The organism is Homoserinimonas sp. OAct 916 (assembly GCF_003260275.1).
In the GTDB taxonomy this organism is placed as follows: Bacteria; Actinomycetota; Actinomycetes; order Actinomycetales; family Microbacteriaceae; genus OACT-916.
In genome coordinates this window covers 114,284-171,954 of sequence record NZ_QJHB01000010.1, presented here as the reverse complement: position 1 = coordinate 171,954, position 57,671 = coordinate 114,284, and the positions used below count along the sequence as shown (strand labels likewise).

Below are 57,671 nucleotides of genomic sequence, written 5' to 3'. Positions count from 1 at the left end.
CCCGCACTATCTGACGTTGACCGCCGAGCACATTCCCGATGGCGCCACCGCCTACAAATGCTGCCCACCGATCCGAGGCGCCGAGAACCAGGACCGCCTGTGGGCGGGCCTCGTCGACGGCACGATCGACTGCATCGTCTCCGATCACTCGCCGAGCACCGTCGCACTCAAGCAGCCGCACGGCGGAGACTTCGGTGAGGCCTGGGGCGGCATCTCGTCGCTGCAGCTGGGGCTGTCCCTGGTCTGGACCGAGGCGAGGCGGCGTGGCATTTCTCTCGAACAGGTCGTCGGGTGGATGGCGTGGAGGCCCGCAGACCTGGTCGGCCTTACAGACAAGGGGCGGATCGCCGTCGGCGCGGCCGCCGACTTCGCGGTGTTCGCACCCGAGCAGACCTTCACCGTCGACGCGTCGACGTTGAAGCACAAGAATGCGGTCTGTGCCTACGACGGGCAGGCGTTGCACGGCGTGGTGCGTGCGACCTACCTGCGCGGGGAGAGGATCGACGGAGAGGTGCCGGTCGGGCGGCTGATCCGTCGTGACGCCTGAAAGTTTGGGTAACCGAAGTAGGCGGGGGTGACCGAGGACATAGCGACCGAAGACACCGCGACCGAATACACCGCGACCGAATACACCGCGACCGAAGATTCCCTGGCCGAGAAATTATGATCCCAGAGAAGTTGTTACAGCTGATGAGGCACGAGGAGAAGACACAATGAGCAACGAACTGACCGTGGGCGAGACGGCACCCGATTTCACACTGCGCGACGGCACAGGAGCCGAGCGATCACTTTCTGACTTCCGTGGACAGAACGTGATCGTCTACTTCTATCCCGCCGCGTTCACCCCCGGATGCACGACCGAGGCGTGCGACTTCCGTGACAACCTGGCGAGCCTTGAGGGCTCTGGTTATCAGGTGGTCGGCATTTCGCCAGACCCGGTCGAAAAACTTGCCGAGTTCGCGAACGCCGAGACGCTCACGTTCCCCCTGTTGTCTGATGCCGGCGGAACGGTTGCTGACCAGTGGGGAGCCTGGGGCGAGAAGACCTTCGGCGACAAGACATTCATGGGCGTGCTGCGTTCGACGTTCGTGATCGACGCCGCCGGGGTGCTGGTCGACGCGCACTACAACGTCACGGCCGAGGGCCATGTGGCGGCGTTGCGCACCTCGCTCGGCCTCTGAGCCTCGGCCGCGGCTGAGAAATGGCGGCGGTGATAATGTGGCGATGAGATTGCAGCCGCCGCAAGTGACGAGTGATCGGCTGTATTTGAACTACGGACACTGAACTGGCAGTTCCACGATACGAAAAGTATTGTCCGGCCCTTCGGGGCCAGATACCGTGGATGCCAGCACAGGTGAGAAAGTTGTACAAGCAATGATGCTTGCAGAATTCAACGACGCGCCCCGTTCGGGCGCGATGGACGTTTTGCGCCCCTGCCTCGACATCACACGGTGGTGTGAGCAGCTCGCCGACGCACGACCCTACAGCGGCCTGGACGCGTTGCTCGTGGCGGCACGCGAGAGTGCGCATCCGTTCACCGTCGACGAAGTCGCCACGGCGATGTCGCACCATCCGCGCATCGGCGAACGGCCGACCGGCCACGACGCCGAAGCAGTGCACTCCCGCGCAGAACAGTCGGGCGTCGATGAGAACGATGCGAGTGTCGCGTCCGCGCTCGCGGCAGGCAACCAAGCCTACGAGCAGAAGTTCGATCGAGTATTTTTGATTCGAGCCGCCGGTCGTTCGGCCGAGCAGATTCTTGCGGCGCTGAACACGCGCCTCGAGAACAGTGCGGCAGACGAAGACGCCATCGTGGCCGAGCAGTTGCGAGAGATCGCACTCCTCAGACTGGAAGGACTGATCACCGCATGAGCTCACTCATTACGACCCATATCTTGGACACGGCGCGCGGGCGCGGAGCGTCTGGAGTTGCCGTGCAGCTGCACGGCCGCCGTGGCGACGGATGGGAGGAGATCGCGTACGGTGTGACCGACGAGAACGGTCGCATCTCCCAGCTTGGGCCGGATGTGCTGCCGGCCGGCCTCTATCGGCTCACCTTCGACACCGGCGCATATTTCGACGAGCAATCCACAGAGACGTTCTTCCCGGAGGTCGCCCTGACATTCAACGTCGCCGCAGGGGAGTTGCACTATCACGTGCCGTTGCTGCTGAGCCCGTTCGCGTACTCGACGTACAGAGGAAACTGATCATGACCGACACCGCGACCCCCCAGCTCGGCAGCACGACACCGGCCGGTGCCACAAGCCAGGGCAGCAACATCATCCTCGGCCCGAGTCAATACGGCAAGGCCGAGGTGCGCGTGGTCAGGTTGACGCGCGACACCGACCATCACGAGATCGAAGACCTCAACGTCACGTCTCTGTTGCGCGGAGACTTCGTCGCCGCCCACCTCGATGGTGACAACGGCCACGTCGTGGCCACCGACACGCAGAAGAACACGATCTTCTCGTTCGCGCGCGACGGCATCGGGTCGCCCGAGGCGTTCTTGCTGCGTCTCAGCCAACACTTTGTGGATGGTTTCGACTGGGTGACCGGCGGGCAGTGGCAGGCCGAGCAGTACCCGTGGGATCGCATCCGGGCGCACGGTGTGGAGCACGACCACTCGTTCGTTCGCAACGTCCAGGCCATCCGCACGGCCGCGGTGGTTGTCGACGGTGACCGCACGCACGTGCTCGGTGGTCTGAAGAACCTGACGGTGCTGAAAAGCACGCGGTCTGGTTTCGTCGGCTACCCGAAAGACAAGTACACGACGCTCGCTGAGACGACCGACCGTGTGCTGTCGACAGATGTTGCGGCGCGTTGGCGCTACAACACGGCGGATGCCGATGGTGGCGCCCTCGACATCAGCTCGATGGACTTCAACGGAAGCTACGAGCAGGTCAAGGCGCTGATGCTCGAGGCGTTCACCGAGAACTATTCGTCTGCCCTGCAGAACACACTGTATGTGATGGGAAAGCGGGTGCTGTCTGAGCGCCCCGACATCGAGGAGATCCGCTTCTCGATGCCGAACAAACACCACTTCGTCGTCGACCTCGAACGGTTCGGCCAGGACAACCCGGGCGTCGTGCTGTTCGCGGCCGATCGCCCCTACGGACTGATCGAGGCGACCGTGACTCGCGACAACGCCTCACCGGCGGGCACTGTCTGGGATGGACTTGCCGGCTTCTGCTGACGCTGACGCTGACGACCATTGACCCCCGTGTTTTGGTCTGCCTAAAACCGTGAGAGCTCGAATTCGGCCCTCTCGGGGCGTCGGGAAGGGCCGAATGCGCACACTCACGTGCTTGTCGACGAAGGTGATGGGCTTGCCGGAAGCTGTCAGCACGGCGTCGCGTGCGCCAGACTGGGAGCATGACTGACGTCACCGTGGTCGGCAGCGGGCCTAATGGGCTCGCCGCCGCTGTCGTCGCGGCCCGCGCGGGCCTCGACGTGCTGCTCATCGAGCGCGCCGACACTATTGGGGGCGGCACCCGCACCGCGGAGCTCACGCTTCCCGGGTTCCTGCATGACGTCTGCTCGGCGGTGCACCCCACCGCCCTCGCCTCACCGTTCTTTCGTGACTTCAAGCTGGCTGAGCGCATCGAGTGGATGATTCCGGATGCCTCGTACGCGCATCCGCTCGACGGCGGAGCCGCGGCGATCGCCTGGCGCGACCTCGACCGCACCGCCGACGCGCTCGGGCACGACGGGCCGGCCTGGCGGCACCTGGTCGAACCGCTTGTCGATCACATCGAGGGTGTCGTCGACTTCACCGGACACCAACTTCTGCGGATTCCGCGCGACCCGCTCGCCGCCCTCCGCTACGGCCTGCGCGCGCTGGAGCAGGGCACGCCTCTCGCCGATATTCGTTTTCGCGGCACTGCTGCTCCGGCCCTGTTCGCGGGTATTGCCGCGCATGCTGCGGGGCGGCATCCGTCGCTCGCGACCGCGGGAGCCGCCCTGCTGCTCGCCGCGCACGGCCACGCCGGCGGCTGGCCCGTGCCGGTCGGTGGATCGCAGGCGATCGCGAATGCCCTGCTCGGCGACTTCGTGGCCCACGGTGGCCGGGTGCAAACCGGGCGCCACGTCGAGAGCCTGGCTGAGGTGCAGCCGTCGAAAGTGGTGCTGCTCGACACCGCGCCCGAACTGCTGTTCACCGCTGAGCTGCCGGGCCGCTACGCGCGGGCTCTGCGCCGTTACCGGTACGGCAGTGGAGTCGCGAAGGTCGACTTCGCGCTCGACGGGCCCGTGCCGTGGGCCAACGCCGAAATCTCCCTCGCCCCGACCGTGCACCTCGGCGGCACCGCCGGTGAGATCCGGCACGCCGAGAACACAGTCGCGCGGGGCCGGGTGCCAGACAACCCGTACGTGCTGGTCACCCAGCCGAGCGTGGTCGACTCCACCCGCGCGCCCGAGGGCAAACAGGTGCTCTGGGCGTACACGCACGTGCCCGCCGATTCCACCCTCGACGCCACCGAACTGGTCACAGCGCAGGTCGAACGGTTCGCGCCCGGCTTTCGTGCTGTGGTGCTGGCCAGCCACGCGACGAGCGCGCGTGCCGAGGAGGAGCTCAACCCGAACTACATCGGCGGCGACATCTACTCGGGGGCGATGACCCTCACCCAGCTTGTCAAGCGGCCCGTCGTTTCGACCACGCCGTGGCGTACACCGATCCGCGGGGTTTACCTCTGCTCATCGGCGACCCCTCCCGGGCCGGCGGTGCACGGCATGAACGGCTGGTTCGCCGTGCGGCTCGCGCTGCGCGACCACTTCGGCATTCGACTGCGATTGGGCCGGTGATGCCGTGGAGTGGTTCGACGCGACCGAGTTCATCATCGCCCGACAAGTGCTGCAACGCGGTATTGCCGCGATCTTCCTGATCGCGTTCCTCTCCAGCCTCAACCAGTTTCGGCCGCTGCTCGGCGAACACGGTCTGCTGCCGGTGACGCGCATTCTCACGTATCCGCAGTACCTACGCGGGCCGACCCTGTTCCGCTGGCACTACAGCGACCGGATGCTCGTGGCCGTGTGCAGCGTAGGGATCGCGCTCGCCGCATCCGTCGTTCTCGGGCTCCCGCAACTCGGTCCGCCCTGGCTGCCGATGCTGGTGTTCCTCGCCCTGTGGCTGCTCTACATGTCGATCGTCAACGTGGGCCAGACCTTCTACGGGTTCGGCTGGGAGATGCTGCTGCTCGAAGCCGGCTTCCTGGTCGCGTTTCTCGGCTCGGATGCCGTGCCGCCACCCACAACCATCCTGCTGCTGGCCGCGTGGCTGGTGTTCCGGCTCGAGTTCGGGGCGGGGCTGATCAAACTGCGCGGCGACCGCTCGTGGCGCGATTTGACCGCGCTCTACTACCACCACGAGACCCAGCCGATGCCCGGGCCGCTCAGCCGGCAGGCGCACCTGCTGCCGAAGCCTTTCCACCGGCTGGAGGTGCTCGGCAACCACTTCGCCCAACTGGTGGTGCCGTTCTTCCTGTTCGCCCCGCAACCGGTCGCGAGCATCGCGGCGGCGATCGTCATCCTCACCCAGCTGTGGCTAGTGGTCACCGGCAATTTTGCCTGGCTGAACTGGATCACCATCGTGCTTGCCTTCGCCATGGTGAGCGACCAGGCGGTGCACGCGGTGCTGCCGTTCGTGCCGGTTGGTGCTGGGGAGATATCCGGCACTGCATCCGGTGCGGCATCCGCGACCCCGGTGTGGTGGTTGGTGATCGTGCTCGCGGTGACCGTGTTGCTGGTGGTGCTCAGCTGGTGGCCGCTGCGAAACCTGTTCTCCCGCCACCAGTTGATGAACGCGAGCTTCAACCGCTGGCAACTCGTGAACGCGTACGGCGCGTTCGGGAGTGTGACGAAGCGGCGCATCGAAGTGGTGGTGGAGGGGACTCTTGATGCCGTGCCGCACGACGGGGCAACGTGGCGCGAGTACGAGTTCAAGGGGAAGCCGGGCGATGTGCGCCGCATTCCCCGCCAGTTCGCGCCCTACCACCTGCGGCTGGACTGGCTGATGTGGTTTCTGCCGCTGGGCTCGGTACACGAACGCTGGTTCTACGCGTTGCTGGAAAAGCTGCTCGAAGCCGACCGCCCGACGCTGCGGCTGCTGCGCCTCGACCCGTTCGACGGCGCCCCACCGCGCTGGGTGCGGGTGCGCACCTGGCACTACCGCGTCGCCACGCGTGCCGAATACCGTGCAACCGGGCAGCGCTGGATGCGCGAGCTGCAGCGCGAGGTCATCCCGCCCCTGTCCAGGGGCGCGTAGCGCGCTGCGCCACCTGCCCCCGCACTGCGCTGCGCCATTTGAGCTGCGCCGCCTGCCGTTCTCTGCCTGCGCTACCAGCGCCAAGACACCCACCCTGCGCCACCCACCCACATCATCTGCCCGGCGCCACCGCCCGCGCGGTGAGGGGTCAAGCTCGGCGCCTCCCAGCGTCCCAGCGCGCGGGTCAGCCGCCGATCTTGACCCCTCAGAAAATGCGTGATATCAGCGCGCGACCGCCGATGGGCGGGATGGGCCGCCTAAGTGATTGCTCGCCGGACAAAGTCAGCGGGGCGCATGATCAGCCGGCCGTTCCAGGCCGGCCCCAAATCGAGAAGATCGCTGTCGGAACTGACGATGATCATCGCATCGACCAGTGGGTCTCTGGCGAGGCTCACGATGAGGTTGTCCTCGTAGAGGCAAGGTCCGCTGGTAAGGTCGGCTGGCAAGGCTGGCAAGGCAAAGTAGGCAAGTAAGCAAAGAAACCTAATGGAGAGGGAATGCGTGTCGACGCTGGCACAGACGCACGCGCTGCGGCAACTGGTCGATTCGGACGCCACCTGGCGGCTCCTGCGCTCCGACAACGCCCCTGTCATCGCTGCCGTGCTCAGCGAGCACCTGGGCGGTGAAAGTCGCCGACTGCCCGCCGACGAGCTTTACGAACTGATCGACCACGACCTCGATGCACTGCGGGCGCACGGGTTCGACCTGCCGCAGAGGGCCCAGGGGTATTGCGCTGAATGGCGCAAGCAGGGGTTTCTCACCCGGCGCCCCGCCGAGGAAGCGCGCGGGGAGACCTACGAACTCAGCCCCGCCGCCCTCAGCGCGATCCGTGTGCTCGAGCAACTCGCCGCACCCCGCCAGACCGTCACCGAGTCCCGGTTGGCCAGCATCGGCGCCCAACTGGGCCAGCTGGCGGTCGAGACCGATCCGGATGCCACCCGGCGCCTGGAACAGCTGCACGCCCAACGCGACCGCATCGACGCCCAGATCGAGCGAATCCACGCCGGTGACCTCGACACGCTTGACCCCGATCGGGCGCTGGAGCGGGTGCGGGACATCCTCGCCCAAGCTGAGGAGATCCCCTCCGAGTTTGCGCGGGTGCGAGCCGGGTTCGAGTCATTGAACCGCGACCTCAGGGCCCGCATCGTCGAATCCGACGACACCCAGCGCGCCGTGCTCGACGAGGTGTTCCGCGGCGTCGACCTGATCGGATCCTCCGACGAAGGCCGCAGTTTCGCTGGCTTCTCCGCCCTCGTCCTCGACCCCGCCGTGGGGGAGGCGTTCGACGACCACATCGGCAAGGTGCTCAGCCGCGACTTCACCCGGGAACTCAGCGCGGCGCAGCGCCGGTATCTGCGCCGGTTCGTCACCACGTTGAAGGATCACAGTGGGGAGATACACGACGTGATCACCTCGTTCGCCCGCGGGCTGCGGCGATACGTGCAATCGCAGGACTACCAACGCGACCGCGTGCTGCGCGGGCTCCTGCGCGACTCGTTGGGAGCCGGTGTCGCCGCCTCGGCATGCATCAAGCCGTACCAGCCCACCCGCCTGCGCCTCGATCTTTCGGCGGTGGCACTGTCGAGTGTTGGGGCCATCACGCTGCACGACCCGGCCGAGCTCGACGCGAGCGCGCCCATCACCGAGCACCTGGGTGGCGTCGCCGACCTGGAGGCCCTGCGTCGGTTGGCCCGGGAGACAGAGATCGACTTCGCCGAGCTGATCGACAACGTCAACGATGCGCTGACCACGGTGGACCGCTGCACGGTCGCCGAGGTGCTGCAGCGGTATCCGGCCAGCCAGGGCGTTGCCAGTGTGGTGGGCCTTCTCACCCTCGCCGCCAACCAGGGAAGCACCGTCGCCGGCACCGAAACGGTGCGTTGGGTCGGGGCGGATGATCTCTGGCGGGCCGCCGAGGTGCCGATTTTCTGTTTCACCGGGAGAGTACTGTGACCGATACCGAACGACCAGACCACGGCGATCCGACCGAGTGGGACGCCCCAAACACCGCCTTGTGGTCGGGGGACACCGGCGTGCTGGGTGAGCAGTCCCGCCGGGCCGTGCTGGAGCTGATCAAGGGGCCGTATCTGTCGGGCACGAAGTCGCCGGCAATCTGGTCGGCACTGCTGGCTGATGAGAAGACCATCCGGTCGCGCCTCAACGAGTTATTCCTCGATTTGGTGGTCGACCGCGTCGGCGAATTCGCTTTTGTGCGCAACGTCAGCACCACCGAGCTGAAGACGCCGAAAACGGTGCGCTCGGCCGCCCTCAGCTTTCTCGACACCGCCATGTTGCTCGTGCTGCGCCAGATGCTGCTGGCCGGCGAGGGGGATGGGCGGGTGATCGTCGGACAGGAGGAGGTTTTCGAGCAGCTCTACGTGTATCGGACATCCGATCGTGACGAGAGCGATTTCGGGAGGCGACTCAATTCCTCCTGGCAGAACATGAAGAATAAGCTGCGCGTCATCCACCCGGCGGGTGCCGACGACCGAGTCGAGATCTCTCCGGTGCTGCGGCTGATCGTCGATGCCGACCAGATTCAGGCCATCAGCGCCGAATATGCGCGCATAGCTGCGGGCGACATTGATGGGGCGGGTGGTGCGTTTGGTGGCCCAGATGGGCGGGACGCCCGGAATGGGCCAGATGGGCCAGATGGGCCAGATGGGCCAGATGGGTCAGACGCCGCCGGCATCGATGTCGCGGACAGTGGTGACACCGCTGACGATGGCGAGGTCACCGAGATTGGTGACGGCGGCCACAGCGACGACGACACGGAGGGGATGAGTAGATGACTCTGCTTGAGATGCCGGGATTCGACCAGGTCGCCGACCCAGAGGTCCCCGCGGCGAACCGGCTCATTCATGTCGGGCAGTGGCGGCTCGCCCGGGTCGAGCTGCTGAACTGGGGAACCTTCGACGGCCTGCACCGCATCGACGTGGCACGGCAGGGTCACCTGTTCACGGGGGCATCCGGTTCGGGGAAGTCCTCGCTGCTCGACGCGATCGCCTCGGTGCTCACCCCCGACCGCTGGTTGCGTTTCAACGCCGCAGCGCAGGAGTCGACCAACCGCAACGACGACCGCAGCCTGGTCAGCTACGTTCGTGGCGCCTGGAGCAAGGAGGCCGACGAGCTTCTCGACCGCGCCGTCTCGACTCATTTGCGCACGCGTGCGACGTGGACCGGCATCCTGCTGCGGTTCGAGAACGAACGGGATGCGCCGGTCACCTTGGCGCGCCTGTTCCACCTGCGCGGTTCCAGCACCGACCGCGCCGACCTGAAAGATGTCTGCTTTCTCGACCGCGGTGATGCCCAGCTCATGGACTTTCGGGAGCACATGACCGCGGGCATCGAAACCCGGCGCATCAAGGCGGCGTGGCCGGATGCGGTCGTGACCACCAGCGGATCCCACGGCTCGTTCTACACGAGGCTTCGCCGGGTGCTCGGCATCAAGAACGAAAACGCGCTGCAACTGTTGCACAAGACACAGTCGGCTAAGAACCTCGGCACTCTCGACCAGCTGTTCCGCTCGTTCATGCTCGATGTTCCGCCGACGTTTGCCCGCGCGACCACCGCAGTCGAACAGTTCGGCGAGCTCAACCAGGCCCACCAGCACGTCGTCGACCTGCGCAGGCAGGCCGACGAGCTGCGGGAGATCGACCTAGCGATCGTCGCCTACGAATCCGCCTCGACGGATGCGGCGGAGGCTGACCGGCTCGCCGGGCTGATCGACCCGTTCCAGAACCATTTGATGCGCCGATTGGCCGAAGACGACCGGGCCGGGTTGCGCGCGCGGCACGCGCGGGCCGAAGAAGAATCCCGCAAGGCGGAGGCCGCCAAGGATGCCGCCGCCGAAGACCTGGCCGCCGCCAGTAGGCGGGCGCTGCAACTGGGTGGTTCCGATGCGGCGCAACTGCGGGGGCGGCTGAACGACGCCAAGCGAGATGCGGGACAGACGGCCGCGCGGTGGAGCAGGTTCGCCGAGGAGTTGGCCAGTGTGAATGTCGCCGCCGTTCCGGAGACCCGCGCGGAGTTTGTCGAATTCCAGGAGTCGGCCCGTACGATGATCGCGGCGTCGGGGCCGCCGGCGGGGCACGACAACGACGACAATCGGCTGTATTTCGACGCCCGCAACGAGTTGGCGGCGATCGACCGAGAGCTCACCGAGCTGCGCACCCGCAAGAGCAACCTGCCGTCGGCCCTGCTGCTGGCCCGCAAGCAGCTGGCTGATGAGATCGGGGTGAGCGAGGCGGCACTGCCGTTCGCCGGCGAGTTGATGGAGGTGCTGCCGGAGTTCTCTGAGTGGACCGGCGCGATCGAACGGGTGCTGTTCCCGCTGGCCAGTGCGCTGTTGGTGCGCGACGAATACCTGCCAGAGGTTCGCCGCCGGGTGGAGAGTCGAAACCTGGGCGCGCGCCTGGTGTTCGAGGCGGTGCCCGCGGTGGCAGACACACCGCGGCCGGTCCGCACCGAGCGGTCGCTGCTGCACCGCGTCCGGTTCACGGATGGCCCCTTCGCCGCCTGGCTGAGTGCCCGCGCGGCGGCGGAATTCGACTACGCCTGCGTGGATCACCCCGACGAGTTCGACGGCGTCGACCGCGGCGTGACAATCGGCGGGCAGATCAAGAAATCGGCTCGCCGCTACGAGAAGAACGACCGACACCGCATCGACGACCGCAGCCGGTGGATCCTCGGCGCCGACAACGAGGCAAAGGTTGACCTGCTGTTGGAACGGCGCCGCGATGCTGAGAAGCGGCACGCCGCGGCGGATGCCCGACTCAAGCAAGCACAGAATGAGCGCGATGCGCAGACCCGCCGTCACGCCGTACTGGAACGCACACTGACCCTGGACTGGGCCGAATTGGATCGGGAGGCTGCCGACGAACTCGTGCGGGTGCGCACCGCCCAATTGACCGCGATGACCACCGGCAACGTGAAACTGCAGGAGGCGATTGAGGCTGAGAACGAGGCGAGGGTGCGCAGTAAAGCGGCCGATGCCGCCGCATTCGAGAAGTCCGGCGACCTGCGTGACTGTGTCGTCGGGTTGGCCGAGCTGGCTGAACTGATCGCTGAACTGGACGGCCGGGTAGTTGACGGGTCGTTGAGCGAAGCCGATACGGAGGCACTCGAGAAGCGGTATCGGACGGTCCAGCGTAAGATCAACCGCGTAAACGCCGGTGAGGTCAGCCGCAAGGTGGCCGAGACCCTCCATCGCGAGTTCGGTGCGGCCCAGGCGCGGGCCGGCAACGCTCAATCTGTGTTCGTCTCAGGCGCGGTGGCGTTCGCAACCAGGTGGCCGGCGGCATCCGCGGATCTGACCTCCAACATCGATGACCGGGCCGGTTATCGGGTGATGCTGGAGGGCATCGTGGCCCGCGGGCTGCCCGAGCACGAGGGCAATTTTTTGAAGTTGTTGCGCGAGAAGTCCAGGGATCTGATAGGGCACCTGGCGTCCGATATCCGTGATGCGCCCAAGCTGGTCGAGGACCGCATCGAACCGGTGAACGCGTCACTGGGCCGGTCACGGTTCGATGTGGAACGGTACCTGCGCATCGATGTGAAGACCAAGCGGGCACCCGAGGTGGTGCAGTTCATGGCCGACCTGAAGACCGTGGTCGACGGGGCGTGGAACGACGAAGATTTGGTCGCCGCCGAACAGCGATTCGCGGTGCTGAAACAGATCATGCAGCGCCTGGCCTCCAGCGACAACGCCGATCAGGCGTGGCGGCGGCGCTGCCTCGACACCCGCGAGCACGTCACGTTCATGGCGAAAGAGGTGGATCTAGCCGGGCGGGTGGTCAATGTGCACGACTCCAGCAGCGGGCTTTCCGGTGGGCAGCGGCAAAAACTGGTGATCTTCTGTCTGGCCGCGGCCTTGCGCTACCAGCTGGCCGCCGATGAAGACGACCTGCCGTCGTACGCGACGATCATCCTCGACGAGGCGTTCGACAAGGCCGACAGCCGCTACACCCGGATGGCGATGGACGTGTTCGTCGAGTTCGGGTTTCACATGATCTTGGCCACGCCCGAAAAACTGTTGCAGACGATCGAACCGTATGTCGGGGCGGTCACCTCGATCACGAACCCGAGCCGCAAGGCATCGGGCGCTGCCACGCTCATGTTCCGTGCCGGGGATAACGACGACGGTGACGAGGGCAGCGAGCGTGACGGCGACACTGGCGATGACCGGGAAGCGAAAGGGCCCAGGCGCGGTGCCGACGTTGGTGAAGGTGCCGCCGATGGCGACCCGGGCCGCGGAGACGGCTGATGGCCGCGGGCGTGATGGTCACGGTCAACCAGGCGCGTGATCGGGCTCGAAAGCGATTGGAGCGAGATCAGCGTGACTGGGCGGCGCAGATGGTGGCTGCGCACTCGGGCGTGCCATTGGGTGCCCTGCCCGAGCCCGTTCTGGAGATCGTGTTGCGTCCGCCGACTGAGCGAGCGGTGCTCGCTGACCTGTCCGGCGTGATCGCTTGGGTGCGGGAATGGCGGGAGGCTGCCGGTGACTCGACGTGCGACGTGACCTGGGGTGTCCGTCAGTGGCCGAGCGTGGGGGCGCAATCGGTTCCGGAACGCTGCGTTGTGCGCGGCGCCGATAACATTGCGGCGTTTGCCGGGGCGACGGCATCTCGGCATTGGGGCACCTTGCGTGAGCGGGCCGTACGGCTCGGACGGGAGTTCGCGAGTGCGGAGACCGGGCAAACGGGAGCGGGTTCCGAAAGTTGGACAGGACACGCCGGAGTCGAAACCGGGAACAGAGCGCCGGCGGCCGCGCCGTCGGAAGCGTTGGCTGCCGCGGTGCGCCGGCACGCGCGCGTTCTGCAATTGATGCCGGAATCGGATTTCGACACTCTGGTTGGCGTGGTCGCCTGGCTGCGGGATAATCCATACTCCGGATGGCGGGTGAGGCAACTGCCCATCCGCGGCATCGATACCAAGTGGCTGGAGCAGCACCGCGCCCTCGTCGAGGGGCTGCATGCGGCGATCAGCGGGCGTGAATCACTCGGCCTGCTGGATGCACCAAATCTGGTGCGGGTGCGTTTTCTCGACCCGCTGCTTCAGCCGGGTGGGCTTTGCGACGTGATAGCGCCCGTGAAAGAATTGGCGGCGATGACAGTCGCACCGAAGATCATCTTCATCTTCGAGAACCTGGAGACCATGTTCTCAATGCCGGCTGTTTCGGGCGCCGTCGTCGTGCACGGTGGCGGCTATGGGGTGGGCCAGCTTGCGCAGATCCCGTGGATCAAGCACGGCCGCATCCTGTATTGGGGCGACCTTGACTCCGACGGGTTCGCGATTCTGCATCAGCTGCGCTCGGGATGTGAGAACGTCACGAGCATCCTGATGGATGAGAGCACGTTGTTGGCCCACCGCGACCTCTGGGTGCCGGAGAAGAAAGCGGCAACCGGCACCTACCCGAGGTTGACCGACGGCGAGCAACAGACGCTGGAGCGCATCCGTACCGAGGGAAACGTGCGCCTCGAGCAGGAGAGGATCGCCTGGCAGCTGGCCTTGCCAGTGTTACTTGCCGCGGCAAACTGAGGACACGAGGTGAAGGGCGCCAAAGAGGTGAAGGGCGCCAAAGTACTCTTCCGTCTGCGGAAGTGCATCCCGAGCAGGATGGTCGGCAGGAATGACGCGAACCCTGCTCTATCCCGTGGAGTGCGCGGCGCCAGCGCCCGGCTGCGCGGCAGCAGGTTCCACCCGGCGATCACGCCCGGCCCTGTCAATCCGAGACCCGGCCGACGGGGCGACCAGCGCGACGAGGGTGAGCAGGTAACACAGCGCGACCCGCTGGACATCACTGGCCGCGGCGCCGAAGTCTGCCTGAATCGGTGGCAGAGCCAACGAGACGATACCGGCGTCGAGTTGACCCATGAACGCACCCGCACACACGGTGGCGACCACGCTCCAATGCGCATTCGGCGACGCGCGAACCCAGGCTGCAGCGGGGCGCTCGCGAATGGCTCTCTCCAACAGGCCCCGGCGCTTCTCAGAGCCGTCGTCACTCACACAACGTGGTTCTGACACATACCCACACTACGAACCGGACGGCCGCGCCCGGCACGCAGCTGCATCACATCCCGGTCGGTCGTGCGCAGCGCTGCCGCGCGAGTTGTCACTTCGGCAAACTCGGCGAGGGGTCACAATCGGCGCCAGCTACGCGCGGGGAGCTGCTGGGAGATGCCGATCTTGGCCCCTCAGCGGAGAGTGGGCGCGGGGCTCTCAGGGCAGCGCCTCACAGATGACCACTGGGATGTCGCGCGTCGTCTTGCGCTGGTAACCGGCGTAGCCGGGGTTCACCGCCACGATCTTCGGCCACAACTCGGCCTTCTCCTCGGGGCTCGCGGTGCGGGTGTGCACGGGCAACGTGCGCCCGCGCACTGTCAGCTCGGCCTCCGGGTTCGCCAGCAGGTTGCGGTACCAGTCGGGATCGCGATCGTCGCCTCCCTTCGACGCAACCAGAACCCAGCGCCCGTCGCTATGCACGGGGGCCGTCAGCATGGTTGATCGACGGCTGCCCGAGACCCGCCCGATCGTGTGCAACTCGACTGCGGGCATGGGGCCGATGGCCCAGCCGACTCGACCGCGGGAGAGCCAGAGCAGAGCGCGGTGGCCCAGGTTCATCCCTTTGAGGACGGCGTCGTAGAGCTTTTGGCGCATTGTCATGTCCTCATTGTCTCGCGCGCGTTCGCGTGGCGTATGTACGGGCTCGAGCGTGTGCCTGCAGTCTCCTGTCAGCGTTCGCGGGGCGCCATCGATGAGATGATCTCGTAGGTCACGTGTGCGGCGGCGATGCCGGTGATCTGGGCGTGGTCGTAGGCGGGGGCGACCTCGACGATGTCGGCGCCGACCAGGTTCACGTGCTGCAGTTCGCGCAGCATGGCCAGCAGTTCCCTGCTGGTCATCCCGCCGGCCTCCGGGGTGCCGGTGCCGGGCGCATGGGCCGGGTCGAGCACGTCGATGTCGACCGACACGTACACGGGGCGGTCCCCCAGGCGGTCGAGCATCCGCGTGATGGCCGACTGCAGGCCCTCCAACTGGATCTCGTGACTGGCGATGATCGCGAAGCCCAACCGTTTGTCATCCCGCAGGTCTTCGCGGTCGTACAACGGCCCGCGGATGCCGACGTGCAGGCTGTGCTGCATGTCGATGAGGCCCTCTTCGGAGGCACGGCGGAACGGGGTGCCGTGCGTGATCGGTGCCCCGAAGTAGGTGTCCCAGGTGTCGAGGTGGGCGTCGAAGTGCACCACGGCGACCGGGCCGTGTTGGGCGTGCGCGACCCGTAACAGCGGCAGGGCGATGGTGTGGTCGCCGCCGATGGTGACCAGTTTCGTGCCGCCCTCGGACAGTTGCCGGGCGCCGGCTTCGATCTGGTCGACGGCTTCGAGGATGTTGAACGGGTTCACGGCGATGTCGCCGGCATCGGCCACCTGTTGCGAGGCGAACGGGGAGACGTCCTGCACCGGGTTGTAGGGGCGCAGCAACCGCGAGGATTCGCGCACATGGGAGGGGCCGAATCGGGCTCCGGGCCGGTAGCTGACGCCGCTGTCGAACGGCACCCCGACGATCGCGATATCCGCGCGCGGCACCTGGTCCAACCGCGGCAGCCGGGCAAAGGTGGCGATCCCGGCGAACCGGGGCACCACACTCGCATCGACCGGGCCGATGGGAACATCGTCATTGGAGAATTCGTTGACCATGGGAAACCTGACTTTCGTGAGTGACGCTGCTGGTGCGATGACTTTATGGTTGCGTTCGAACTGAGCGCGGATCCACGACCGCCGTGGTCTCTGGTGCGCCTGTTTCAAAAACGGAGATGACGTTCTGCGCCTGGATTCGAATGTATTCCGCCAGCGTGTATTCGGAAAGAAAACCCACGTGAGGAGTGACGATCGTGTGGGGATGCTTGATCAGGGGATGGTCCGCCGGCGCGGGTTCGATGTCCAAGACGTCCAACCCTGCGGCCGTCAGGTGGCCGGAGTCCAGCGCAGCGAGCAGCGCGGGGCTATCGATGAGTTGCCCGCGGCTCACGTTGACGAGATAGCTTCCTGCCTTCATCCGTGCGATCGATTCGGCATTCATGATCTGGTGGGTCTGCTCGGTCAGGGGGAGATGCAGCGAGACGACATCAGCTGTTGCAAGTACTTCGTCGAGGGGTGCTATCCGAACCCCCAACGCCTCGACGCGCGTTCGGGCTTCGGCGTTCTCCGACACGAAGGGGTCGAACCCGATCACGTCTTTGAAAAGGGGTCGGGCTACTTCGGCGAGCTTGGCCCCAATACGTCCAAGGCCCAGCAGCCCGAGAGTTCGTGTGCTGAGGCGCGGGGGAGTCACATCGGGGCGCGCATTCCAGTCCACGGTGATGCTGTGCTCGAAGTACGGCAGATCCCTGGTGATGGCGAGGATCAGTCCGAGTGCGTGGGTCGCCACCTCTTCGCTGGCGACCCCGGGAAGATTCGTCACCCAGATACCTCGTGATTGGGCCGCCGCCAGGTCGATATTGTCAAAACCCATGGACACGAGGGAGATGATGCGCAGCTTGGGCAAAGCAGCGATCACATCGTGCGGGATTGGCGCATACCCCACCAGCAGGGCTTCCGCGTCGCGCGCTTCGACGGCAATGCGCTCGGGGTCGAGTGTCTCCAGGAAGCGCACTTCGAAGCCGTGGCTCTCCAGCAAGAGGATGCCCGGCGTCGGGTCCATGTCTTCGTTGTCGGTATAGATCGCCAGAGGCTTGGTCATCGGATTCGCTCTTTCATCATGGATGCAATTCATTGCTGCCGTGCCATCGGGGCACGGTGCATGGTGAGGAGTTAAAGCACCTTGGACAGGAAGGCCTGAGTGCGCGCATGTTGCGGATTCGACAGCACCTCGCGCGGTGTCCCCTGCTCAACAACAACTCCGGCGTCCATGAACACAAGGCTGTCGCCGACCTCGCGGGCGAACCCGATTTCGTGGGTCACCACGATCATGGTCATTCCGCTTTCGGCGAGGTTGCGCATGACATCGAGCACCTCCCCGACCAGCTCCGGATCAAGCGCACTGGTCGGCTCGTCGAACAGCATCAGCTTCGGCTTCATCGCCAGGGCGCGGGCAATTGCGACTCGTTGTTGTTGGCCACCGGAAAGCTGCGACGGGTACTTGTGCGACTGGTCCGCGAGGCCCACCCGCTCGAGCAGTTGCAGGGCGCGCTCTCGCACATCTTTCTTCGGCTCATTGCGAACCTGTATCGGCGCCATCATCACGTTCTGCAGCGCAGTCATATGCGCGAAGAGGTTGAATCGCTGAAACACCATTCCGATGTCTTGCCGCTGGTCGGCGATCTCGTTCTCATTCAGCTCGTAAAGTTTGCCGGCACGTTCCTTGTAACCGACGAGCTGACCGTCAACCGAGAGCCGGCCGGCATCGACTCGTTCCAGGTGGTTGATGCAGCGCAGGAATGTGGATTTTCCGGAACCACTCGGCCCGAGCAGGCAGAACACCTCGCGGGCCCGAACTTCAAGGTTGATTCCCTTGAGCACCTCGACCTGGCCGAAGGACTTGTGAACGTCTTCCGCCTTGACCATGGGGGTTGTCATGATTTCACTCCGTGATCCTCGGGCGTGGCATTGGGTTCTGTGACGGCCGCAATGGACTCGACCCGACCCGGTTTGAGATTCTTCAGAACACGGGCGCGGGTGGAGGGGCGGGCAGCGATACCACGCGCAAAACGCTTCTCGAGTCGCGACTGGATGATCGTCGCGATGGTGGTGAGCACCAAATACCAGATGCTCGCCACGATGAGCAGCTCGAAGATGTAGAAGTTGCGCACCGAGATCGTCTGTGCCCGGTTGAGCAGATCTGGTGCCGCGATGACCGTCACGAGCGAGGTCATCTTCAACATGGTGATCAGGTCATTACCCATCGGCGGAATGATCACCCGCATCGCCTGAGGGAGCACAATTTTGAACATTGTCTTCTGCCGGCGCATACCCAGTGCCATGGACGCTTCGCTTTGGCCGTGATCGACGGACAGGATGCCGCCACGCACGATCTCGGCCATGTACGCACCCTCATTGAGCCCGAGGCCCAGCAGCGCAGCCACGAATGCGGTGATCACGGTGTTCGTGTCGACGCTGAAATCTCCGATGCCCAACCGAGGGAAGAACAGCGCCAGGTTGAACCACAACAGCAGTTGCACCAGCTGCGGTGTGCCGCGGAATATCCAGATGTACCCCGCGGCAACCGAATTCAACACCCGGTTTGGTGACAGCCGCATGATTGCCAGGCCGATACCCAGCACGATCCCGATGATCATCGACAGAATCGTCAACGAGATGGTGATCCACAACCCGCTCAGAATGGTTGAGTTGAACAGGTTTTCTCCGACGATCGACCAGTCGATGTTCTGGTTGGTCGCGACTGCGTAGAGGAACGCCGCGAGCAACGCGATCACGATGACGCCCGCGATCATCTGGCCCCAGTGCCGAACCGGGATGGCCTGGATCGGAGCGGGGCGATCTGCGGATGTCACCGGTCCGGTCATCGGCTCGTTGCTGTTGCTCATGGGTGTTACCGCTCCCTCTCAGGGTTGAAGACCCGCGACCGGACTGTTACTGGGTGCCCGCGTTGACCGTCGGCTCCTTGACGGCGCCGGACTCCACTTTGTACTGTGCGAGAACGTCGGCGTAGGTGCCGTCGGCGATCAGTTTCTCAACGGCTGCCTTGACCGCGTCGCGAAGCTCGGAGTTGCTCTTGGTGAACATCGGGCCGGTCAGCACCGGCAACAGCGGTTCCTTGTTGGCAACCTCGAACTTGCCGCTGCCGCCCTTTGCCTCCACGTTGAACCGCGCGACGGCGTCTTGCGAGAACGAGGCATCGGCACGGCCGCTCTGCACCTGCAGCATGGCGTCGGCGTCAGTGGCAAGTGCCGTGACCACGATCGGCTTGCTCTTGCACTGGTCGGTGTTGAACTGTTCGAGCATGTCGACCTGCACGGATCCTTCGAGCGCCGACACGTTCAAGCCACACAGGCTGTCGATCCCGGTGATGTTCTTCGGGTTTCCTGCCGGCACCACGATGCCCTGTCCCGTCAGGAAGTAGTCGACGAAGTCGTACTTCTTCTGGCGGGCCACGGTGTCTGTCATCGCCGCAGCAACGACATCGATGCGCTTGGTGTCGAGCGCCGGGAGCAAACCGTCGAAGGCCATGTTGGTCACTTCAACCTTGAGGCCCAACTCTTCGCCGATCTTGTTGAAGAGTTCCATGTCCAGCCCGATCACCGTGATGTTGTCGGTGTCGAGGTATTCAAAGGGAGGGTAGAAGGCTTCGGTTCCGACCTTGAGCACACCGGCAGCTTTGATGTCGGCCGGCAGCATGTCGTGAAGCGCGCTGTCGGTCGAACCGGATGCGCCGGCTGCAGGAGCGTCGCTGGCAGCCGGTGTCGCCGAGTCTCCGGCCGAGCATCCGACCAGTACAGTCGCCGTCATGGCCGCTGCCACACTGAGAACAGCTGCTTGCCGCGCGACGCGTGTGATCTTGAAACGCATGATTCTCCTCTTTGAGTGATATCCGGTCAGGTGCAATTCCTGATCGTTCTGAATACACTATTGCATGGATGTCCAACAATAATACAAATTCTCGTTGCGGCCGAAATATTTTTCGAAAGGATCAGAAGCGTCGCCAAATCGTTGCTTTCCGCTCATAGGAGGCGTGGCGTGCAGTAGTGTTTGGGCGCGAATCTCCGGTAGACAGAATCAAGTTTTGTCCTACAATGGAACAATTATGACAATCGACGCTGCTGTCCTCGCCACAACTCCTTCCGACATTGAGCACCGAAACGGCGGCGCTGCCGTTGCTGAAACACTGCTCGCCCATGACGTTGACGTGATCTTCGGCATTCCCGGCACTCACAATCTTGAGATCTACCGCCACCTGGTGCGCCTCGGAATCAAGCCGGTGACGACTCGACACGAACAAGGCGCGGGTTACGCTGCCGACGGATACAGCCAAGTGGCCGGAAAGCCGGGAGTGGTCATCACGACGAGTGGCCCCGCGGTTCTGAACGCCATGGTCGCGGCGGGCACCGCGTATGCAGAGTCGCGTCCCGTGCTGATCATCTCGTCAGGGCTGCCCTCAGGCACCGACTATCTGGATGGCGGAGAACTGCACGACACGAAAGACACGCTCGCCGCGATGGCGAGCATGACCCAGTGGAGCGTACGCGCCCGCACGCCACAAGAAGTGACTGAATCCATCGCACGGGCGTTTGAACTCATGCTCAACGGGCGGCCGAGACCGGTCTTCATCGAGATTCCCTGCGATGTGCTCGCGGAGGCATGGGAGGGCGACGTCGTGCATGCCGGAGAGCTGTCGACGCCGAAACCGGAGCAGACCGCGGTGAAGCAGGCGGCAGAACTCCTGCGTCACGCGAGCCGACCAATGATCATCGCTGGCGGCGGCTCTCGTGGGGCCGACGGCCAGCTGCGTCAACTCGCCGAACGACTACAGGCCCCGGTCATGACAACCTGCAACGGCAAAGGCGTCTTGCCGGAAGTGCATCCGCTTTCACTCGGTGCCCATATTCGTCTGCCGGGTGCCCAGGCGCGATTGAACCAGAGTGATGCCCTGGTGGTTGTCGGCAGCGAGTTGAGCGACTCTGATCTCTGGGAGGGAAAGATCACCGCGACGAACGTGATTCGCATCGATATCGCCGCGAGCCAGTTGCACCTCAACGCCCCCGCGCTGGTCGCGATTCACGCGGATGCCGCTGAGGCACTCGATCAGATCAACTCACTACTGGGAGACGACAGCGACGCCGCGGACGCTCGTGACAAACCCGGCACCAAGGCTCAGGCCGACCTCGATGAATTCAGGAAGAGCCTGATCGAGGAGGCGCGTGTCGACGGCGAGGCATGGTTCGAGCTGAACACGCAGCTGCGCAAAGTGCTCCCCGAGAATTCGATCATCACGGGTGACTCGTCCCAGGTCACCTACATGGGAACCGTGCACTTCTTCCCGGTGCCCACCAAGAACTCATTCCTGTACATGCCGCGCGTCGCGACCCTGGGATACGCGGTTCCGGCGGCGCTCGGCGCGAAGGTGGCGAAGCCCGAGGCAGCCGTCGTCGCCCTGCTCGGCGATGGCGCGTTCATGTTCTCGGTGCAGGAGCTCGTCACCGCCGTGGAGCAGCAGCTTGCCCTGGTCGTGATCGTGGTCAACAACGGTGGCTACCGAGAGATTCGCGACCAGCAGGCAGCCCGCGGCATACCTCCGGTCGGAGTCGATTTGCATGTTCCCGATCTCGCCGCCCTCGCGACAGCGATTGGTGCCGTCGGAGAGACGGCGACTGACGCGACGGATGCTGCCGAACGAGCTCGCGTGGCATTGAGCCGCAGTGGCCCGACGGTTATCAGCCTCGACGTCTGATCCGACCTGCACCACTCCGCGCGACGGGGGCCGTGTCTGCAGGCGCTGTTCGAGCCCGCGCTCAGGACTCCAGGCGGCGTTGCAGGCGACGAATGGTTTCGTCGAGGTGCTCGCGCACGTATCGAACCGCCGTCTCGGTGTCTCGCGCGGCAATCGCAAGGTAGATGCGGCGATGCTCTTCAAGGAAGAATTCATCTTCGGCATAGTCGAGTCGTGACGCCGCCAGGCTGCCCAGGTAGAAGGAGAGTTCAACGGCGAGCCCTGAATAGAAGTTGTCGATTCGGGTACTGGCGAGATTGCGCACGGTGGCTGCGTGGAACGCCAGGTCTTTGGCGACGATGTCCCGGTCGTTTCCACTTTCTGCGGCGGCTTCGAGATCGATGAGAGCCTGTTTCAGTCCTGCAACGACGTCGTCGCTCGCCTCAACCGAAGCGGCGCCGACTTCGAGACCGCGGCGTGCGTCATAAAGGTTGACGAGGGCATCTTTGGTGGGCTCGGCGATGACGGCGCCGCGATGCATCTCATGGCGGATCAAGCGGCTGTGGCCCAGCAGAAGCACCGCCTCGCGAACGGTGTTGCGTGACACCCCGAGGCTGGTTGCGATGGCTGTCTCTCGGAGCGCGGTTCCGGGCTTGAGCTCTCCGTTGAGGATCAATGTGGTGATGTGGTCACGTACCTGCTCGGCAGAACTCACACGCTGAAGTGGCATTTTGGATAACCCTTGCATTTGCCCATTGTAGGGGATGAAGGATTGTCTTACAATCCAACAATATGACGGGTCCCTTGACCAACCCGCGGTTTCTACCGCGCCCGGGTGTTCGTTTTCGGGCGCCGGGGAGAGACGCGTTCGGTATGAGCGAAGGGGAGCAGGAGTAAGAGTCGAGCTCAGCGCTGAAGCTGCGCCGTGACGAAGTCGACCAGGTCGGCGAGCTCCGGCTGGCTGACGGTGTGCGCCATCGGGTACCGGTGCGCCTCGACCGCGGTGTGCTCGGTAAGCCAGTGCCCGGTTTGTTCGACGGCGTCGGCGCCGATCACCTGATCCTGGTCGCCGTGGGCCCAGAACACGGGCATCCGCGGCTCGCGGGCGGCCAGCGCAGCGTCACCCGGATGGTCGGCATCGGCGACGAAGCCGCTCAATTGCAACGCGTAGTCGAAGCGTTCGGGTGCCTCGCGGATCAGTTGCGGCGCCATGCAGCCGCCCTGGGAAAAGCCCATCAGGCCGATTCCGGTGGGGGTCACCTCGAGGCCGTCGATCCAGTCCAGCACCGCCTGCACCGAGGCGTCCAGCAGATTGGTGCCAGCAGTGCTGGACTGCGCGCCCGATTGGAACCAGGCATAACCACCGCCATAGCCCAACGGCGCCCGCAGGGAGGCGACCACGAGGTCATCAGGGAGAAACCGGTTCAGACCGAACAGGTCGCCCTCGTGGCTGCCCAGACCGTGCATCATGACGAGCAACGGTTTGCCGCCGCGTTCCTCCGGGTCACGGTCCCACATCACCACATCGGGGTCGATGGCATGGTTGGGGTTCGCGGTCGGATCCTGAAAGTTCATGCCGCCCAGCCTAGGCGAACGCCACCAGCAGTGCGATCGGCACCACCCAGAACACGGCGAGGATTGCGATGACCACAGCGCGGGACATCGGGCGCACCCGCGCGAGGCGCCTTCCCTCGGGCGCAACCTCATTCACCGACATCCGGCCGCTGATCTGCCTGCCGTCTGGGCCAAGAACAAAACTCGCCACCGGGTTCATTCTCGAATCGGCATACAGGTCGGTGCGACTGAGGGTCTTCTGCGCAACGACATCCAGAATGCGGAAGATCCGGCCGAGTACCTTCGGATCGGCGAGCTCGAACTCTTTCGCCGAATAGAAGAACATCCAGTCGTCAACGATCTCGACGTCGAGGGTCGATGACTCGTCGATGAGCAGCGCCATCAGGTCGGGCGTGAAGATATACAGGGCATCTCGTTCGTACCCCTCGGGGCAGTACAAGGTGAAGTGATCATCGAAGTCGCCTTCGAGCGAGAGCGTCTGGCCGTCAGTCAGCCGGACCGGCAGCGTGCGCCGCGTGTCGTTGGCCGTCGCATCGAGAAGCATGTGCGGAAGCATCCGGTTGAGCCGGGTCGCAACGTACCCCCAGGTATGCGTGACCGTGCCGCGACCGGCGCCGGTGGAGAAGCGAAAGTTGCCGATATCGGGGGAGTGGGTGTCGGCGCGAAAGAGATGCTCCTGCACGGTGCGGTCATCACCGACGATGAAGATAGCGCCGGGAAACCCCGGATTCGGTGCCCCCGTGCCGAACTCGAGACCATTCGCGGCCGCGAACCGCTCAAGGCGCAGCCACCGCTCCCACGGCGATTTCGCAAACAGCACGCGATAGACGAAAACACTGATCAGCGCCAGCGTTCCGGTCAACGCGAGTGTGAGAAATACCAGGAAGGTCACTGCGACCGGTTCGCCGCCGCTCAAGTTGACTCCGGCGAACTTCGCCGCTTCTCGGAGAAGGACGAAACAGGTGTAGACAGCGATGGCCACCCACACTGTCAGGATGACGACGAGCCAGAGCTGTGGTCGGTGGGTGAACCCGGCAGCCTCGGCCTCGCGACGCCGGCGGTCGACGTGCTCGGCGTCCACTGAAGACCTGAGCGGCTCATAGTTCAACGAGGTCGTCATCGAGCGTGTCCTCCAAGGGTTTGGTGTCCATTCTTGCAAGGATGCCCGCGCGAGCGTGCGAAGTCGTGCAGTGCCGGTACCCCTGCGCCGACGTCGAGCTCGAGCCGCGCGAGCAGGAGGAGGTCATCGGCGCCCAGCGCCTGCGATGCGTGCCTCCTGCCATGTTCGAGTGCGTGTGAGGCCGTTCGCACCACCCGTCCTGGGCGCTGGACGCTCCGGATTCGCGTTCTCCCGATCGGCCGGTGCCGGTGAAACTCCCGGTCAGCGGCCCAGTGTGCAGTTGCGGTACCCCCCGACTGGGGGATAGGGTGACGCATGCCGCGCACGGCGGCCTCTGCAACGAAGCAAGGAGCACACTCGCCGATGACCGCCACACGACGAAACCCCTATTCGATCATCTCCGCGCTGGTCATGTCGCTCGCCGTCATCCTGGGCCTGGGCATTGTCTCGGCTGAGCCCGCCCACGCCGCATCCCCGTTCGCTGGTAAGTACACCGGGACCGCAAACGGTTACGAGACTGTACTCGAGGTGTCGGCAGACGGAAAAGTGACCTACTTCAACGCCTGGTACTACTACAGCTGCGGGACATCGCCCGGATTTGGCGCCGCCTATTGGGACACCCCGGTTCCAGTGGACACCGCCGGTGGTTTCTCGAAGAAGATCGATGGAGAATCCATTTCAGGAACAATCGCCAGCAACGGCACGGCGAGCGTCTACTATAAAAACTTTTACGCAGGCTGCGCAGGAGACATTTCCGTCACGCTGAAGAGCGCGGGTCCGGCGCCGCTCCCCGTGACCAGCCGCATCGCCGGTGACGATCGCTACTCGACCGCGATCGCGGTCTCGAAGTCTGGCTACCCCACGACGGCCAAGGTCGTCTATTTGGCCACGGGTTCCGATTACCCCGACGCCCTGGCCGCCGCGCCCGCTGCCGCCAAGGAGGGCGGTCCGTTGCTGCTGACCACACGCGGGTCGCTGCCCACGGCGATCGCGAACGAGATCAAGCGGCTGAAGCCCACCAAGGTCGTCGTCGTCGGCGGAACCGGGGCTATCTCAGCGAAGACGTTCGACCAGGTCAAGAAAATTGTGACGAACACGGTGCGCAGGTCTGGCAATGACCGATACGCCACGGCGCGAGCCATCGCCCAGGCGGCATTCGCCACGGCAACAACGGCATATATCGCGACCGGTTCGGACTACCCGGATGCCCTCTCCGCGTCTGCCCCGGCCGGGGCCGCGGGCGCGCCGGTCATCCTGGTGAACGGCAAGGCGAAGTCGATCGACAAGGCCACCAAAGATCTCTTGACCAAGCTCAAGGTGAAGAAGACCATCATCGCCGGTGGTGCCGGCGTGGTGACCGAGGGGATACAGAACTCCCTCTCCTCGTTCGGCGTGACCCGGGTTGCCGGCAACGACCGGTTCAGCACCAGCCAGAAGCTGAACAAGGCCCTAGCAGGGAAGGCGAACACCGCCTACGTCGCCACCGGATTCGGCTTCCCAGATGCCCTGGCCGGTGCTGCCGTCGCCGGGGCCAAGAAGGCGCCGCTCTATGTGGTGCAGCGCACGTGCATCCCGACATCGATCCGCACCGACATCCTGAACGGGCCGGTCAACCGAGTGAATCTGCTGGGGGGCACCGGGGTGCTCACCGACGGCGTGAAGAAGCTGAAGTCCTGCTGACGAAATACCGCGCCAGCAGCGTGTGAGTGCGCACGTCCGGTTCTTCCCAGTGAGCGGGAAGGACGGGACGTGCGCACCCCGTGGAGGAACGCGGCTACCAGCGCATGTTGTGGAACATGCTGCTTGGATTGACCACCACCAGCTTGCCGATCGCCTGCGGGGCGCCGTTGGCGTCTGGCACAAAGGCATCCGTCGTCACGTAGACCTTGCCGTTTGAGAACTCGATTGCCGCCGGGGACGACACCGCCACTGAGCTGACGGCCTTCTTCATCCAGGGCAGTACCAGCGAGACCTGGCCGGTGCCGTCCTTGCCGCCGAACAATTCGGTCACCAGCATGACTCCGGTTCGGGCATCCACGGCGAGGTCAGTGGCACCGACGAAGCCGGACGCAACCGAAACAACCTTTCCGGTGTAGGGGTTCACCTTGTAGACGGCACCGCGGGCGCCCATACTGGCGTCTTCCGGGCCGCCCGGCAGGGAGGTCACGTAGAGCCAACCGTGGGGACCCACCTCAACGTCGGTCGGCACCGACTCGAACCAGTACTTCTGACCGACCGCGCACGCAGGCAACCCCAGCGCGTCGGCCATTTCCTGCGAAGCGACGATCGGCGGGGTGGGCGGCATGACCGCAACCGTCGAGACGTTGCCCTTGTAGTCGACTTTCAAGATGGCGTTGCCCGCAGCATCCGCCACGTAAACACCCTGCTTCGTGGCTACTGACGCGTACGGATGTGTGTCCACGATTCCGGTGTAAGTGGGGGGCCCCATCTCACTGTTCGGGTCAAACTGGTCCAAACAATCCTGAGCCAGCCCGACGAACCCGTAGGAATTGACCTGATCGGGATTATTGGCCGCCTCGAAAGCACCGATATCAGCCAGCTGACGTACTGCACCGTTACGTGACAGTACCATCAGGTATCCCTTGCCCTCCTCCTGCTTGTTCTTTGCGAAATAGACGTTCCCGGAGCGCTCAGACACGGCGCCGATCTCCCAGCCGGGGGCCGACACAACCGTCGACTTCTGGCCCTTCTTCGTCACCTTGGTCAATTCGCCGATGAAGCTTTGTGCGACGAACGCGTTTCCGCCGCCGTCCACTGCGACGCTGAGCGGGGCGAACAGATGGTCGGCCACGGTCGACATCTTGGGCGTGAAAGCATGCTGCGACACGGTGGTGCTGGCCGCGGATGCAGGGGCGGCGAAGCCGACCGACACGAGTGCCGTCGCGCACAGGGCTGCGACGACGAATCTATTCTTCACGGAGGTACTCCCTTGGACTTGCGTGCGCCTCGGCGGGCCCCGATCGGGGACGCGCAATCCACTTGGGCGATCTACTGCAGCGACGTGCGTCTGGGCGGTTCGGGTATCCGCTCTGGCTCGGTGCGGGCGCACCGATACGCGTAGAGTACCCCCAGAGCACCGGATGTGGTAGAGCGTTTTCTAGAGTTGTGTGCGGACGGTTTTATCAGGACGACGATGTGGGTCGTCCCCGGGGTGAGCGCTCGGGGGCGGGGTGTTGACGGGCTTTCAGTCGCCGGCGTTCGCGGGTTGCATCCAGGAGGTCACGGCGACCGCATCCGGCCCGAACTCGTCATCGAACTCGCGCTGCAGCGTGCCGTCATCGTAGCTCGCTGTCACGAGCAGGATCCCGTCGCCCCGAGTCGTGGTCAACACATACGGCTGCTTGTCTCTGACCACCTGCTCGATCTGTGCCAACTCGGCATCGCTGCGCGACCCTGTCGGATCGGCCTGTTCGTCCGGATCCGGAACCATATCGGCCACCACGGGAGGGCGGGTGAGTGTCAGCGTCTCACCGTGATAAGTGCCGAACACCTGGTAGAGACCCCAGCGCACATCATTCGCGTGCTCGGATGTCGTCTCATCGAGGCCATCCCAGCTCCAACCGTCCAGCACCACTCCGCCGGCGCACTGGGGCGGGTACGACTCGAGTACCTGCATGCACAGCAAGACGTTGTCGCGGTCACCGTCATCGATCACGGTTCCGGTGGCGGTCAGCTCGTTCTTCTGGTCGGGTGCGGGCGGCGGCGGGTCGGCGGTGGTGCAGCCGGCCAGGACCAGTGCGAGGCACGCGCTCGCCGTGATCAACACGCTGGTTCGGCAGCTCATCGTCACTCCCTATATCCCTATTTCCGGTGGGCTGAATCCTCAGCGTAGGCGGAGTGCGGCTGCACAGACTGGGAGGTGCGTCAGAAGACTCTGAAGGTGCATGCGGTGACCACTGTCGGCTACGCTGGCTTGCCGCGCGAGGCCGGCTCATCGCGGTGCTCAGCTGATTGGCTTCAGCCACTGACCTCAGGACCGGACGGTGTCGTATCCGCTCGGCGGGTCGGGCTGATTGGTCTGGGCGCTGGCCCGGCACGATCTACTGAACGGCGGTGACCTCGATGAGCACCTTGCCGACGGCGCCGTCCTCCACCGCAGCGTGCGCCTCAGCGGTTTGTGCGAGGTCGAACCGGTGCAACGGCAGGCCCGTCTGCTCGCCGACCTCCAGTGCGCCGTCGCGCACGGCCGCGGTGACGTCGGCGACCGCGGCGTCCAACGCCTGCCGGCCGACCGTGTAGAGCAGCAGGAATTGGTAGCGCACGTTGAGACTGAAGTGTTTGCGTACATCGAGGGTCATGATGTCTCCGCCGTTGTTGGCGTAGACCGCGATCGTGGCGTGGTTTCGAGCGATGGCGAGATTGAGCTGCGCATTCGGGGCCGGGGCCACTTCGACGATGACATCCACACCGTCTGGGGCGATACGGCGAATCTCGTCTGCGGCATCCGTTTGCGTGTAGTTGACGACATGGTGGGCTCCGGCAGCCGAGGCCAGCGCGGCCTTCTCCGCAGAGCTGATCGTGGTGATGACGGTGGCGCCCGCCCAACGCGCGAGCTGGATGGCGGCGTGCCCGACCGCTCCTGCGCCGCCGGCGATGAGAACGACCTTGTCGTCAAGCGCCCCCGGGTACAGCCGGGATGGGCCGTCCTCCGCGACCGTGAGTGCCCGGTGCGCCGTCACTGCCGGCACTCCGAGGCTCGCGCCCAGCTCAAAGCTGGCGGAATCCGGAAGCGGATGCACGCGATCGACGGGCAGCACCGTGTACTCCTGTGCCGTGCCGCCGCTCTGCAACTGGTACGCGGCGAGCGTGATCCAGACGCGGTCACCCACGCCGAGCCCGGTGACGCCCGGCCCGACGGCGTCGATGATTCCGGCGCCGTCCTGGTTCGGAACGATGTCAGCGAATGGCAATGACTCCCCGGGGCTGGACCCGCGGCGCGACTTCCAATCGGTGGGGTTCACGCCGGAGATGACGAGCCGCACGCGGACCTCGCCCGGCCCCGGCTCGACCACATCGCGGTCGACGAGGCGGAGGACCGACGGGTCACCGGTTTCACTGTAGATGATCGACTTCATGGCGACACCAACGCGCCCGGGTGCGCAATCCTTCCCCAGCCGGGTATCGAAGCCTGAAATTTCAGGAGGAGCGCATCGGCGAGGCTGTGACGCGGCCGGGCGATCAGTCCTCCTGAAATTTTTGCGGCTTATGAGCGGCGCTCGCCGTGTGGGGGTGGGTTTCGAGACGGTCGCTTCGCGATACCTCAACCAGCGCAGGAGATTGCGGCGAGAACACGAGAGCGAAGGTCGTTGCTGCGGGTGGCGAATCGACGCTGCTGGCGCGCATACTCGGCCTTGCCTGCGGGCGTCTCGATCGGCACCGGGGTGTAGCCCCACTCGGTGAGATCGTAGGGGGAGGCGCGCATGTCGAGTTCGCGAATGTCTGCGGCCAGCTCGAAGGTGTCGAGCAACAGGTCTCCCGGCACGATCGGGCCGAGTTTGATGGCCCACTTGTAGACATCCATACCGGCGTGCAGGCAGCCGGGCTGTTCCATCCCCGGCTGATTGTCCCGGGTCGGGGTGCGATGGTTGAGGCCCACCGCATCGGGAGTGAAGAACCGGAACGCGTCGAAATGCGTGCACGCGATCCGGTTGGCCTCCACCACCTCGTCGGTGGCACTGGCGCCCAGCCTGAGCGGAACCTGGTGCCGATGCTCCGGCGCCCGGTACACCATCGCCCATTCGTGCAGGCCGAAGCATCCGAAGTTTCCCGGACGCGCGGCTGTTCGCGCCAGCAGGTTCCTGATGAACCGGATGCTGGGACCCTTCGCCACGACGAAAGCCTCCGTGTCGACGCTCACGTCGTCGCCGTGAGACCGATACCACTTCCACGTGGCCCGGCTCGTGGCGGCGGCATCCGCCAGAGTGATGTTCGCACCCGGATGCCAACGGCGCAGTATGCGTGGCCGGTACGAGTAATAGGTGAAGAGAAAGTCCTCGACCGGATGCGTGACACCGGTGCCGGCGCGGGACCGCCAGCCCGCGGTCAGGAGGTCGGCGCGCGCTTCATGGGAACGCTCGAGTTCGCGCCATTCGGTGGCCCTGAGAAGCGTGGGCCGCCGAACAGCGGACGACTCGAAGGGGTGGGTGCCGGTGGGTTCGGCATCTGCAGGGTTGGACCCCGCAGAATTCATGCCGGCAGGGCGCGTTTTGATGACGCGAACCGCGGCATCCGATACTCCCGCGACGACAGAACTCATCGTTCCATTGTCGCAGGTGACCGGTGCCAACCGGCGGCTGTCGGATCAGCGAACGGTCACTCCTGGTTGCCGAGGCCGAAACGCACGGAGCCCTGTTCGTCGACCTGTGCGTCAAGCACCTTGTCCGACAGCGCCATGGCGGCGTTCTCCTCGAGGAACACGCGGGCTCCGGAGCTTTCGACGACCTGGTCCTCAGGCTCGGGGGCCGGAGCGACGGCCAGGGAGAAATCGGAGTTGTCGGGATTGGCCGAGGCGATGCGCAAGCCGCCGTCGTCGGCGCCCGGGCTCTGGCCGGTGATGGCCTTGACGATGTTCTGTGCGTCTTCGGTGAGGGTGAGCATGTGCTTTTCCTTCCGGTTGTCTGCTGCCTCGTGCAGGCAGCCCCAGCCACGATTCCTCAGCCGAGCACACGTTGCAAGCGGAGTGCGCGCATTCTGAGGGAGTTCACACGTGACGTGTGAACGGTGCGTTATGGTGACCCCGCCAAGCCGGGATGGCGCTCTCCAGAAGATCCATGCACCTGGCACCGGGGTGCTTCAGGAACCCTATGACCTGCCCCGGGGCGAGAGAAACTGCGTGTTGCGTGACGTCTCCGGGAACATGATGCGGTTCACCCAGGGCGGCTCTCTCATCCGGATTCCGACTACCATCGATGCATGGGAGCCAACGCCGAGAAACCAGTGGTCACCGTCGCCACTGTTGCGGAGTGGGAGAGCTGGCTGGAAGAGAATCCAGACGTTGACGGGGTGCGATTGCGGTTGCGTAAGAAGAGTTCCTCCAAACCGGGCATCACGTACCCGGAGGCTCTCGACGTGGCGCTGTGCTTCGGCTGGATCGACGGGCAGCTGGCCCGGCTTGACGACGACTACCATCTGCAGGTGTTCACGCCGCGCCGGATCCGCAGCCCGTGGTCGCAGCGAAACCGTGAGCACGTCGGGCGACTGACGGCAGAGGGGCGGATGCGACCGGCCGGTCTCGCTGAGATCGAACGAGCCAAGGCCGACGGGCGGTGGGATTCCGCCTACCGCCAGAAGGATGCCCCGGTACCCGCCGACCTGCAGGAGGCGCTCGCCGCACACCCCGCCGCGGCCCAATCCTTCGAGGCGCTCAGCGCGCAGAACCGATTCGCCATACTGTTCCGCATCAACGGGGTGAAACGGGCCGAGACGCGCAGGGCGAAGATCGCCACCTACGTCGCAATGCTCGAGAGCGGCGAGACGATCCACCCCCAGTCGGTGCGCTGAGTCGGATCGGTTGTTCGGGCATCGGGCCCTCGGGATTCATGGGTGATCGCGTGCCGGAGTCGTACTATGAACAGCATGGTCCCCCTAGATTTTAACGGGCCGTTGACCACGGAGCGCCTGACGGTGCGGTTGATGACTCCGGCCGACACCGATGCTGTTCATTCGTATCAGTCCCGGGAGGATGTGTGCGAGTACCTTCTCTACGCGCCGCGCGACCGTGATGCCGTCGCCGGAAAAGTTGTTGAGGCATCCACGCTCACCCGACTTGAGAATGACGGGGACTTCGTGCAATTGCTCGTGGAGAGACTCGCCGACCACACCGTCTTGGGCGAGTTGTACTTTTCACTGGTGAGTGTTGAACACGAGTGCGCGGAGATCGGATGGGTCTTCCATCCGGACCATCACGGCAAGGGCTACGCCCGAGAGGCGGCCAACGCGCTTCTGGCGATCGCCTTCGACGAGTGGAAACTGCATCGTGTCGTTGCAGAGTTGACGCCTCAGAACACCGCTTCGGTGGCGTTGTGCCACCGCCTGAACATGCGTGAAGAGGCGTATTTTGTGCAGAACATGTTCATCAAGGGTCGGTGGGAGGACACCGGAGTCTACGCTTTGCTGCGCACCGAGTGGGAGGCGTTGCGTACGGCCGACTGAGCTCCGCGGCTTTGTTGAGTATCGCGCCAGTTGGCACGCTTCGCCCCGGTTCGTGCTGGCGCGATGTGTTTCGGGTGGCGCGAAGCGGGTCAGGTGCCTGGCGCCTGCTCAGACGTATCCGCTGATTGCTGCTGGGCCAGATACGCTTCAGGGCCGACCTCGGACGCAAGCGCATCCATCCACAGCACACCAAATTCGTTACCGTCTGGATCTACGAAGTCGCGCGAATACATGAAACCGTAATCTTGGGGCTCGCGCGGCTCGGCGGCACCGGCCGCGAGCGCCTTCTCCAGAAGTGCATCTACCTCGGCCCGGCTCTCTCGGCTGAGTGAGGTCTGCACCTGTACCGATGTGTGCGGATCGCCGATTGGCTTGTCGGTGAATGTGGCGAAGAACTCGCGGGTGAGCACCATCAGGAAGACGTTTTCGTCGATCACGACACAGGCCGCGTTCTCGTCCGTGAAGTTTGGGTTGATCGTCCAACCGAGTCCGGTGAAGAACTTTTTAGACCGCTCCAAGTCAGTGGTGGGCAGGTTCACAAAAATCTGGGTGGCCATGGATACTCCCGGATTGTTCATCGGGTTGAGAATCATCGAATAATGAGATCGTTTCAAACCGGGGGTGGCGTGTCAATGGTCATCCAGAAGATCGCGCCGGTTGGCACGCTTCGCGCCGGTTCGTGCCGGCGCGATGTGTGCCGGGTGGCACGAAGCTCAAAAGGGACGAGGTGTGCGGCTCAGACCAGGGCGGCAACCAACAGCAGTACGAGGGCGATGAGCGGCAGCGCGCCCTGGACGACGGCGGCCCGCAGGTAGCCTCGGCCCGTCGTCAGCAGGACAACGGATGCCGCGAACATGCACCCCATCGTGAAGATCACGAGCGCAATCCCTGCGCTTTCGATGTTCGTGCCCGGCTGGACGGACACATACTCCACCCACCCGAACGATGCGGCACCCTGCCCGCCGGCAGCAACGAGGCCGACGCCGACAGCGGCACCCACCGCGAGGAACAGATTGTAGAAGCCCTGGTTGTAGGCGAATGGGCGGGTGGTCTGGGCATCCGCCTGGGTGCGCAGGCCGAACAGGCGCCAGACCGCCGGGCGGGTCCAGAGCACGCTCTCCATCACGAATATTCCCACATGCAGGGCAGCGGCGAGCGACGCGATCACCAACGAGGCGATCCCCAATGCGGTGGCCACTACCCGAGTACCGTCACGGCCGCTGCGACGACGGCATGACGTGGCGCACTTCGACTGCGGCACCGATCACCGCGGCGATACTCGCAGCGATCTCGACTGCACGCTCCTCATCGGTCACCTTCACCACCCAGAATCGGGTCAGAGGTTTGGTCGCGCCCGAGAACGAACCGTGGTGCGCCTTGCCGTGCCGGTCGATCAGCGACCCGGCACTGCCGAAGGCCAGCACCTCGGAATAGACCAACTCGCCGCTGTGGGCAAGCTCGTCGTCGAGCTGGGCCATGAAGGAGGTCATCTGCTCGGTCCACTCCGGTGGGTTCGTGCGCAGGTCTTCTTCTTCGCTGAACACCATGATCATGAACTTCATCGTCGCTCGTTTCGCTTCAGTCAGCCGCAATCGTGTTCTCCAACTGTGGCACGATGTGAGGCGTAAGGCCATGCCGAGACCCATCATTCTCTTCCGTAATAACGTGGACAGTGCCGCTGGGCAGGAGTAAATTCGCACCGTGACCTTTATCGAGGTCGACCACCTGACCAAGATCTATACTCCGAAGGGCGCCGGCGAAGTACGCGCGCTCGACGGACTCGACCTCGCCGTGCCGAAAGGCACCATCACCGCGCTCCTGGGCCCGAACGGCGCCGGAAAGACCACAACCGTCAAGGTGCTCACGACCCTGATCCGACCGGATGCCGGCACAGCGGTCATCGACGGCATCGACGTGTCGCGACACCCGGAGCGGATCCGGCCGATCATCGGCGTCTCCGGCCAGTACGCCGCCGTCGATGAGAACCTCACCGGCTTCGAGAACCTGGAGATGGTCGGCCGCCTCTACCACATGGGCGCGCGGGCGTCTCGGCAGCGGGCGAAAGAGCTGATCGACATTTTCGAACTGACCGAGGCGATGAACCGGCCGGTGAAGGGATTCTCCGGTGGCATGCGCCGCCGCATCGACCTCGCCGGTGCGCTGGTCACCCGGCCGACGGTGCTGTTCCTCGACGAACCGACCACCGGGCTCGACCCGCATGGCCGGCTCGGCATGTGGGACATCATCACCAATCTGGTCGGAGAGGGAACGACGGTTCTGCTCACCACCCAATACCTGGAGGAGGCCGACCGGCTGGCCGACAGCATCTCGGTCATCGACGAGGGTCGGGTGATCGCGCTCGGCACCGCCGACGAGTTGAAGGCATCCAGCGGCGGGCAGCGGGTGGAGATCAACCTGGTGACCGCCGATGATCGGGAGGCGGCTCTTGAGGTTCTGACCCGTTATGGCAGTGCCCAGCCCACGGTCTCTGCCGACGGGCGCTCCCTGACGGTGGGTGCCACGGATGCCCCGGCCGCGCTGTATGGCATCCTCGGGGAGTTCACCGACCGAAACATTCGGCTCTATGACGCCGGAATGCGCCGACCGACCCTCGATGAGGTGTTTTTGCGCATGACCGGGCACGCGGCCTCGACAACGCCGCCCGAGGAGAAACCCGACGAACTCGTCGCCCGCCGGGACCACGACGGTGCGGGGCACGGACCGCACCCGGACGAGCACCGCGCGAAGGCGCGGCCCGCCGAGAGCAAACAAAAGAGGTCGGCATGAGCACCGCACAGGCACAACCGGGCGTCTTCGTCGGCGTGGGATCTGCCTTCGCCCATTGGTTCTCCGACGGCTGGATCACAACCCGTCGCAACCTGATCAAAATCAAACGGGTGCCCGACATCATCGTGTTCACCACGTTGCAGCCGATCATGTTCGTGCTGTTGTTCACCTATATCTATTCGGGCGTGATCCAAATTCCGGGCAGCAGTTACACCGAGTTCATCATGGCCGGGATCTTCGCGCAGACCGTCGTGTTCGGTTCGACCTACTCGGGGTCGGCGATGGCGCAGGATCTGAAAGACGGCATCATCGACCGGTTTCGCACCCTGCCGATGAGCCCGTCTGCCGTTCTTGTTGGTCGCACCAACGGCGACCTGATGATCAACGGCATCTCGATGGTCGTGATGATCGGCACCGGACTGATCGTCGGCTGGCGGGTGCACACGAGTTTTCTGTCGGCGCTCGCCGCGGTGGCGTTGTTGCTGCTGTTCGCCTACGCCCTGTCTTGGGTGATGGCCTTTCTCGGCATGCTGGTGCGCAGCCCCGAGGTGATCAACAACGTCGCCTTCCTGGTGCTGTTTCCACTCACGTTCATCTCGAACGCATTCGTCCCGAGTGAGACGCTGCCGATCCCGTTGCGCATCTTCGCCGAGCTCAACCCGGTGTCGGCACTGGTGCAAGCGGCCAGGGAACTGTTCGGCAACGTGCCGCCCGGAACCCCGGTGCCGGATACCTGGACCGGGCAGTACCCGGTGCTCACGGTGTTGATCGGCATCGTCGTCACGTTGGCCATTTTCGTCCCGCTGGCTATTCGCAAGTTCGACCGGGTGTCGTCCCGGTAGCGCGCTGCATCGGTGCCGAGGCGTCGGATGGCGGGGAGGAAGGCGCCGAAACACCGGACGGGTGGGCCGCGGGTGTCAGCGAACCTGGCACCAGCATGCTCCGACTGAGCATCGTCGCCCCGGCGACCGCGGCAGGCATCACGATCACGGCGCCCAGTGGGATCAAGAACATCAGGAACGTGGCCATACCGAAACCGAGCGTGCGCGGGCGGTGCGAGCCGAGCGTCCGGCGTCGGTCCTTCAAAGTGAGACCGCGCGCTTCAAAGGCAAGTCCGGTCAGCTCGACGGTGAGGAACCAGCCGCCGACGCCCACCGCAAGCACCGGAATCACCGATTGGCCGACGAACGGTATGAACCCACCCGCGAACAACGCCATCCCGATCAGAGCTGTGGCCAGAAAGAGTCGCAGGCCCTCCCCGATGGAGCGGCCGAGGCCGTGAAGAAAGGGCGCGGCCTCCCGCTCGGGCAGCCCACCCGCGCGAATCTCCACCGACCGCCAGATCTTCTCGTAGAACGGGGCTCCCACTATCAAGGTGATCGTAGTGAATGCCAGGAGCGCGAGCAGCACGACCAACCCGAGCAGGGCGGCGCCGGCGACGACCTGCACCGTGACCCGAGCTGCATCCACCCATTCGGCGGCGAACGGCGTGAGCCAGGCGGCCACCGCGGACAGGTTGAGCGCGAGCATGGTCAACGCTGCGAGGTACAGAATGCCGACCAGGAACGCCGGTGCCGCACCAAGTAACATCAGCCGGGGCGAGCGGGTCCACAGGCCGAGACCGCGCAGCAGAAAACGCGCCCCGACCAGAAACTCGCGGGCCGGGCCGAACACCGATGTGCGCGGCCCAGATATTTTTGGGGTGTCGAGCTTCGCGTCGCTCTGGTCGTCTCGTTGCACCCGGCCAGCCTAATCGGCCAGCGAGCCGAGGGGGCAGGCTCGAGCGAACCCAAGAATGTTCTCGGCGAGTTCGAAAACAACGTAGCGTTAAGGGGTGGCCGTGGCTGATGAATGCGGATGCGGCGATCACGCGTTGAAGGGTTTGTGAAATGAGCGACGAATGTATCCACGGCTTTGATGACGGATTCTGCGCCGTTTGCTCCCCACCGGCTGTCCCTGAATCGGCGGTGAAGACGCGGCCCGCGAAAGCGCGGCCAGCGCCGAATCCGAGAACATCGTCGACGAGAAAGGCCACTCGTCCGGTGACCCGACGAACAGCACCCGGCGCGGTTTCGGGGCCGACGAAACTCACGCACACGGGCGACGTGGCTGAGCAGCGCCTTTATCACGTGACCCACGTCGACAACCTGGATTCCATCATCGAGTCCGGCGGGCTGTTGGCTGACACAGCTGGTGCGGTACCGACGATCGACGTTGCTTCCCCGGAAGTGCGCCAAGTACGCCGCGAAACCGCTGTTCCCGGCCAGACGGCGACCGTCGCCGACTACGTTCCCTTCTATCTGTCGCCGGATGCCAACCTCTGGGACACCGTACGAACTCGGGGCATCGACCCTCGCATCTCCACCGGGGCACTAACTTTGGCCGCGCGGGATTTCGTGGTGGTGGTGACCGTGGTGAAAGACATCTTTGCCTCCTGCGCAGACTCCACCGACGCGGTGCCGTACTCCGTGACCGACGGCGACGCGGCCCTCAGCATCACCCGGTTCGGCACGGGCCCGACAGGCACCGAGAAGATGCTGCGCTCGCTGCGCACCGAAGATGGTTCGGGGAGCATCCTCAACGCAGAGTTTCTCGTGAAAGACGCCCTCCCGTTCGAATTGGTGACGCTGATCGGGGTGTGCAACGAGCGTGTGCGCGATGAGGTGAAGGCGAAATTGAAGCGCGCCGGCTACCGTGCGCGTGTCGCCGTGTATCCGCCCTGGTTCCAGGCGGTTGAGGTCGAATCGGCGTGATCGGCGGTCTGTGTCTCGGCCCGAGCCGATCGAAGCAGCCAACGAGCCGACGACGACCCGGACGAGCGGTCGGACGCCTGCGAGCTCGTGGCGTCGGCGCGGGTGGGGGCATTAGCCTGAACAGATGAGTTTCACTGAGATCAGGATCGATCCGCAATCAGCCGAACGAATGACGAAGCAGGGACTCAGGCTGCAGCGGGTCGACACGGCTGATCGTGTGGCCTTCGAGGCGTGGTTGCAGGCGGATGCGCGCGGATTCCACGGTGAGCGGATTGCCGGCACCCAACTCGAAGAGCTGGTGGGGCAGACTGCCTACCGGCGAACTTCCGGCGTGTGGGACGACACGGCCGCCGAACCGGAGACCCCGATCGCGACGGTCAGCTCGTGGCCGCTGGCGATGACCGTCCCGGGCGATAAGCAGGTTCCGGCGTGGGCGATCAGCTCCGTCACGGTTGCACCCACCCATCACCGCCGCGGCATCGCCCGAGCCATGATCGAGGGAGAATTGCGCACCGCCGCGGCGCAGAATCTGCCGCTCGCCGTGCTCACCGCTTCCGAGGCCACGCTCTATGGTCGCTATGGTTTCGGACCCGCCACCCAAGGGGCCGAACTGACTATTCAGACCCGGAGGGCGGGATGGGCTGGACGCGAGACAGCCGGCAGGGTGCACCTGGTGTCGTTGCAGCACATCCACAGATCTGGGCGGGAGATTCTGGAGCGGGCCCAACTCGGCTCACCCGGCGACGTCACTCTCGACGAGCAGCTCTGGGGCGAGCTTGTCGGTGTTGTGGGCGACGAGGACAACGCCAAGCAGAACCGTGCGGTGCGATTCGACGATGCGGACGGGGTTCCGCAGGGTTTCGCCATCTATAGCGTGAAGCACTCCGAGGGTGAGAACACAGAGCGTGTCGCGACTGTGGAATACCTGTGTTCGGTCACTGACGACGCTTATGCAGGATTGTGGCAGTACCTGCTGGGGCTTGACCTGGTCGGGTCGGTGTCGGCGCGGTTGCGTCCTGTCGACGAGCCCCTGCTCTGGCTCGTCGCCAACCCGCGGGCCGTGCGTGCCGCCGCCGTGAATGACCATCTGTGGGTGCGCATCCTCGATCTCAAGGATGCCCTCGAAGCGCGACGCTACAGTGCGCCCGGTCGGATCGTACTGCGAGTGAGCGATCCACTGGGATTCGCAGATGGACGGGTGCTGCTCGCGGTCGACGACGCCGGTGTGGGCACCATCACGGCGCTGGAGTCGGATATTGGTGTACCCGATGCCACTGCCGAACTTACCCTCGGGGTGAGTGAACTCGGTGCCCTCTATGTGGGGGGAGTGTCGGCCGCAACCCTGGCGCGCGCCGGCCGACTCACCGACGTGCAACCGGGCTCGGCGATCGCGTTCGACGCCGCGTTCCGCTCCCCGACGACTCCGTGGCTGAGCACTTGGTTCTGAGCGGGTGAAACGAGGCGGTCAGTCGCGGTGCCATAGGCTCGGGGCATGACGCGTATCACGGTGGCCGCTGTTCAGGCCGGTTCAGTGCTGTTCGACACCCCGGCCACTCTCGCCAAGGGGGAACGTCTCATCAGAGAGGCGGCGGATGCCGGTGCGCGGCTGATCGTGCTGCCCGAGGCCTTCCTCGGCGGATACCCGAAGGGCCTCGACTTCGGTGTGACCGTGGGCTCCCGCGCGCCGGGTGGCCGGGACGAGTTCCGGCGCTATTTCGAATCGGCGGTGGACCTGCCCGGCACAGAGGCTGATCACCTCGCCGAGCTCGCGACCGAGCTTGACGTGCACCTGGTGGTCGGTGTGATCGAACGCGACGGTGGCACTCTGTACTGCACGGCCGCCTTCTTCGTGCCGGGTCAAGGGATGGTGGCCAAACATCGCAAGCTGATGCCCACAGCGGCAGAGCGTTTTTTGTGGGGACAGGGCGACGGTTCGACCATGCCCGCTGTCTCGACCGAGTTGGGCGTGCTCGGGTCAGCAATCTGCTGGGAGAACTACATGCCGCTGTTCCGCCAGACGATGTATGCCAAAGGGGTACAGATCTGGTGCGCGCCGACGGTGGACGACCGGCCGCAGTGGCAGTCGACGATGACGCACATCAGCCTGGAGGGGCGCTGCTTCGTGATCGGTGCCGGCCAGTACCTGACCCGGGCCCACCTGCCGGAAGACGTTCATCCCGTGCAGGGCGAGGCCCCAGAGACGGTGCTGATCAACGGCGGCAGCGTGATCGTCTCACCGCTCGGTGAGGTGCTCGCCGGCCCGTTGCGTGGTGAAGAGGGCGTGCTGGTCGCCGAGATCGACCTCGACGACATTCCGCGGGCGAAGTTCGACTTCGACAGCGCCGGGCATTATTCACGCCCAGACGTGTTCACGTTGCTCGTCGACGAGGCGCCCAAAGACGTTGTCACGCTGATCGGCTGAGTGCAGGGCATCCGCCGGGCTCACTGATCCGGGCTCAGCCGTTCGCCCGGGCCCTCGCGCCTCTTGCCCTTGCGTCGTGGGCTCTGCTTAGGTGGCACCATGACCGAATTATTGTTGCCGCCCGTACCCGCTTCGGTGACCGAGTCACAGGTCGATGTGGGTGACGGCGACACTGCAGCGGATCACCCCGATGTCACCCGTGTTGTGCAACTGGGTTTCCAGACTCCGGAACATGTCGCCATCACCACCGCTGCCGACGGCTTGACCAGTGACTTCTCGGCAACCGCCTCAGACGTTTCAACGACGATCCCCACGCTGTTCATCGCGCGCGACGATTGGGCGGATGCCGCTGAGCGATGGATCACGACGAACCTGCCGAATGCAGAAATTGCCACCATGCCCACCCAAATGGGATTCGGCACCGCACCGGCTGAGTTCAACGCCACGGTGTCGAAGTGGGCGCTGTAGAAGGGGCCCGGGCAGATCCATCGTGAGCTTTTTGGCAGAGTCGACGCGGGCAGCTCTTCGGCGCGTCGTTGCGGCAGACGGGGTCGATGAGGTTCCGGATGCGTTGGAGCGGCTGGACGGCATCCGTTCGCTGATCAGCGCGCTGGAGAACGACCCGGCGACGCTCGCGAGCGTACGAGACGCTCTGGAGGCGGGGGCGAGTTGGGAGCAGGTCGCTCGGGCCGCGTCGATCAAACCCGCCGCCGCGAAATGGCGTTGGCAGGGCAGCGATGACGAGATCGCTGCCCGGCATCAGGCGGGCCGCAAACGGTCGTCGCGACCGAGCAGCGTGCCGACGGACCTGCCGGGGCTGTCGGTGGCAGAGGCCGCCACGAAGCTGGGTGTCTCCGCCCAGGCGATCTACCTGCGGGTCACTCGCGGAACACTGCGAGCCGAGACGGTGACGTTGCCGGACGGACGCAGCTACAAGCGCGTCTTTCCGGACGGCTAGTCGGAGTCGGCGCGCGCCTCGCTGAGGGTTTCGCCGGTGGGGTCGTGCACGTCAGGGCGCGGCGGAGTGACGATCGGGGTGCCCGGTTCGCCGTGGTCGGCGATCGACCGGCCCGCCCAACTGGACAGAGTCCATCCACGCTCGAACGAGCCCTCCACAACGACGATCCCCGCGTTGTCCAGGTGGTTCTCCTGCGCGAACACGGGCGACACATTGGTGACGTTCGCGGCAACCCAGACCCGGATGGCGGCGCCATGGCTGACGACCGCTGCCGACGAGGCGCCGGATGCCTCGATCGCGCGCAGATCGGCGTTGTAACGGCCGAAGAACTCGTGCCCGTCGGGGCCGCCCGGCATGGCGACATCATGATCGCCCGCCACCCACGCGAACACGGTTTCCAGGTAGGCCCGCACGGCTTCGTGATCGCGAAGATTCTCCAGGCTGCCGGCTTGGATCTCGTGCAGGCCCGGGCGCACGTCGATGTCGAGTTTTCGGTCCGTCGACAAGGGTCTGGCCGTCAACTGGGTGCGCACCAGCGTCGATGCATAGAGCGCGTCGACCGGTTCGTTCTTCAACTCGACCGGGATGTGTGCAGCCTGCCGGTGGCCGAGGTCGGTGAGACCCGGGCCGGGGTGGGCGGTGTCGATGAGGCCGGCGACATTCCCAGGCGTCTGACCGTGTCGGATGAAGAGGAGGCGCATATTCGTCAACACTATCGGTCGTGGTCCAGCCTGGCCGGTGATCTGTCCGTCGTGGTCGTGAACGTCGCTCGACTCGGCGAGCGAGCAGTAGATGGTGTTGAAACGTCCGGATAATGCCATCGAGCGCACGCTCAACGAAATCAAACGTCCCAACTGACGGGGACGGGGCCGTAGGGTGGGGTGAGGGAACGAACGTGCGTGCAGATCAGGGCTGAATCAAGGAGCACGGATGCCAGCAAATATTCCTCCCATCGTGGTGATGGGGGTGCAGGGTGCGGGTAAGAGCACAATCGGGGCGATTCTCGCGGCACGGCTCGGGCGGCGTTTCATCGACGGCGACGCACTGCACTCTGATGAGAACATCGCCAAGATGGCCTCCGGAATCCCGCTCACTGACGAAGACCGCCTGCCGTGGCTGAAGACCATCGCGCGCACATTGGCCGAGCATGCCGATGACGGCATTGTTGTCGTCTGCTCGGCCTTGAAGAAGCAGTACCGTGACCTGTTGCGGGAGGCCGTTCCCGAGCTCTTCGTGATTAATCCGGTCGGCTCGATCGAGCTGATAGCCGAGCGAATCCGCGACCGCCATCACGACTACATGCCCACCGAGCTGTTGCAATCCCAGTTCGACACCATGGAACCGCTGGGGGCCGATGAACGCGGAATCAGTGTCGACATCCGGGACAGCCCGCAGGTGATTGTCGACCACGTCATCGGGGGTTTGGAGAGCGAGCTCGGGCCTGGCCTCGAGGATCCTTCCCACCAGGCGGAATGAGCTCGTGCGCTACGGGTGACCGAATCTTCACAGAAGTGGATCGGGCGCACTGACCAGCGGTTGCATTCCGGCGAGACGCGCACCCAGCCCGATGTCGACCAGCCGCACGCGGCCGGCGAGCTCTGACGCAGGCCGGAGCAGCAGTCCGGCCTTGCACCCGCCGAAAGTGACTGTGACGTCGGCGGGAAGCACAGTCGCATCGGGCACCGACCCGTCATCCGGGTTGGTTCCACTGGGAATGTCGACGGCGACCACGTGTGGCCGCGGAAAACCCCCGGCGACGACCGGGCGAATCGCCGCGACGATCTCGCGGGCCAGCCCGCGCAACGCCGGGTTCGCGCTGCTGCCGGTACCGAGAATTGCATCGACGACAATATCGGCTTCGGCGGCAAGCCGAGACACCCGGTCGGCTTCCGCCGGTTCACGGTGGGCGCCTGCCGTGAGCGCTGCGGCCAGTCCGGCCTCTTGCACGTGGTTGCCGGTGCTGACGATCGCAACACTCACCCCTTCTGCGGCGAGCTCGGCTCCCGCGTAGAGGGCGTCACCGCCGTTGTTCCCGGAGCCCACCAGCAGCACGACACGGGCAGCCTCCGGATGGCCGGCGACTGCGTCTTCGCCATCTGCATTTCCGGGGTCTGATGCCGGCCGGGATCGTTCTGCCAGAACCCGGCGGATCTCGTCGGCCAGGCCGGCCGCGGCCCGGCGCATCAGAGGAACACCGGCAGCCAGCAGTGGGGCCTCGGCCTCCCGCACCTGCTCGGCAGAATATCCACGGATCATCTCTTCATTGTCTCGCGTCGAACCGTGTGGCGTCAGGCCAGACAGGTGAATGTCGTAGGCGACCGATAACGTGAGAACATGCGAATCCTGCACACCTCTGACTGGCACATCGGTCGCACCTTTCACGGGCACTCGACGCACGAAGCGTTGGGCGAAGTGCTTGATGCGCTGATCGACCACGTGCGCGAGCAGAATATCGATGTGGTGCTCGTCGCCGGCGATGTGTTCGACTCGGCCACCCCGGCAGCCGACTACTTCGAGGTGTTCACCACGGCGGTGCGCGGAATCCTCGCGGCTGGCGCACAGGTGGTGGTCACCAGCGGCAACCACGATTCGGCCACCCGGCTCGGCTTCCAATCGGAATTCGCGAGCCTCGCCGGGGTGCACGTGCTCACTCGCCCTGAGCAGGTCGATCAACCGGTCACCCTCGTCGACGCCGACGGTCCGGTGCACTTCTACGGCATTCCGTTCTTGGAACCGGCGCTCATCCGGCACCGGTTTCCCGGGGTCGAACTGCGCACCCACGAGCAGGCGATCACGCACGCGATGTCGCTCATCGCCGATGATCGTGCGCAAAGGGGCGGGCGCTCGGTGGTGCTCGCCCACTGCTTCGCAGCGGGAGTTCAGGCCAGCAATGTGGAGCGTGACATCACCGCGGGCGGCCTCGACCTGGTGCCGGTGAGCGTCTTTGAGGGGCACGACTATGTCGCACTCGGGCACATCCATGGTCGCGCCACTCTCCGTGAACGAGTGCGCTACTCGGGCGCCCCGCTTCACTACTCCTTCTCCGAGGCCGGAAAACCTCGGGGTGTCTGGCTGGTCGACCTCGGCCCGTCAGGGCGCGCCGCTGTCGAATGGCTTAACCTGCCCATTTCTCGCGCCCTGGTTCAGCTCACCGGAACGATCGACCAACTGTTGACGGATGCCCGGTTCGACCAACACGAATCGTCCTGGGTGAGTGCCGTGCTCACCGACCAGGCGCGGCCGATTGACGGCATGCGGCGCTTGCAGCGGCGCTTCCCGTGGTGTGTCAACCTGGAACACCAGCCGACGATCCTCACCGTCGATGACGCCACGAGCTACAGTGAACGGCTGAGAGGCAAGGGCGACCATGAGGTCTTCTCCGGGTTTCTCGAACACGTACGAAACGGGGTGGGCCCGACCGCCGATGAGGCACGGGTGATCGCCGACGTGATCGCCACACTCGCGGCCACCGAGGCGGCCCGATGAGGATCCACCGACTTGAGGTGGCCGGCTTCGGTCCGTTCCGCACCGCGCAGACCGTCGACTTCGACCACTTCATCGACGACGGCATCTTCCTGATCACGGGAAAGACCGGTGCCGGAAAGTCAAGCATCCTCGACGCAATCTGTTTCGCGCTGTACGATGCTGTACCGCGCTATGACGGCACGCAGACCCGATTGCGCAGCCACCACGCCGCACCGGAAGACCCCAGTTACGTCACGCTCGATTTCACGGCCGGAGGCAATCGTTACCGGGTGAGCCGCACGCCCGAATACGAACGAGCCAAGAAGAGCGGAACGGGTACCACGAAGGAGAAGCCCACCGCCGAACTGTTTGTCTGGCAACCGGACGAGGCGAACGGCACAGGCACCGTCGCCGGGGCAGCGACCGGTGCCACTGATATTGAGCATTGGGTGGGTCTGGCATCGGGGCCGCGCGATGTGGGGCATGAACTCGCTCGCATCGTCGGGCTCACCAAAGAGCAGTTTCTGCAGGTCGTGCTTCTGGCCCAGAATCGATTCCAGGAGTTCTTGTTGGCCAGAGACGACGAGCGCCAGGCCGTGCTTCGGAGCCTGTTCGGCACGCGGCGGTTCGAACAATATGAGACCGCGCTCGCCGGGCGAGCCAAAGACATCGAGTCGCGGCTGCGCACGGCGGTCGACCAGGTTCGCGAAGAGGGCAGGCGCGTCGTCGACCTGCTGGCCGAATCGGTTGCCGGTGGCGCGGTGAATGCCGATCCGAAGTTGCAGACCGGCGAGAGTGACGAGGGGCTCGGTGCTGGATTCTACGGTGAGCCCGCCAACGAACCGAGCGGCGACCCGGTCCAGCGGGCCGCAGGCGAGTTCGATGCCGCACCGGAGCACCCCACGTTGGAGTGGTTTGAAGCCGCGCTCAGCCGGCTGGGGGATGCGCTCGTCGCGGCCGAGAAAGCCACCACCGATGCCGATGCAGCCTTCGCGGAGGCTGATCATATTCATCGGGAACAGGTCGAGACGCTGGCCCGCCAGCGACGGCGCGATGATGCCCGATCGCGACTGGAGACCCTCACCGGCCAGGCCGACGCGATCACCGCAGACCGCCGGCGCGTGCACGAGGCGATCTCCGCCGCCGCTGTTTGGCCGCAGGTCGAGGCCCGGCGAAACGCAGCCACGGCGCTGGAAGACGCACGCGCGAGCGAGCACGCCGCGCTGCGCGCATTCCTGGCAGCTGAGGAGGCGGCGAAGGAGCATCAGACGCCGGCCGCCACCGAGGTCGACGCCGCTGCCATCGCCGCGTCGATAGACCAGAACGCCCACGCCATCGGTGCCCTCGAACAGGTAGTGCACGACGAGCTGGCACTACCCGAACTGCGCGACGAATTGGCCGCGCGCCAGACACTCCGTGACAATGCGGAAGCGGCCGTGACGAAGAACGCATCGCGGGCATCCGAGCTGCCACAATTGATCGACGCTCTGGGCGACCGCGTGCTGAAGACCCAGCTGTCCGCGGCCACTCATTCCTCAGCCACTGAGGCGGTGCAGCGGGTGACCACCGCGTTGCAGGGTGCCAGCGAAGCCGCAGCCCTCGGCCCCGAATTGATCGCTGCGCAGCAATCGGAAGGGGCGGCCGCTTCGGCAAACAGCGCTGCAGCGGCACATCTCGACGACCTGCACCGTCGTCGCCTCGCCGGATACGCCGGCGAACTCGCGGCCAAACTGAAACCCGGTGAAAGATGTGCCGTCTGTGGATCGGTGGAGCATCCGCAGCCGGCTGTCACTGCGGGTGAGCCGGTCACTGAAGCAGACCTGGACAGGGCACACGAGAGCCTCGAGAACTGTCGCACCGCCCTGGACAATGCTCGCGCGGTGGCCAAGGGGGTCGAGGCGAAGTTGGCCGCCGCCCTGGCGCGTGCGACCGGCAAGGGCGCCGATGAGCTCTCCGCTGAACTGGTGGAGGCCGAGGCCGACGTGAAGCGGGCAGCAGATGCCGGCAGCGAGCTCATCACGCAGCAGGCTGAGCTGACAGGATTGAAGAACGAACAGGCCGAACTGGGCGCCGAAGCCGAACGGTTGCGGTCCGTTCGCGATGCCGCCCTGGCCGGGTTCACTGAGATGGATGCACGGCTCACCGCGATCGTGCAGCGCGTCGACCGTGCAAAGAAGGAGTTCGAGAGCGTTGCCGAGCGATCGTCTGCCCTTCAACGCGCCCTCGAAGCCGCCCGAGCATTGGCGCGAGCCCTCACCACACGAGAATCCCGGCACCAGGCGCTCGCGGCGGCGACCCAGCACGTTGATGCACAACTGGTCGCCCATCACTTCAGCAGCGAGGAGTCGGTAGATGCAGCCCGTCTCGATGAGGCAGAGCGCCAACGGCTCGAGGCGGCCATACGCGACTGGGAGCAGGCCGACGCGACCGCGCGGTCGACTCTGGCGGAACCCTCTCTCGCCGACCTACCGGAAACTCTGATGGACACGATACCGGCCGCCGAACGCCGCGACCAGGCGAGCACCGCCCGCGATGCCGCTTTCGCCCACCGCAGCATGATTCAGGAGCGCCACACACAACTCTCCACAGTGGTGACCGGGGTGCGGCAGCGGCTGGAATCATCGGCTCAGTTGACGAGGGAGCATGATGAGGTGCAGCAGTTGGCGGCAGCTGTTCAGGGAGGCGGCTCGAACACTCGGCGTATGCGCCTGGAGACCTACGTTCTGGCCGGGCAACTCGAAGAGATCGTCACCGCGGCGAACGTGCGACTGCGGGTCATGACCAGTGGACGGTACTCCCTGGAACATGACGACTCCAAGCAATATCGCGGGGTGCGCTCCGGACTCGGGCTGGAGATCATCGACCAGCACACCGGTCGGTCCCGGGCCACCCGTTCGCTGTCGGGAGGGGAGACTTTCTTGGCTTCGCTGGCGCTGGCGCTCGGCCTGGCTGAAGTGGTCACGAATCAGGCGGGTGGACTGACCCTTGACACCCTGTTCGTCGATGAGGGCTTTGGCTCGCTCGATGCCGACACCCTCGACGTGGCGATGAGCACTCTCGACAGCCTTCGCGCCGGTGGCCGCACGATCGGGTTGATCAGCCATGTCGGTGCGATGAAGGAGCAGATCCCGGCACACCTCCGGGTGGAGGTCGGTGCCCAGGGAGACAGCTCCATTCGGTTGCCAGACTCCCAATGACGCGTTACAACCATAACTTTTTTCACTCTCAGACAAAGGGGTCAGCCGATGTTCCTCCTCGACGGTGACGTGGTCACCAGCGCGAGCGACCTCACGGCGGCCTCCGCCTGCGAATTCGCATTTCTGCGTAAACTCGACGCCAAGCTCGGCCGGATCGGCGCGGTTGACCAGAGTCCTGATGCCATGCTGGAGCGCACCGCACGCTTGGGCGATGAGCACGAGCTCCGGGTGTTGGACGGCTACCGCGTCAGTGCCCGAGTGGTGGAGATCCCGCGCCCCGACGGAATGTCGAGGGAAGCACTGCGGGCGGTCGCCGGCGAAACCGAACGTGCCTTCTCAGCAGAAGCCGGCGTGGTCTTTCAAGCCACGTTCTTCGACGAGGGGGCCGACGGTTCCGGGGCATTCATCGGGTTCGCCGACTTCATCGTGCGCCAGCCCGACGGCAGCTACCTGGTGCAAGACACCAAGCTTGCACGAACCGCCAGGGTCACCGCGCTCTTGCAGCTCGCCGCTTACGCCGAGCAATTGGAACGCATCGGGGTGCGTCCGGCCGACACCGTCGAGCTGCTGCTCGGCGACGGCACGACGAGCGTGCACCGACTCGCTGACATCCGGCCCGTGTACAAGCAACGGCGCCAGCGCCTGCTCACAATGGTGGCCGAGCGTCTGGCCGACACCGAGCCGGTTCTCTGGGGGGACTCGCGCTATACGCTGTGCGGCCGCTGCGATACCTGTGCGCTCGAAGTCACCGATCAGAAGGATGTCTTGTTGGTCGCCGGGATGCGACTGACGCAGAGGGCACGGCTCGCGGAGGCCGGCATCCACAGTATTGATCAATTGGCCGCGAGCGATGGCGACGTCGACGGCGTGACCGCGAAAACCCTCACCGGGTTGCGGCAACAGGCCCGGCTGCAGGTTGATGCGCGGGAGGGCGAACCGCCACCGGTCGAGGTGTACAACCCGCCGGCGCTCGCCGTACTGCCAGAGCCGAACCCGGGAGACATCTTCTTCGACTTCGAAGGCGACCCTCTCTACACCGAAGGTACGGCGGAGCGCTGGGGCCTTGACTACCTCTTCGGGCTGATTGAGCCCGACGAAACCTTTCGCGCATTCTGGGCGCACAATTTCGCCGAGGAGAAGCAGGCGCTGCGCGACTTCCTCGACTACCTCGGCGAGCGAAGGGCTCGTTTTCCGGGCATGCACATTTACCACTACGCCGCCTACGAGCGCACCCACCTGCTGAGTCTCGCCGCCCGGCACGGGGTGGGTGAGGACGAGATCGACCAGTTGCTGCGCGACGACGCCCTGGTCGACCTGTACCCGGTGGTGCGCAAAGCGGTGCGGGTGGGTTCGCGCTCATATTCGATCAAGAAACTCGAGCCGCTCTACATGGGTGATGACCTGCGTGAAGGCGACGTGACGAACGCCGCCGACTCGATCACCGAATACGCCCGGGCCCGGGAGAATATCGAGACCGGAGACCGAGCCGCGGGGGAGCGGATGCTGGAATCGATCGCCGACTACAACGAGTATGACTGCGTCTCCACCCTGCGATTGCGTGACTGGCTGCTCGGACTGGCGACGACGCACGGCGTGCCGGTCGGCAGGCACCAGACCCAGAAGGCCGTCATCGAGGTGGAGCCCACCCCGCTGCGTGACGCGTTGCTCGCCATTGCCGGCGACGTTGGCGGAGCAGACAACCCGAACCGCAGCGCTGACCAGACCGCGGCAGCCTTCGCCGCCGCCGCGATCGACTATCACCGGCGGGAGCACAAGAGTTTCTGGTGGGGCCACTTCGACCGGCTGGTCCAGCCGATCGACCAGTGGGAAGAGACCCGTGACGTCTTCGTCGTGGAACGCGCGGTGGTGGAGAAGGATTGGTTTCAGGAGACCAAACGACAATCCCTTCGCCGCCTGTTGCGGCTTCGCGGCCGGCTCGCCCCCGGCAGCAACATCAAACCCGCAGACCAGTCGGGCCCCTACCTGTTGTACGAGTACCCGGGCCCGTTCACCGATGAGCGCACTGCCCCTGGGGCGCGCACCGCCCGCACCGTGCGCGTGCTCGAGGTACCCGATGACGGCAGCATCCTCGTCGAGGAGCTGTTGACGAAAGGTGTTGAGGCATACACTGACCTGCCAAGCGCACTCACCCCCGCGAGCCCACCCTCGGCCGGTCAGCAGAAACCGGCGATCGACGAGTGGGCACAGGCGATCCTCGACGCCCGGCCCGAATGGCCCCGTGACCCGATGGTCGACATCCTGCGACGCACCGCCCCGCGCACCTGGTCGGGTGCACTGCAGCCGGTGACCGACCCGGACGGGCGCATCGAGGCAGTGATCGGCAGCCTTCTCGACCTCGACCATTCGTTCCTTGCGGTGCAGGGGCCTCCCGGTACCGGAAAGACCTACCTCGGTGCGCACGTGATCAGCGCACTGGCGAGGCGGCACCGCTGGAAGATCGGCGTGGTGGCCCAATCGCATGCTGTGGTGGAGAACCTGCTCGACGCGGTGGTCAAGGCCGGCCTCGACCCGGCACTGGTCGGAAAGGTGATGAAGAGCGGCACAGCGGCGAACGAACCGTCGGATGGCCAAACCACTTTCACCGTATTGCCTTCGAACGGGCAACTGAACTTCGCCACCGATAACCAGACCAGCGGTTTTGTCGTCGGTGGCACTGCGTGGGACTTCAGCAACCCGGCCCGTGTTCCGCGGCACAGCCTCGACCTTCTCGTGATCGATGAGGCCGGGCAGTTCTCGCTCGCGTCGACGATTGCGGCCAGCGTGGCGGCTGAAAACCTATTGCTGTTGGGCGACCCTCAACAGTTGCCGCAGGTGAGCCAGGGCACCCACCCCGAGCCGATCGACCAGTCGGCGCTCGGCTGGGTGAGTGCCGGGCACGACGTGTTGCCGGTCGAACTCGGGTACTTCCTCGCGGAGAGCCGACGCATGCACCCGGCCGTCACCACGCCGGTATCCCGTCTGTCGTATGAGGGTGAACTGCACGCGCATCCGGATGCCGCGCTGCGCTCCCTCGACGGGATCGAACCGGGATTGCACCCGGTACCCGTGCAGCACACCGGAAACGCGGTCGAATCCGTTGAAGAGGCCCACACAGTCGTCCGCCTGGTGCGCCAGGCTCTGGGGCGACCGTGGACCGACCCGTCAGAGAATCGCTCCGCTGACCCGATCACCGAACGTGACGTGATCGTGGTCACCCCGTACAACGCACAGTTGAACACCGTGCGTGAGGCGCTGGCTGCTGCCGGGCTCAGCCAGGTCCGGGTCGGAACGGTCGACAAGTTCCAGGGCCAGGAGGCCGCGATCGCCATCGTCTCGTTGGCCGCTTCATCTGCTGAGGATGTGCCGCGAGGGATGGGCTTCCTGATCATGAAGAACCGCCTGAACGTGGCCATCTCCCGGGCCAAGTGGGCGGCCTACCTGGTGTATTCACCGCAGTTGACCGCCTACCTGCCGGCCACGCCTGCCGGCGTCGCCGAGCTGAGTGCCTTCCTCACCCTGATCGACGGTGATTGATCAGTTCGGTGGGCTACTCGTCGGACGGTGGGAGTTCTGTGGAGCTCGAATGCTAACTCTTCGGCTGCGCGTTGTAGCGCAGGTACAGGCCACCCGAGTCCTGATGGATTCCGCCGTTCAGATCGACCTGCCACGAAGCGTCTTGGAGCGTCATCATATATCCGGTGCCGCTGCTCATGTCGTTGGTCATCACGAACCCATTCGCCTGAAGCTCGGCGGCCAGGTTGTCGATCGCGTCGTCGGCCACGAGTAGTTCGACATTGAACGGGTTGTTGCCGGCCGCTGAATTTGCGTTCAACACGGTGCCGGCCACTCGGGGCAGCTCTGCAGGCCAATCCGACGGCCAATCGACGGTTTCGCCGGCAACCGTACCCGTACCTTCGGATTCAGGCTCGGTGGCAGCGTCCTGAACCACCGCGCCGTCCGGCTCGACGGCTCCGTCGGGGGCGGACTGACCACCGGCACATCCCGAAAGCGCTGCGACCAGTACCGCAGCGGTGACCCAGACAGAAAGAGTACGAACAGCGCCCATAGTTGATCCTTTGACCTGATTGGTTGACAAATATGACGTGCAGAACGAAGCCCGCCACGCTCACCCAATCGCAGTTCGATGTGGTTCACAACTCGCCACACCAAGGGGTTGAGGCTTCGCGGCATGTGAACAACCCGCGGGTCGACGGATCTGAGCAACGAAGATCGCCCTGAAACCCTGGCCGACGAGGTGCGCGGGTTGGCGGATTGGTTGAAGGACAATTGCCGCCGGGACTACCGTGTGCTCAGGCTTTGAGTGCGAGGACGAACGGAAGCACGGCCGAAGCACCCGCGTGCCGCAGCAGCCGTGCGGCGACGGTGATTGTCCAGCGGCTGTCGACCAGGTCGTCGACCAGCAGCACCGGTTGCCCCGCGGGCACGGCGAGGTCACCCAGCACGAACTGGTCCCACACCGCGGCCAGGCGGTAGGCGCTGTTACCACCGGATTCACCCACGGGGCCGCTCCCGGCCAGCGACAACTCACCGAGGTGAGGCATCCGACCCACCTCGGACAGATGCTGGGCCACCGACCGCACCAGGAGCGGATGCCGCCTGCTCGGCATGCTGACGATCGCCACCGGGCGCTGAACCCACTCCCACGCGGCGAGCACCCGCACGCACGCATCAAGCAGCGCAGCGTTTGCCGGTGCATCCGGTGCACCGGCGGCGAACCTCTCGCGCAGGCTGCCACCCCAGCCGAGGTCTGTCAGCCGGGCCAACGCCCGACCTGAGGTGTAATTCTGGTCGGCGGCGATGCGGCCTTTCACCGGCACACCGAGCCGCTGGGCGCCCGTCGGCCACAATGAGCGGGGTTCGATGTCGACCCCGACCCTGTCCAACGAGGCAGAGGCCGCGGTCGCCTGCTTCTCGGCCACATCGGCCGGATACCAGCGGCCGGCACAGTTGTCACAGCGACCACATGGCGTGGCAGTGTCGTCGTCGAGCGAGCGCTGCAGAAACTCCATCCGGCAGCCACCCGTCGACTCATAGTCGAGCATCGCCTGCTGCTCCTCGAGGCGGGCCTGACCGATGCGTTCGTACCGTTCTCGGTCATAGCTCCACGGGATGCCGGTCGACACCCAGCCGCCGGTCACCCGCCGCACGGCGCCATCGACGTCGAGCACCTTCAACAACAATTCCAACGGGCTGCGCCGCAGGTTCACCCGGCTCTCAAGGGCTGGCGTCGACAGCGGGGAGTCGGCAGCATCGAGCTCGGCCAGTACCGCCTCTGCCCGCCGCTGGTCCGGCATCGACGCGGTGGCGAAATACCGCCAGATCTCCTGGTCTTCAGTGCCGGGAAGCAACAGCACGTCTGCGTTGTCGGTGGCTCGGCCGGCGCGGCCCACCTGCTGGTAATAGGCGACGGGCGAGCTCGGTGCTCCCAGATGCAGCACGTATCCGAGATCGGGTTTGTCGAATCCCATCCCGAGCGCACTGGTGGCCACCAACGCCTTCACCCGGTTCGCTTTGAGATCGTCTTCGAGTTGTTCGCGCTCGGTCGTGTCGGTGCGCCCGGTATAGGCGCGCACCTCATGGCCGGCCTCGCGCAGGGCACGAGCGGTGTCTTCGGCCGCGGCAACGGTCAACGTGTAGATGATGCCGCTGCCGGGCAGGTCGGCGAGGTTGCCGAGCAGCCATCCCAGCCGTGCACCCGTTGTCGGAAGTCGCAGCACGCCCAACCGGAGTGAAGCGCGGGCCAACGGGCCGCGAATCGTGACAACGGCCTCCAGGGTTGAGCCGCTTTCTTCGGGCGTCGTTGTCTCCTCGTTCGGCGCGGGTGTGAGCTGTTCGGCAATGTCTGTCACCACCCGGCTGTTCGCCGTCGCGGTCGTTGCCAGCACCGGAACTCCGGCGGGCAGTCGGTCGATCAGCTCCCGCAATCGCCGATAGTCGGGCCGAAAGTCGTGCCCCCAGTCGGAGATGCAGTGCGCCTCGTCGACGACGAGCAGCCCCGCCCGTCGCACCAGGTCGGGGAGCTGTTCGTCGCGAAAGGTCGGGTTGTTCAGCCGCTCCGGCGACACCAGCAGCACGTCAACCTCGTCGGCTTCGAGTTGCTGTCGCACATCGGCCCACTCGTGTGCGTTCGCCGAGTTGATCGCGACCGCGAGCACCCCCGCCCGACTCGCGGCAGCGACCTGGTCGCGCATCAGCGCCAGCAGCGGTGACACCAGCACCGTGGGGCCGGCACCGCGCTGCCTCAGCAGCAGGGTGGCGACGAAGTAGACGGCTGACTTTCCCCAGCCGGTGCGCTGCACCACCAGGGCGCGTCGGCGCCGGTCGACGAGGGTTTCGATCGCCTCGAACTGGCCGTCGTGAAACGTGGCCTCCGGATGCCCGACCAGGGCCCGCAGCAGCTGCAGGGCCTCGGCCCTCGTTGAAGCCTGGGTAGTGCTTTCGGTCATGCGCCCCAGCATGGCAGGTGCCCCTGACAAAGAAGAACTTCGGGCCGCGGTGCGCGCGCGAGGGGACTTTAGCTTGGAGAGAAACCCGATCGAAGGAAAACCGTGAGCGCAGAGCCGGTACGCAACGTGGAGTCAATGGTCGCCATCGTCTGCGTACGACGCCGAGGCGAAGGTTCCGCTCGGCCGGTTCGGCGACCCGGAGGAAGATGTCGCCCCGATCGTCGCGTTCCTGTGCTCCGACGATTCCCGGTACATGACCGGCCAGACCGTGATGGCCGACGGGGGAGCCATCAAGCTCCGCTGACGGCACGCCGTCACACGAGGAGGCACGAACCGCCCGCGATGGGGGGTTCGTGCCTCGCACGCGGTCACCGAGTGAGTACCGGTTCAGTGACACGGGCCGGTCTGGGCGCCGGTGCCGGGTAGCGCACCGGACGCAGCAGTCGCATGGCGTTCACGATCACGATCAGAACGGATGCCTCGTGCACCAGCATCCCGATCGCCATGGTCACACCGCCGAGCAGCACACCGGCCACGAGAAGCCCGACCGTGACCAGCGCGATCACGATGTTCTGCCGCATGTTGTTCACGGTGCGCTTGGCCAGCCCGATCGCCTCGGGCAGTTTCATCAGGTTGTCGGCCATCAGGGCGATATCGGCGGTCTCTACTGCTACCGCTGACCCGGCGGCCCCCATCGCGACACCGATGTCGGCCGTCGCCAGCGCCGGAGCGTCGTTCACCCCGTCGCCGACCATCGCCACGGTGTGTCCGGCCGCCTGCAACCGGGCCACGGCGTCCAGCTTGTCCTCGGGCAGGAGGGACGCGTGGATTTCGTCGATGCCGACCTGGCTGCCGATCGCCTCTGCCACCAAGCGGGTGTCGCCGGTCAGCATGACAACCTTTTTCACGCCGGCCGCGTGCAGGGCGTCAACCAGGTGGCTGGCGTTGTCACGGACTTCATCGGCCACCGCGATCACGCCGGCGACCTCGTCGCCGACCGCGACAATCATCGGTGTGCGGCCCTGGGCGGCCAGATCCTCGACTGCCCGCGCCGCAGCATCTGCATTCGGGATGGCGAACTGTTCCAGAAGCGCCGGGTTCCCGACGAGCACCCGTCGGCCGTGGGTGTGTACCACGATGCCCTTACCCGCCACCGGCTGGGTCTCGTCCGGAAGCCCTGTGAAATCGAGCCCCTCGGCGGCGGCGGCTCGCAGCACGGCTCCCGCCAGCGGGTGCTCCGACCCGGTCTCGGCGCGTGCCGCCCAACCGAGCACATCGGCCCGGTCCATGCCGGCCCCGAGAACGACCACGTCAGTCAGCTCGGGGCGACCCCTGGTGAGGGTGCCGGTCTTGTCAACCGCGACCACGTCGACCTTCGCCGAGGTCTCCAGAAACTCGCCACCCTTGATCAGGATGCCGTCTTTCGCCGCCCGGCCGATGCCGGCCACGATCGACACGGGGATCGAGATCACCAGGGCCCCCGGGCATCCGATCACCAGGAGCGTCAGGGCCAACACCACGTCGCCGGTGGCCAGGCCGAAGACCAACGCCAGCAGAATGATGCCGGGGGTGTACCAGGCCGAGAAGCGATCCATGAAGACCTGCGTCTTCGCCTTCGCATCCTGTGCCTCTTCCACACGGTGGATGATTCGGGCCAGGGTGGTGTCGGCCCCGACGCCGGTTGCTCTCACCTGCAGGAACCCGCCGCGGGAGACCGTGCCCGCGAAGACTCGGTCGCCGATCATCTTTTCCACAGGGATCGACTCACCGGTGATGGATGCCTCGTCCAGCGCGCCGGTGCCGTCGATCACCTCGCCGTCGACCGGAACCTTCGCGCCGTTCTTGACGATCACCGTCTCACCCGTGACCACGGCCCCGGCGGCCACCTCCACCTGTGCGCCGTCGCGCATGACGAGCGCCACGTCGGGGGCGACCGCGACCAGTTCGGCAAGGGCCGAGCGGGTCTTGCTGAGCGTCGCCTGCTCGAGCGCATGGCCGATGGCGAACAGCGCGGTCACCGCCGCGGCCTCCCAGTACTCTCCGATGATGATTGCACCGATGGCGGCGATCGAGACCAGCAGGTCGATGCCGATCACCTTCACGCCCAGCGCCCGAATGGCACTGATCAGGATGCGGGTGCCTGCCACGGCGGCGGCCGCCACCATCAGCACATCCCCGAGCCGCACGTCACCCGTGAGCGCCGTGCTGAACAGCGTGAACTCGGTGAACCAACCGAGCAGCAGTGCGGCGATGATCAACGTTCCGGAAATGACCGGAATTGCCCAGCGATTGGTCAGGGCGTTGTGAAGGTTGGACATGGGGATCAGCTCTCCTGGGAGGGTTTCAACGGGGTGGGCACGGGCGAGGTCTGGGTGCGCGAGGTGAGTGTGCGCGAGGTGGGTTCGCGCGAAGTGAGTGCGCGCGAACCCGACTCAGAACGCCGACGGAGCGGCGACGAAGCCAGCCTTCTTAACCGCGGCGACGAGGTCGTCGACGCTCGTGGCCGGGTCATGGTCGACCTCGATGCGTGCGGAGGAGAAGTGCACATTCACCGCGGTCACGCCGGGAACCCGGCCGACCTGCTTCTCGATCTTCGCCACGCACGAGGGGCAGGTGAAGCCTTCGGCGCGGAGCATCGTGCGGGTGGTGGAGGTTGTGTCAGTCATTGTCTTCAGCCTTTCCTGGAGGTCGTGATCAGGAGAGGATCACCTGATCAATCTCAGGTTAGGCAAGCGGGCGAGACCAGACCATGACACGTGTCAGTTATCGGCAGATCGGTTGATTGGACGAGCCGGCGAAGTGGAGCAGGCTGTGGTGAGCGGGCACGGGCAGCGTGACACGACGGGAACGGCGGCGGCTCAGACGTGCGAGTTCAGGCCGTGAGCGCGGCGAGCCCGGCCCGGTCGAGTACCGAGGTCCAACGGCGGCCGGAAGAGACCAACCCGTCGGCACGCAAACGGCTCATCACGCGTGACACCGATTCCGGGGTGGTGCCGGTCATCTCAGCCAGGTCTTCGCGGGTGAACGTCAGGTTGATGAGGGTACCGCCGGTTTCGTCGTCTGGTTGCCCGAACTTATCGGCCAGGCGCAACAGGGTCTCGGCCACTCG

General features: G+C 65.2%; 53 protein-coding genes and 1 pseudogene (2 of these 54 running past the window's edge). 27 read left to right on the top strand and 27 right to left on the bottom strand.

The window, feature by feature from the left end; genetic code table 11:
* From allB to DL891_RS13135, 7 genes are all read left to right on the top strand, one after another.
* Positions 1-547 carry the 3' end of an allantoinase AllB gene (gene allB / locus DL891_RS13165; RefSeq protein WP_198668896.1) on the top strand. The gene continues 881 nt to the left of window position 1, outside the view, so only the last 547 of its 1,428 coding nucleotides appear in the window; the start codon falls outside the window, past its left edge; the stop codon is at positions 545-547.
* Between the two features lie 166 nt (positions 548-713).
* Positions 714-1,181, top strand: coding sequence for a thioredoxin-dependent thiol peroxidase (gene bcp / locus DL891_RS13160; RefSeq protein WP_111720882.1), 468 nt, complete (start codon positions 714-716; stop codon positions 1,179-1,181).
* 193 nt (positions 1,182-1,374) lie between these two features.
* Entirely contained in the window at positions 1,375-1,872 is a 498-nt protein-coding gene (gene uraD, locus DL891_RS13155; RefSeq protein WP_111720881.1) for a 2-oxo-4-hydroxy-4-carboxy-5-ureidoimidazoline decarboxylase, read from the top strand.
* Entirely contained in the window at positions 1,869-2,207 is a 339-nt protein-coding gene (gene uraH / locus DL891_RS13150) for a hydroxyisourate hydrolase (protein WP_111720880.1), read from the top strand. Before uraD ends, uraH begins: the two co-directional genes overlap by 4 nt.
* 2 nt (positions 2,208-2,209) lie before the next feature.
* Positions 2,210-3,193 (top strand): factor-independent urate hydroxylase, encoded by a 984-nt coding sequence (pucL, locus tag DL891_RS13145; RefSeq protein WP_111720879.1) that lies wholly within the window; start codon positions 2,210-2,212, stop codon positions 3,191-3,193.
* Positions 3,194-3,372: 179 nt separating this feature from the next.
* The gene (locus tag DL891_RS13140) at positions 3,373-4,800 is read left to right on the top strand and encodes an NAD(P)/FAD-dependent oxidoreductase (protein ID WP_111720878.1); all 1,428 of its coding nucleotides are present in this window, start codon (positions 3,373-3,375) and stop codon (positions 4,798-4,800) included.
* A 4-nt stretch (positions 4,801-4,804) separates the two neighbouring features.
* On the top strand, positions 4,805-6,259 hold the full coding sequence (locus DL891_RS13135) for a lipase maturation factor family protein (RefSeq protein WP_111720877.1): 1,455 nt from the start codon (positions 4,805-4,807) through the stop codon (positions 6,257-6,259).
* Positions 6,260-6,516: 257 nt separating this feature from the next.
* On the opposite strand, the gene DL891_RS17140 is transcribed toward DL891_RS13135, so the two are convergent.
* Entirely contained in the window at positions 6,517-6,654 is a 138-nt protein-coding gene (locus DL891_RS17140; RefSeq protein ID WP_157962503.1) for a hypothetical protein, read from the bottom strand.
* A gap of 106 nt (positions 6,655-6,760) precedes the next feature.
* Between DL891_RS17140 and DL891_RS13130 the strand changes: the two genes are divergently transcribed.
* The 4 genes from DL891_RS13130 to DL891_RS13115 are packed head-to-tail and all read left to right on the top strand — an operon-like array spanning position 6,761 to position 13,798.
* Positions 6,761-8,212, top strand: a complete 1,452-nt coding sequence (locus DL891_RS13130) for a DUF3375 domain-containing protein (RefSeq protein ID WP_232819166.1) — start codon at positions 6,761-6,763, stop codon at positions 8,210-8,212.
* Positions 8,209-9,051 carry a DUF4194 domain-containing protein gene (locus tag DL891_RS13125; RefSeq protein ID WP_198668895.1) on the top strand — a complete coding sequence of 281 codons (843 nt, stop codon included), beginning with the start codon at positions 8,209-8,211 and terminating at the stop codon, positions 9,049-9,051. Before DL891_RS13130 ends, DL891_RS13125 begins: the two co-directional genes overlap by 4 nt.
* On the top strand, positions 9,048-12,524 hold the full coding sequence (locus DL891_RS13120; RefSeq protein WP_111720875.1) for an ATP-binding protein: 3,477 nt from the start codon (positions 9,048-9,050) through the stop codon (positions 12,522-12,524). Before DL891_RS13125 ends, DL891_RS13120 begins: the two co-directional genes overlap by 4 nt.
* The gene (locus DL891_RS13115; protein ID WP_111720874.1) at positions 12,524-13,798 is read left to right on the top strand and encodes a Wadjet anti-phage system protein JetD domain-containing protein; all 1,275 of its coding nucleotides are present in this window, start codon (positions 12,524-12,526) and stop codon (positions 13,796-13,798) included. Before DL891_RS13120 ends, DL891_RS13115 begins: the two co-directional genes overlap by 1 nt.
* Before the next feature lie 108 nt (positions 13,799-13,906).
* Here DL891_RS13115 and DL891_RS13110 read toward each other — a convergent pair whose 3' ends face one another.
* From DL891_RS13110 to DL891_RS13080, 7 genes are all read right to left on the bottom strand, one after another.
* Positions 13,907-14,287, bottom strand: coding sequence for a hypothetical protein (locus tag DL891_RS13110; RefSeq protein ID WP_157962502.1), 381 nt, complete (start codon positions 14,285-14,287; stop codon positions 13,907-13,909).
* Positions 14,288-14,482: 195 nt separating this feature from the next.
* Entirely contained in the window at positions 14,483-14,926 is a 444-nt protein-coding gene (locus tag DL891_RS13105) for a nitroreductase/quinone reductase family protein (RefSeq protein WP_111720872.1), read from the bottom strand.
* A gap of 68 nt (positions 14,927-14,994) precedes the next feature.
* Positions 14,995-15,960: an agmatinase gene (gene speB / locus DL891_RS13100; protein WP_111720871.1), complete on the bottom strand. Its 966-nt coding sequence runs from the start codon at positions 15,958-15,960 to the stop codon at positions 14,995-14,997.
* Between the two features lie 43 nt (positions 15,961-16,003).
* Positions 16,004-17,002, bottom strand: a complete 999-nt coding sequence (locus DL891_RS13095; protein WP_111720870.1) for a C-terminal binding protein — start codon at positions 17,000-17,002, stop codon at positions 16,004-16,006.
* Between the two features lie 71 nt (positions 17,003-17,073).
* Complete coding sequence (locus DL891_RS13090) at positions 17,074-17,838, bottom strand: amino acid ABC transporter ATP-binding protein (protein WP_111720869.1); 765 nt, start codon at positions 17,836-17,838, stop codon at positions 17,074-17,076.
* Positions 17,835-18,806, bottom strand: coding sequence for an amino acid ABC transporter permease (locus DL891_RS13085; protein ID WP_198668894.1), 972 nt, complete (start codon positions 18,804-18,806; stop codon positions 17,835-17,837). Before DL891_RS13085 ends, DL891_RS13090 begins: the two co-directional genes overlap by 4 nt.
* Before the next feature lie 46 nt (positions 18,807-18,852).
* On the bottom strand, positions 18,853-19,788 hold the full coding sequence (locus DL891_RS13080) for an ABC transporter substrate-binding protein (protein ID WP_111720868.1): 936 nt from the start codon (positions 19,786-19,788) through the stop codon (positions 18,853-18,855).
* 235 nt (positions 19,789-20,023) lie between these two features.
* Here DL891_RS13080 and DL891_RS13075 point away from each other — a divergent pair, with 235 nt between their 5' ends.
* The gene (locus DL891_RS13075; RefSeq protein ID WP_111720867.1) at positions 20,024-21,667 is read left to right on the top strand and encodes a thiamine pyrophosphate-binding protein; all 1,644 of its coding nucleotides are present in this window, start codon (positions 20,024-20,026) and stop codon (positions 21,665-21,667) included.
* 61 nt (positions 21,668-21,728) lie between these two features.
* On the opposite strand, the gene DL891_RS13070 is transcribed toward DL891_RS13075, so the two are convergent.
* The 3 genes from DL891_RS13070 to DL891_RS13060 all read right to left on the bottom strand — a co-directional run bounded on the left by DL891_RS13070 (position 21,729) and on the right by DL891_RS13060 (position 24,341).
* The gene (locus DL891_RS13070; RefSeq protein WP_198668893.1) at positions 21,729-22,376 is read right to left on the bottom strand and encodes a GntR family transcriptional regulator; all 648 of its coding nucleotides are present in this window, start codon (positions 22,374-22,376) and stop codon (positions 21,729-21,731) included.
* 176 nt (positions 22,377-22,552) lie between these two features.
* Positions 22,553-23,221 carry an alpha/beta hydrolase gene (locus DL891_RS13065; protein WP_232819165.1) on the bottom strand — a complete coding sequence of 223 codons (669 nt, stop codon included), beginning with the start codon at positions 23,219-23,221 and terminating at the stop codon, positions 22,553-22,555.
* 10 nt (positions 23,222-23,231) lie between these two features.
* A complete protein-coding gene (locus tag DL891_RS13060; protein WP_111720865.1) occupies positions 23,232-24,341 on the bottom strand; it encodes a hypothetical protein in 1,110 nt (369 codons plus the stop codon).
* A gap of 363 nt (positions 24,342-24,704) precedes the next feature.
* On the opposite strand from DL891_RS13060, the gene DL891_RS13055 reads away from it, so the two are divergent.
* The gene (locus DL891_RS13055; protein ID WP_198668892.1) at positions 24,705-26,021 is read left to right on the top strand and encodes a cell wall-binding repeat-containing protein; all 1,317 of its coding nucleotides are present in this window, start codon (positions 24,705-24,707) and stop codon (positions 26,019-26,021) included.
* Positions 26,022-26,115: 94 nt separating this feature from the next.
* Here the strand turns inward: DL891_RS13055 and DL891_RS13050 are convergent, their stop codons facing one another.
* The 5 genes from DL891_RS13050 to DL891_RS13030 form a co-directional block, all read right to left on the bottom strand.
* Positions 26,116-27,279, bottom strand: a complete 1,164-nt coding sequence (locus DL891_RS13050) for a ScyD/ScyE family protein (RefSeq protein WP_157962501.1) — start codon at positions 27,277-27,279, stop codon at positions 26,116-26,118.
* Between the two features lie 267 nt (positions 27,280-27,546).
* The gene (locus DL891_RS13045) at positions 27,547-28,146 is read right to left on the bottom strand and encodes a hypothetical protein (protein WP_157962500.1); all 600 of its coding nucleotides are present in this window, start codon (positions 28,144-28,146) and stop codon (positions 27,547-27,549) included.
* Positions 28,147-28,402: 256 nt separating this feature from the next.
* Positions 28,403-29,437, bottom strand: coding sequence for an NADPH:quinone reductase (locus DL891_RS13040; RefSeq protein WP_111720861.1), 1,035 nt, complete (start codon positions 29,435-29,437; stop codon positions 28,403-28,405).
* A gap of 185 nt (positions 29,438-29,622) precedes the next feature.
* The gene (locus DL891_RS13035) at positions 29,623-30,618 is read right to left on the bottom strand and encodes a 3-methyladenine DNA glycosylase (RefSeq protein WP_232819164.1); all 996 of its coding nucleotides are present in this window, start codon (positions 30,616-30,618) and stop codon (positions 29,623-29,625) included.
* Positions 30,619-30,674: 56 nt separating this feature from the next.
* A complete protein-coding gene (locus DL891_RS13030) occupies positions 30,675-30,959 on the bottom strand; it encodes an iron-sulfur cluster biosynthesis family protein (RefSeq protein ID WP_111720860.1) in 285 nt (94 codons plus the stop codon).
* A gap of 315 nt (positions 30,960-31,274) precedes the next feature.
* Here DL891_RS13030 and DL891_RS13025 point away from each other — a divergent pair, with 315 nt between their 5' ends.
* On the top strand, positions 31,275-31,862 hold the full coding sequence (locus DL891_RS13025) for a YdeI family protein (RefSeq protein ID WP_111720859.1): 588 nt from the start codon (positions 31,275-31,277) through the stop codon (positions 31,860-31,862).
* A 75-nt stretch (positions 31,863-31,937) separates the two neighbouring features.
* A complete protein-coding gene (locus DL891_RS13020; RefSeq protein ID WP_111720932.1) occupies positions 31,938-32,513 on the top strand; it encodes a GNAT family N-acetyltransferase in 576 nt (191 codons plus the stop codon).
* 89 nt (positions 32,514-32,602) lie between these two features.
* Here DL891_RS13020 and DL891_RS13015 read toward each other — a convergent pair whose 3' ends face one another.
* The 3 genes from DL891_RS13015 to DL891_RS13005 all read right to left on the bottom strand — a co-directional run bounded on the left by DL891_RS13015 (position 32,603) and on the right by DL891_RS13005 (position 34,075).
* Positions 32,603-33,070, bottom strand: a complete 468-nt coding sequence (locus tag DL891_RS13015) for a VOC family protein (protein ID WP_111720931.1) — start codon at positions 33,068-33,070, stop codon at positions 32,603-32,605.
* Between the two features lie 179 nt (positions 33,071-33,249).
* Positions 33,250-33,699 carry a DUF1304 domain-containing protein gene (locus tag DL891_RS13010; RefSeq protein WP_111720930.1) on the bottom strand — a complete coding sequence of 150 codons (450 nt, stop codon included), beginning with the start codon at positions 33,697-33,699 and terminating at the stop codon, positions 33,250-33,252.
* 25 nt (positions 33,700-33,724) lie between these two features.
* Positions 33,725-34,075, bottom strand: coding sequence for a YciI family protein (locus tag DL891_RS13005; protein WP_157962499.1), 351 nt, complete (start codon positions 34,073-34,075; stop codon positions 33,725-33,727).
* 139 nt (positions 34,076-34,214) lie between these two features.
* Here DL891_RS13005 and DL891_RS13000 point away from each other — a divergent pair, with 139 nt between their 5' ends.
* Complete coding sequence (locus DL891_RS13000; RefSeq protein WP_111720857.1) at positions 34,215-35,300, top strand: ATP-binding cassette domain-containing protein; 1,086 nt, start codon at positions 34,215-34,217, stop codon at positions 35,298-35,300.
* Complete coding sequence (locus DL891_RS12995) at positions 35,297-36,142, top strand: ABC transporter permease (protein WP_111720856.1); 846 nt, start codon at positions 35,297-35,299, stop codon at positions 36,140-36,142. The genes DL891_RS13000 and DL891_RS12995 overlap by 4 nt, the downstream gene beginning before the upstream one ends.
* Here DL891_RS12995 and DL891_RS12990 read toward each other — a convergent pair.
* The gene (locus DL891_RS12990; RefSeq protein WP_198668891.1) at positions 36,108-37,040 is read right to left on the bottom strand and encodes an EI24 domain-containing protein; all 933 of its coding nucleotides are present in this window, start codon (positions 37,038-37,040) and stop codon (positions 36,108-36,110) included. The genes DL891_RS12995 and DL891_RS12990 overlap by 35 nt on opposite strands.
* 302 nt (positions 37,041-37,342) lie before the next feature.
* Between DL891_RS12990 and DL891_RS12985 the strand changes: the two genes are divergently transcribed.
* From DL891_RS12985 to DL891_RS12965, 5 genes are all read left to right on the top strand, one after another.
* The gene (locus tag DL891_RS12985) at positions 37,343-38,053 is read left to right on the top strand and encodes a DUF4433 domain-containing protein (protein WP_157962498.1); all 711 of its coding nucleotides are present in this window, start codon (positions 37,343-37,345) and stop codon (positions 38,051-38,053) included.
* Positions 38,054-38,177: 124 nt separating this feature from the next.
* A complete protein-coding gene (locus tag DL891_RS12980) occupies positions 38,178-39,500 on the top strand; it encodes a GNAT family N-acetyltransferase (RefSeq protein ID WP_111720854.1) in 1,323 nt (440 codons plus the stop codon).
* 45 nt (positions 39,501-39,545) lie between these two features.
* Positions 39,546-40,475, top strand: coding sequence for a carbon-nitrogen hydrolase family protein (locus tag DL891_RS12975; protein ID WP_111720853.1), 930 nt, complete (start codon positions 39,546-39,548; stop codon positions 40,473-40,475).
* Positions 40,476-40,574: 99 nt separating this feature from the next.
* Positions 40,575-40,943, top strand: coding sequence for a hypothetical protein (locus DL891_RS12970; RefSeq protein WP_157962497.1), 369 nt, complete (start codon positions 40,575-40,577; stop codon positions 40,941-40,943).
* A 22-nt stretch (positions 40,944-40,965) separates the two neighbouring features.
* Positions 40,966-41,433 carry a hypothetical protein gene (locus DL891_RS12965; RefSeq protein WP_111720851.1) on the top strand — a complete coding sequence of 156 codons (468 nt, stop codon included), beginning with the start codon at positions 40,966-40,968 and terminating at the stop codon, positions 41,431-41,433.
* Here DL891_RS12965 and DL891_RS12960 read toward each other — a convergent pair.
* Positions 41,430-42,254, bottom strand: coding sequence for a histidine phosphatase family protein (locus DL891_RS12960; RefSeq protein WP_198668890.1), 825 nt, complete (start codon positions 42,252-42,254; stop codon positions 41,430-41,432). The genes DL891_RS12965 and DL891_RS12960 overlap by 4 nt on opposite strands.
* A 109-nt stretch (positions 42,255-42,363) precedes the next feature.
* Between DL891_RS12960 and DL891_RS12955 the strand changes: the two genes are divergently transcribed.
* Positions 42,364-42,909 (top strand): gluconokinase, encoded by a 546-nt coding sequence (locus DL891_RS12955; RefSeq protein ID WP_111720850.1) that lies wholly within the window; start codon positions 42,364-42,366, stop codon positions 42,907-42,909.
* A gap of 27 nt (positions 42,910-42,936) precedes the next feature.
* Here DL891_RS12955 and DL891_RS12950 read toward each other — a convergent pair whose 3' ends face one another.
* Entirely contained in the window at positions 42,937-43,689 is a 753-nt protein-coding gene (locus DL891_RS12950; RefSeq protein WP_111720849.1) for an NAD(P)H-hydrate epimerase, read from the bottom strand.
* A gap of 78 nt (positions 43,690-43,767) precedes the next feature.
* Between DL891_RS12950 and DL891_RS12945 the strand changes: the two genes are divergently transcribed.
* Genes DL891_RS12945 through DL891_RS12935 form a run of 3 tightly spaced genes read left to right on the top strand, consistent with a single transcriptional unit; the run spans position 43,768 to position 51,629 of the window.
* Positions 43,768-44,919, top strand: coding sequence for an exonuclease SbcCD subunit D (locus DL891_RS12945; RefSeq protein ID WP_111720848.1), 1,152 nt, complete (start codon positions 43,768-43,770; stop codon positions 44,917-44,919).
* On the top strand, positions 44,916-48,095 hold the full coding sequence (locus DL891_RS12940) for an AAA family ATPase (protein WP_111720847.1): 3,180 nt from the start codon (positions 44,916-44,918) through the stop codon (positions 48,093-48,095). The genes DL891_RS12945 and DL891_RS12940 overlap by 4 nt, the downstream gene beginning before the upstream one ends.
* A 48-nt stretch (positions 48,096-48,143) precedes the next feature.
* On the top strand, positions 48,144-51,629 hold the full coding sequence (locus DL891_RS12935; RefSeq protein WP_111720846.1) for a bifunctional RecB family nuclease/DEAD/DEAH box helicase: 3,486 nt from the start codon (positions 48,144-48,146) through the stop codon (positions 51,627-51,629).
* A 52-nt stretch (positions 51,630-51,681) separates the two neighbouring features.
* Here the strand turns inward: DL891_RS12935 and DL891_RS12930 are convergent, their stop codons facing one another.
* The gene (locus DL891_RS12930) at positions 51,682-52,161 is read right to left on the bottom strand and encodes a hypothetical protein (RefSeq protein WP_111720845.1); all 480 of its coding nucleotides are present in this window, start codon (positions 52,159-52,161) and stop codon (positions 51,682-51,684) included.
* 244 nt (positions 52,162-52,405) lie between these two features.
* Positions 52,406-54,562 (bottom strand): RecQ family ATP-dependent DNA helicase, encoded by a 2,157-nt coding sequence (locus DL891_RS12925; RefSeq protein WP_111720927.1) that lies wholly within the window; start codon positions 54,560-54,562, stop codon positions 52,406-52,408.
* A gap of 211 nt (positions 54,563-54,773) precedes the next feature.
* Between DL891_RS12925 and DL891_RS12920 the strand changes: the two are divergent.
* Positions 54,774-54,866 (top strand): annotated as a pseudogene (locus DL891_RS12920) (SDR family oxidoreductase); the annotation flags it as partial.
* Between the two features lie 64 nt (positions 54,867-54,930).
* Here DL891_RS12920 and DL891_RS12915 read toward each other — a convergent pair.
* From DL891_RS12915 to DL891_RS12905, 3 genes are all read right to left on the bottom strand, one after another.
* Complete coding sequence (locus DL891_RS12915) at positions 54,931-56,880, bottom strand: cation-translocating P-type ATPase (RefSeq protein ID WP_111720844.1); 1,950 nt, start codon at positions 56,878-56,880, stop codon at positions 54,931-54,933.
* Between the two features lie 114 nt (positions 56,881-56,994).
* Positions 56,995-57,228 carry a heavy-metal-associated domain-containing protein gene (locus DL891_RS12910; RefSeq protein ID WP_111720843.1) on the bottom strand — a complete coding sequence of 78 codons (234 nt, stop codon included), beginning with the start codon at positions 57,226-57,228 and terminating at the stop codon, positions 56,995-56,997.
* Between the two features lie 206 nt (positions 57,229-57,434).
* Positions 57,435-57,671, bottom strand: partial view of a Crp/Fnr family transcriptional regulator gene (locus DL891_RS12905; protein ID WP_111720842.1) — the end only. Its footprint extends 519 nt past the window's final position; 237 of the gene's 756 nt are visible here — the last part of the coding sequence; its start codon lies off the right edge, out of view; it ends in the stop codon at positions 57,435-57,437.

Coding starts and splice junctions, on each gene's coding strand:
- DL891_RS13075 (WP_111720867.1), top strand. CDS start 20,024: ATGACAATCGACGCTGCTGTCCTCGCCACAACTCCTTCCGACATTGAG.
- DL891_RS12995 (WP_111720856.1), top strand. CDS start 35,297: ATGAGCACCGCACAGGCACAACCGGGCGTCTTCGTCGGCGTGGGATCT.
- DL891_RS13115 (WP_111720874.1), top strand. CDS start 12,524: ATGGCCGCGGGCGTGATGGTCACGGTCAACCAGGCGCGTGATCGGGCT.
- DL891_RS12960 (WP_198668890.1), bottom strand. CDS start 42,254: ATGGCATTATCCGGACGTTTCAACACCATCTACTGCTCGCTCGCCGAG.
- DL891_RS12940 (WP_111720847.1), top strand. CDS start 44,916: ATGAGGATCCACCGACTTGAGGTGGCCGGCTTCGGTCCGTTCCGCACC.
- DL891_RS13140 (WP_111720878.1), top strand. CDS start 3,373: ATGACTGACGTCACCGTGGTCGGCAGCGGGCCTAATGGGCTCGCCGCC.
- DL891_RS13080 (WP_111720868.1), bottom strand. CDS start 19,788: ATGCGTTTCAAGATCACACGCGTCGCGCGGCAAGCAGCTGTTCTCAGT.
- DL891_RS13025 (WP_111720859.1), top strand. CDS start 31,275: ATGGGAGCCAACGCCGAGAAACCAGTGGTCACCGTCGCCACTGTTGCG.
- DL891_RS12925 (WP_111720927.1), bottom strand. CDS start 54,562: ATGACCGAAAGCACTACCCAGGCTTCAACGAGGGCCGAGGCCCTGCAG.
- DL891_RS13040 (WP_111720861.1), bottom strand. CDS start 29,437: ATGAAGTCGATCATCTACAGTGAAACCGGTGACCCGTCGGTCCTCCGC.
- DL891_RS13065 (WP_232819165.1), bottom strand. CDS start 23,221: ATGAACTTTCAGGATCCGACCGCGAACCCCAACCATGCCATCGACCCC.
- DL891_RS13035 (WP_232819164.1), bottom strand. CDS start 30,618: ATGAGTTCTGTCGTCGCGGGAGTATCGGATGCCGCGGTTCGCGTCATC.
- DL891_RS13095 (WP_111720870.1), bottom strand. CDS start 17,002: ATGACCAAGCCTCTGGCGATCTATACCGACAACGAAGACATGGACCCG.
- DL891_RS12950 (WP_111720849.1), bottom strand. CDS start 43,689: ATGATCCGTGGATATTCTGCCGAGCAGGTGCGGGAGGCCGAGGCCCCA.
- DL891_RS13020 (WP_111720932.1), top strand. CDS start 31,938: ATGGTCCCCCTAGATTTTAACGGGCCGTTGACCACGGAGCGCCTGACG.
- DL891_RS12935 (WP_111720846.1), top strand. CDS start 48,144: ATGTTCCTCCTCGACGGTGACGTGGTCACCAGCGCGAGCGACCTCACG.
- DL891_RS13105 (WP_111720872.1), bottom strand. CDS start 14,926: ATGACAATGCGCCAAAAGCTCTACGACGCCGTCCTCAAAGGGATGAAC.
- DL891_RS13055 (WP_198668892.1), top strand. CDS start 24,705: ATGACCGCCACACGACGAAACCCCTATTCGATCATCTCCGCGCTGGTC.
- DL891_RS13060 (WP_111720865.1), bottom strand. CDS start 24,341: ATGACGACCTCGTTGAACTATGAGCCGCTCAGGTCTTCAGTGGACGCC.
- DL891_RS12980 (WP_111720854.1), top strand. CDS start 38,178: ATGAGTTTCACTGAGATCAGGATCGATCCGCAATCAGCCGAACGAATG.
- DL891_RS12910 (WP_111720843.1), bottom strand. CDS start 57,228: ATGACTGACACAACCTCCACCACCCGCACGATGCTCCGCGCCGAAGGC.
- DL891_RS13085 (WP_198668894.1), bottom strand. CDS start 18,806: ATGAGCAACAGCAACGAGCCGATGACCGGACCGGTGACATCCGCAGAT.
- bcp (WP_111720882.1), top strand. CDS start 714: ATGAGCAACGAACTGACCGTGGGCGAGACGGCACCCGATTTCACACTG.
- DL891_RS13015 (WP_111720931.1), bottom strand. CDS start 33,070: ATGGCCACCCAGATTTTTGTGAACCTGCCCACCACTGACTTGGAGCGG.
- pucL (WP_111720879.1), top strand. CDS start 2,210: ATGACCGACACCGCGACCCCCCAGCTCGGCAGCACGACACCGGCCGGT.
- uraH (WP_111720880.1), top strand. CDS start 1,869: ATGAGCTCACTCATTACGACCCATATCTTGGACACGGCGCGCGGGCGC.
- speB (WP_111720871.1), bottom strand. CDS start 15,960: ATGGTCAACGAATTCTCCAATGACGATGTTCCCATCGGCCCGGTCGAT.
- DL891_RS13120 (WP_111720875.1), top strand. CDS start 9,048: ATGACTCTGCTTGAGATGCCGGGATTCGACCAGGTCGCCGACCCAGAG.
- DL891_RS13070 (WP_198668893.1), bottom strand. CDS start 22,376: ATGCCACTTCAGCGTGTGAGTTCTGCCGAGCAGGTACGTGACCACATC.
- DL891_RS12955 (WP_111720850.1), top strand. CDS start 42,364: ATGCCAGCAAATATTCCTCCCATCGTGGTGATGGGGGTGCAGGGTGCG.
- DL891_RS12970 (WP_157962497.1), top strand. CDS start 40,575: ATGACCGAATTATTGTTGCCGCCCGTACCCGCTTCGGTGACCGAGTCA.
- uraD (WP_111720881.1), top strand. CDS start 1,375: ATGATGCTTGCAGAATTCAACGACGCGCCCCGTTCGGGCGCGATGGAC.
- DL891_RS13030 (WP_111720860.1), bottom strand. CDS start 30,959: ATGCTCACCCTCACCGAAGACGCACAGAACATCGTCAAGGCCATCACC.
- DL891_RS13005 (WP_157962499.1), bottom strand. CDS start 34,075: ATGAAGTTCATGATCATGGTGTTCAGCGAAGAAGAAGACCTGCGCACG.
- DL891_RS12915 (WP_111720844.1), bottom strand. CDS start 56,880: ATGTCCAACCTTCACAACGCCCTGACCAATCGCTGGGCAATTCCGGTC.
- DL891_RS13090 (WP_111720869.1), bottom strand. CDS start 17,838: ATGACAACCCCCATGGTCAAGGCGGAAGACGTTCACAAGTCCTTCGGC.
- DL891_RS12975 (WP_111720853.1), top strand. CDS start 39,546: ATGACGCGTATCACGGTGGCCGCTGTTCAGGCCGGTTCAGTGCTGTTC.
- DL891_RS12945 (WP_111720848.1), top strand. CDS start 43,768: ATGCGAATCCTGCACACCTCTGACTGGCACATCGGTCGCACCTTTCAC.
- DL891_RS12930 (WP_111720845.1), bottom strand. CDS start 52,161: ATGGGCGCTGTTCGTACTCTTTCTGTCTGGGTCACCGCTGCGGTACTG.
- DL891_RS13045 (WP_157962500.1), bottom strand. CDS start 28,146: ATGAGCTGCCGAACCAGCGTGTTGATCACGGCGAGCGCGTGCCTCGCA.